Annotated in this window: 58 protein-coding genes, 1 pseudogene and 1 riboswitch (2 of these 60 running past the window's edge); of the genes and pseudogenes, 29 read left to right on the forward strand and 30 right to left on the reverse strand. The window is 65.3% G+C overall.

From position 1 onward, the window contains the following. A protein-coding gene (locus P0R31_RS14255; RefSeq protein WP_275514612.1) for a CmpA/NrtA family ABC transporter substrate-binding protein crosses the window boundary here: on the reverse strand, positions 1–825 show its 5' portion. 555 nt of this gene lie to the left of the window's left edge; the window shows 825 of its 1,380 coding nt (coding positions 1–825); its start codon is at positions 823–825; its stop codon lies beyond the left edge, outside the window. Between the two features lie 160 nt (positions 826–985). Between P0R31_RS14255 and P0R31_RS14260 the strand changes: the two genes are divergently transcribed. Next, positions 986–2,911 carry a sigma 54-interacting transcriptional regulator gene (locus P0R31_RS14260; protein WP_275514613.1) on the forward strand — a complete coding sequence of 642 codons (1,926 nt, stop codon included), beginning with the start codon at positions 986–988 and terminating at the stop codon, positions 2,909–2,911. Positions 2,912–2,914: 3 nt separating this feature from the next. On the opposite strand, the gene P0R31_RS14265 is transcribed toward P0R31_RS14260, so the two are convergent. From P0R31_RS14265 to P0R31_RS14275, 3 genes are read right to left on the reverse strand one after another with little or no spacing between them, the layout of a single operon-like run. Further along, complete coding sequence (locus tag P0R31_RS14265; protein WP_275514614.1) at positions 2,915–3,793, reverse strand: sulfurtransferase; 879 nt, start codon at positions 3,791–3,793, stop codon at positions 2,915–2,917. Between the two features lie 56 nt (positions 3,794–3,849). Beyond that, positions 3,850–4,962 carry an acyl-CoA/acyl-ACP dehydrogenase gene (locus P0R31_RS14270; protein ID WP_275514615.1) on the reverse strand — a complete coding sequence of 371 codons (1,113 nt, stop codon included), beginning with the start codon at positions 4,960–4,962 and terminating at the stop codon, positions 3,850–3,852. 35 nt (positions 4,963–4,997) lie between these two features. Beyond that, entirely contained in the window at positions 4,998–5,540 is a 543-nt protein-coding gene (locus P0R31_RS14275) for an OsmC family protein (RefSeq protein ID WP_275514616.1), read from the reverse strand. A gap of 247 nt (positions 5,541–5,787) precedes the next feature. Here P0R31_RS14275 and P0R31_RS14280 point away from each other — a divergent pair, with 247 nt between their 5' ends. Next, the gene (locus P0R31_RS14280; protein ID WP_275514617.1) at positions 5,788–6,435 is read left to right on the forward strand and encodes a TetR/AcrR family transcriptional regulator; all 648 of its coding nucleotides are present in this window, start codon (positions 5,788–5,790) and stop codon (positions 6,433–6,435) included. Positions 6,436–6,543: 108 nt separating this feature from the next. Here P0R31_RS14280 and P0R31_RS14285 read toward each other — a convergent pair whose 3' ends face one another. The 3 genes from P0R31_RS14285 to P0R31_RS14295 form a co-directional block, all read right to left on the reverse strand. Then, positions 6,544–7,983: a DUF1254 domain-containing protein gene (locus P0R31_RS14285; protein ID WP_275514618.1), complete on the reverse strand. Its 1,440-nt coding sequence runs from the start codon at positions 7,981–7,983 to the stop codon at positions 6,544–6,546. A 210-nt stretch (positions 7,984–8,193) separates the two neighbouring features. Then, positions 8,194–8,565, reverse strand: a complete 372-nt coding sequence (locus P0R31_RS14290) for a hypothetical protein (RefSeq protein WP_275514619.1) — start codon at positions 8,563–8,565, stop codon at positions 8,194–8,196. Positions 8,566–8,695: 130 nt separating this feature from the next. Beyond that, positions 8,696–9,895, reverse strand: coding sequence for a TrmJ/YjtD family RNA methyltransferase (locus tag P0R31_RS14295; protein ID WP_275514620.1), 1,200 nt, complete (start codon positions 9,893–9,895; stop codon positions 8,696–8,698). A 337-nt stretch (positions 9,896–10,232) separates the two neighbouring features. Here P0R31_RS14295 and P0R31_RS14300 point away from each other — a divergent pair, with 337 nt between their 5' ends. Next, positions 10,233–11,444 (forward strand): NADP-dependent isocitrate dehydrogenase, encoded by a 1,212-nt coding sequence (locus P0R31_RS14300; protein WP_275514621.1) that lies wholly within the window; start codon positions 10,233–10,235, stop codon positions 11,442–11,444. 82 nt (positions 11,445–11,526) lie between these two features. On the opposite strand, the gene P0R31_RS14305 is transcribed toward P0R31_RS14300, so the two are convergent. Continuing rightward, positions 11,527–12,753 carry a cyclic nucleotide-gated ion channel gene (locus P0R31_RS14305; RefSeq protein WP_275514622.1) on the reverse strand — a complete coding sequence of 409 codons (1,227 nt, stop codon included), beginning with the start codon at positions 12,751–12,753 and terminating at the stop codon, positions 11,527–11,529. A gap of 10 nt (positions 12,754–12,763) precedes the next feature. Beyond that, positions 12,764–15,442, reverse strand: a complete 2,679-nt coding sequence (alaS, locus tag P0R31_RS14310; protein WP_275514623.1) for an alanine--tRNA ligase — start codon at positions 15,440–15,442, stop codon at positions 12,764–12,766. Positions 15,443–15,665: 223 nt separating this feature from the next. Beyond that, a riboswitch (glycine riboswitch) is annotated at positions 15,666–15,757 on the forward strand. A 146-nt stretch (positions 15,758–15,903) separates the two neighbouring features. On the opposite strand from alaS, the gene gcvT reads away from it, so the two are divergent. Genes gcvT through gcvP form a run of 3 tightly spaced genes read left to right on the forward strand, consistent with a single transcriptional unit; the run spans position 15,904 to position 20,312 of the window. Next, complete coding sequence (gcvT, locus tag P0R31_RS14315) at positions 15,904–17,049, forward strand: glycine cleavage system aminomethyltransferase GcvT (protein ID WP_275514624.1); 1,146 nt, start codon at positions 15,904–15,906, stop codon at positions 17,047–17,049. Between the two features lie 9 nt (positions 17,050–17,058). Next, positions 17,059–17,427, forward strand: a complete 369-nt coding sequence (gene gcvH, locus P0R31_RS14320; RefSeq protein WP_275514625.1) for a glycine cleavage system protein GcvH — start codon at positions 17,059–17,061, stop codon at positions 17,425–17,427. A 17-nt stretch (positions 17,428–17,444) separates the two neighbouring features. Further along, the gene (gene gcvP / locus P0R31_RS14325) at positions 17,445–20,312 is read left to right on the forward strand and encodes an aminomethyl-transferring glycine dehydrogenase (RefSeq protein ID WP_275514626.1); all 2,868 of its coding nucleotides are present in this window, start codon (positions 17,445–17,447) and stop codon (positions 20,310–20,312) included. A 134-nt stretch (positions 20,313–20,446) separates the two neighbouring features. Here gcvP and P0R31_RS14330 read toward each other — a convergent pair whose 3' ends face one another. Both P0R31_RS14330 and recA read right to left on the reverse strand, forming a co-directional pair. Further along, positions 20,447–21,379 carry a hypothetical protein gene (locus tag P0R31_RS14330; RefSeq protein WP_275514627.1) on the reverse strand — a complete coding sequence of 311 codons (933 nt, stop codon included), beginning with the start codon at positions 21,377–21,379 and terminating at the stop codon, positions 20,447–20,449. 106 nt (positions 21,380–21,485) lie between these two features. Beyond that, complete coding sequence (gene recA / locus P0R31_RS14335; RefSeq protein ID WP_027577058.1) at positions 21,486–22,574, reverse strand: recombinase RecA; 1,089 nt, start codon at positions 22,572–22,574, stop codon at positions 21,486–21,488. A 250-nt stretch (positions 22,575–22,824) separates the two neighbouring features. Here recA and P0R31_RS14340 point away from each other — a divergent pair, with 250 nt between their 5' ends. From P0R31_RS14340 to P0R31_RS14350, 3 genes are all read left to right on the forward strand, one after another. Then, entirely contained in the window at positions 22,825–22,986 is a 162-nt protein-coding gene (locus P0R31_RS14340; RefSeq protein WP_275514628.1) for a hypothetical protein, read from the forward strand. Positions 22,987–23,289: 303 nt separating this feature from the next. Then, the gene (locus P0R31_RS14345; protein WP_275514629.1) at positions 23,290–23,490 is read left to right on the forward strand and encodes a hypothetical protein; all 201 of its coding nucleotides are present in this window, start codon (positions 23,290–23,292) and stop codon (positions 23,488–23,490) included. A gap of 156 nt (positions 23,491–23,646) precedes the next feature. Further along, the gene (locus tag P0R31_RS14350; protein ID WP_275514630.1) at positions 23,647–23,817 is read left to right on the forward strand and encodes a hypothetical protein; all 171 of its coding nucleotides are present in this window, start codon (positions 23,647–23,649) and stop codon (positions 23,815–23,817) included. 575 nt (positions 23,818–24,392) lie between these two features. On the opposite strand, the gene P0R31_RS14355 is transcribed toward P0R31_RS14350, so the two are convergent. Beyond that, positions 24,393–24,644 (reverse strand): DUF2798 domain-containing protein, encoded by a 252-nt coding sequence (locus P0R31_RS14355; protein ID WP_275514631.1) that lies wholly within the window; start codon positions 24,642–24,644, stop codon positions 24,393–24,395. A gap of 236 nt (positions 24,645–24,880) precedes the next feature. Between P0R31_RS14355 and P0R31_RS14360 the strand changes: the two genes are divergently transcribed. Further along, a complete protein-coding gene (locus tag P0R31_RS14360) occupies positions 24,881–25,069 on the forward strand; it encodes a hypothetical protein (RefSeq protein WP_109143203.1) in 189 nt (62 codons plus the stop codon). Positions 25,070–25,097: 28 nt separating this feature from the next. Here the strand turns inward: P0R31_RS14360 and P0R31_RS14365 are convergent, their stop codons facing one another. Together P0R31_RS14365 and P0R31_RS14370 are read right to left on the reverse strand one after the other, a co-directional pair. After that, positions 25,098–25,352: a hypothetical protein gene (locus P0R31_RS14365; RefSeq protein ID WP_036013009.1), complete on the reverse strand. Its 255-nt coding sequence runs from the start codon at positions 25,350–25,352 to the stop codon at positions 25,098–25,100. A gap of 99 nt (positions 25,353–25,451) precedes the next feature. Further along, positions 25,452–25,751, reverse strand: coding sequence for a hypothetical protein (locus P0R31_RS14370; protein ID WP_275514632.1), 300 nt, complete (start codon positions 25,749–25,751; stop codon positions 25,452–25,454). 363 nt (positions 25,752–26,114) lie between these two features. Between P0R31_RS14370 and P0R31_RS14375 the strand changes: the two genes are divergently transcribed. Beyond that, positions 26,115–26,579, forward strand: a complete 465-nt coding sequence (locus P0R31_RS14375) for a PaaI family thioesterase (protein WP_275514633.1) — start codon at positions 26,115–26,117, stop codon at positions 26,577–26,579. A gap of 114 nt (positions 26,580–26,693) precedes the next feature. Here P0R31_RS14375 and P0R31_RS14380 read toward each other — a convergent pair whose 3' ends face one another. Next, the gene (locus P0R31_RS14380; protein WP_275514634.1) at positions 26,694–26,987 is read right to left on the reverse strand and encodes an HdeA family protein; all 294 of its coding nucleotides are present in this window, start codon (positions 26,985–26,987) and stop codon (positions 26,694–26,696) included. Between the two features lie 194 nt (positions 26,988–27,181). Here P0R31_RS14380 and P0R31_RS14385 point away from each other — a divergent pair, with 194 nt between their 5' ends. The 3 genes from P0R31_RS14385 (at position 27,182) to P0R31_RS14395 (ending at position 28,610) form a co-directional block, all read left to right on the forward strand. After that, positions 27,182–27,424, forward strand: coding sequence for a PilZ domain-containing protein (locus P0R31_RS14385; RefSeq protein ID WP_275514635.1), 243 nt, complete (start codon positions 27,182–27,184; stop codon positions 27,422–27,424). Between the two features lie 354 nt (positions 27,425–27,778). Beyond that, a complete protein-coding gene (locus P0R31_RS14390) occupies positions 27,779–28,183 on the forward strand; it encodes a hypothetical protein (protein ID WP_275514636.1) in 405 nt (134 codons plus the stop codon). 94 nt (positions 28,184–28,277) lie between these two features. Further along, on the forward strand, positions 28,278–28,610 hold the full coding sequence (locus P0R31_RS14395) for a hypothetical protein (protein WP_275514637.1): 333 nt from the start codon (positions 28,278–28,280) through the stop codon (positions 28,608–28,610). Between the two features lie 79 nt (positions 28,611–28,689). On the opposite strand, the gene P0R31_RS14400 is transcribed toward P0R31_RS14395, so the two are convergent. Genes P0R31_RS14400 through P0R31_RS14410 form a run of 3 tightly spaced genes read right to left on the reverse strand, consistent with a single transcriptional unit; the run spans position 28,690 to position 29,970 of the window. After that, on the reverse strand, positions 28,690–29,046 hold the full coding sequence (locus tag P0R31_RS14400) for a carboxymuconolactone decarboxylase family protein (RefSeq protein ID WP_275514638.1): 357 nt from the start codon (positions 29,044–29,046) through the stop codon (positions 28,690–28,692). Positions 29,047–29,068: 22 nt separating this feature from the next. After that, positions 29,069–29,536, reverse strand: coding sequence for a DUF6691 family protein (locus P0R31_RS14405; protein ID WP_275514639.1), 468 nt, complete (start codon positions 29,534–29,536; stop codon positions 29,069–29,071). A gap of 5 nt (positions 29,537–29,541) precedes the next feature. Next, positions 29,542–29,970, reverse strand: coding sequence for a YeeE/YedE family protein (locus P0R31_RS14410; protein WP_275514640.1), 429 nt, complete (start codon positions 29,968–29,970; stop codon positions 29,542–29,544). Between the two features lie 48 nt (positions 29,971–30,018). On the opposite strand from P0R31_RS14410, the pseudogene P0R31_RS14415 reads away from it, so the two are divergent. The 3 genes and pseudogenes from P0R31_RS14415 to P0R31_RS14425 form a co-directional block, all read left to right on the forward strand. Further along, positions 30,019–30,207: pseudogene (locus P0R31_RS14415) on the forward strand (ArsR/SmtB family transcription factor); the annotation flags it as partial. After that, entirely contained in the window at positions 30,204–31,640 is a 1,437-nt protein-coding gene (gene ccoG, locus P0R31_RS14420; RefSeq protein ID WP_275514641.1) for a cytochrome c oxidase accessory protein CcoG, read from the forward strand. The pseudogene P0R31_RS14415 and the gene ccoG, both read left to right, overlap by 4 nt. A 154-nt stretch (positions 31,641–31,794) precedes the next feature. Then, positions 31,795–32,964 (forward strand): GNAT family N-acetyltransferase, encoded by a 1,170-nt coding sequence (locus P0R31_RS14425; protein WP_275514642.1) that lies wholly within the window; start codon positions 31,795–31,797, stop codon positions 32,962–32,964. Positions 32,965–32,970: 6 nt separating this feature from the next. On the opposite strand, the gene P0R31_RS14430 is transcribed toward P0R31_RS14425, so the two are convergent. Continuing rightward, positions 32,971–33,636: a DsbA family oxidoreductase gene (locus tag P0R31_RS14430; protein ID WP_157280777.1), complete on the reverse strand. Its 666-nt coding sequence runs from the start codon at positions 33,634–33,636 to the stop codon at positions 32,971–32,973. Positions 33,637–33,807: 171 nt separating this feature from the next. Between P0R31_RS14430 and P0R31_RS14435 the strand changes: the two genes are divergently transcribed. After that, positions 33,808–34,608 (forward strand): thioesterase family protein, encoded by an 801-nt coding sequence (locus P0R31_RS14435; RefSeq protein ID WP_275514643.1) that lies wholly within the window; start codon positions 33,808–33,810, stop codon positions 34,606–34,608. Here P0R31_RS14435 and P0R31_RS14440 read toward each other — a convergent pair. Both P0R31_RS14440 and P0R31_RS14445 read right to left on the reverse strand, forming a co-directional pair. Continuing rightward, positions 34,596–35,420, reverse strand: coding sequence for a helix-turn-helix domain-containing protein (locus P0R31_RS14440; RefSeq protein WP_275514644.1), 825 nt, complete (start codon positions 35,418–35,420; stop codon positions 34,596–34,598). The genes P0R31_RS14435 and P0R31_RS14440 overlap by 13 nt on opposite strands. Positions 35,421–35,460: 40 nt before the next feature. Beyond that, entirely contained in the window at positions 35,461–36,282 is an 822-nt protein-coding gene (locus P0R31_RS14445; protein ID WP_275514645.1) for a helix-turn-helix domain-containing protein, read from the reverse strand. Between the two features lie 100 nt (positions 36,283–36,382). Between P0R31_RS14445 and P0R31_RS14450 the strand changes: the two genes are divergently transcribed. Further along, the gene (locus tag P0R31_RS14450) at positions 36,383–36,613 is read left to right on the forward strand and encodes a hypothetical protein (protein WP_275514646.1); all 231 of its coding nucleotides are present in this window, start codon (positions 36,383–36,385) and stop codon (positions 36,611–36,613) included. A gap of 33 nt (positions 36,614–36,646) precedes the next feature. Then, positions 36,647–37,045 carry a hypothetical protein gene (locus P0R31_RS14455; RefSeq protein WP_275514647.1) on the forward strand — a complete coding sequence of 133 codons (399 nt, stop codon included), beginning with the start codon at positions 36,647–36,649 and terminating at the stop codon, positions 37,043–37,045. Between the two features lie 167 nt (positions 37,046–37,212). On the opposite strand, the gene P0R31_RS14460 is transcribed toward P0R31_RS14455, so the two are convergent. Continuing rightward, positions 37,213–37,770 (reverse strand): SET domain-containing protein, encoded by a 558-nt coding sequence (locus P0R31_RS14460; RefSeq protein WP_275514648.1) that lies wholly within the window; start codon positions 37,768–37,770, stop codon positions 37,213–37,215. A 162-nt stretch (positions 37,771–37,932) separates the two neighbouring features. Here P0R31_RS14460 and P0R31_RS14465 point away from each other — a divergent pair, with 162 nt between their 5' ends. Further along, on the forward strand, positions 37,933–38,538 hold the full coding sequence (locus P0R31_RS14465; protein WP_275514649.1) for a hypothetical protein: 606 nt from the start codon (positions 37,933–37,935) through the stop codon (positions 38,536–38,538). Between the two features lies 1 nt (position 38,539). Here the strand turns inward: P0R31_RS14465 and P0R31_RS14470 are convergent, their stop codons facing one another. Together P0R31_RS14470 and P0R31_RS14475 are read right to left on the reverse strand one after the other, a co-directional pair. Further along, positions 38,540–39,169: a DUF6321 domain-containing protein gene (locus P0R31_RS14470; protein WP_275514650.1), complete on the reverse strand. Its 630-nt coding sequence runs from the start codon at positions 39,167–39,169 to the stop codon at positions 38,540–38,542. Positions 39,170–39,217: 48 nt separating this feature from the next. After that, complete coding sequence (locus P0R31_RS14475) at positions 39,218–39,949, reverse strand: TetR/AcrR family transcriptional regulator (protein WP_275514651.1); 732 nt, start codon at positions 39,947–39,949, stop codon at positions 39,218–39,220. 105 nt (positions 39,950–40,054) lie between these two features. Between P0R31_RS14475 and P0R31_RS14480 the strand changes: the two genes are divergently transcribed. From P0R31_RS14480 to P0R31_RS14500, 5 genes are all read left to right on the forward strand, one after another. After that, positions 40,055–41,452 carry a carotenoid oxygenase family protein gene (locus P0R31_RS14480; protein WP_275514652.1) on the forward strand — a complete coding sequence of 466 codons (1,398 nt, stop codon included), beginning with the start codon at positions 40,055–40,057 and terminating at the stop codon, positions 41,450–41,452. Between the two features lie 38 nt (positions 41,453–41,490). Next, positions 41,491–41,742, forward strand: coding sequence for a hypothetical protein (locus P0R31_RS14485; protein WP_275514653.1), 252 nt, complete (start codon positions 41,491–41,493; stop codon positions 41,740–41,742). Between the two features lie 118 nt (positions 41,743–41,860). Continuing rightward, complete coding sequence (locus tag P0R31_RS14490) at positions 41,861–42,415, forward strand: inner membrane-spanning protein YciB (protein ID WP_275514654.1); 555 nt, start codon at positions 41,861–41,863, stop codon at positions 42,413–42,415. Positions 42,416–42,519: 104 nt separating this feature from the next. Beyond that, positions 42,520–42,816, forward strand: a complete 297-nt coding sequence (locus tag P0R31_RS14495) for a hypothetical protein (protein ID WP_036013050.1) — start codon at positions 42,520–42,522, stop codon at positions 42,814–42,816. Between the two features lie 17 nt (positions 42,817–42,833). After that, positions 42,834–43,751, forward strand: coding sequence for an SH3 domain-containing protein (locus P0R31_RS14500; protein WP_275514655.1), 918 nt, complete (start codon positions 42,834–42,836; stop codon positions 43,749–43,751). Positions 43,752–43,858: 107 nt separating this feature from the next. Here P0R31_RS14500 and P0R31_RS14505 read toward each other — a convergent pair whose 3' ends face one another. After that, positions 43,859–45,514, reverse strand: a complete 1,656-nt coding sequence (locus tag P0R31_RS14505; RefSeq protein WP_036027899.1) for a fumarate hydratase — start codon at positions 45,512–45,514, stop codon at positions 43,859–43,861. A gap of 212 nt (positions 45,515–45,726) precedes the next feature. Between P0R31_RS14505 and P0R31_RS14510 the strand changes: the two genes are divergently transcribed. The 3 genes from P0R31_RS14510 to P0R31_RS14520 all read left to right on the forward strand — a co-directional run bounded on the left by P0R31_RS14510 (position 45,727) and on the right by P0R31_RS14520 (position 47,444). Further along, the gene (locus tag P0R31_RS14510; RefSeq protein ID WP_275514656.1) at positions 45,727–46,200 is read left to right on the forward strand and encodes a hypothetical protein; all 474 of its coding nucleotides are present in this window, start codon (positions 45,727–45,729) and stop codon (positions 46,198–46,200) included. Between the two features lie 279 nt (positions 46,201–46,479). Continuing rightward, entirely contained in the window at positions 46,480–46,653 is a 174-nt protein-coding gene (locus P0R31_RS14515; RefSeq protein ID WP_167361693.1) for a hypothetical protein, read from the forward strand. A gap of 116 nt (positions 46,654–46,769) precedes the next feature. After that, a complete protein-coding gene (locus P0R31_RS14520; protein ID WP_275514657.1) occupies positions 46,770–47,444 on the forward strand; it encodes a methyltransferase family protein in 675 nt (224 codons plus the stop codon). Positions 47,445–47,466: 22 nt separating this feature from the next. Here the strand turns inward: P0R31_RS14520 and P0R31_RS14525 are convergent, their stop codons facing one another. From P0R31_RS14525 to flhB, 5 genes are all read right to left on the reverse strand, one after another. Beyond that, positions 47,467–48,174: a glutathione S-transferase gene (locus P0R31_RS14525; protein ID WP_275514658.1), complete on the reverse strand. Its 708-nt coding sequence runs from the start codon at positions 48,172–48,174 to the stop codon at positions 47,467–47,469. A gap of 254 nt (positions 48,175–48,428) precedes the next feature. Continuing rightward, positions 48,429–49,109 carry a lectin gene (locus P0R31_RS14530; RefSeq protein ID WP_275514659.1) on the reverse strand — a complete coding sequence of 227 codons (681 nt, stop codon included), beginning with the start codon at positions 49,107–49,109 and terminating at the stop codon, positions 48,429–48,431. Positions 49,110–49,254: 145 nt separating this feature from the next. Beyond that, complete coding sequence (locus tag P0R31_RS14535; RefSeq protein ID WP_275514660.1) at positions 49,255–50,268, reverse strand: Tim44 domain-containing protein; 1,014 nt, start codon at positions 50,266–50,268, stop codon at positions 49,255–49,257. 227 nt (positions 50,269–50,495) lie between these two features. Next, complete coding sequence (gene cckA / locus P0R31_RS14540; protein WP_275514661.1) at positions 50,496–53,084, reverse strand: cell cycle histidine kinase CckA; 2,589 nt, start codon at positions 53,082–53,084, stop codon at positions 50,496–50,498. A gap of 154 nt (positions 53,085–53,238) precedes the next feature. Next, positions 53,239–53,944, reverse strand: partial view of a flagellar biosynthesis protein FlhB gene (gene flhB, locus P0R31_RS14545; RefSeq protein ID WP_036013070.1) — the 3' portion only. The gene runs 374 nt beyond the window's last position; 706 of the gene's 1,080 nt are visible here — the last part of the coding sequence; the start codon falls outside the window, past its right edge; its stop codon occupies positions 53,239–53,241.

Raw genomic sequence — 53,944 nt, forward strand, 5'->3', positions numbered from 1 at the left:
GTCATAGATCGCGCGCTGGCAGATATTGTCCGGCGCGAGGAAGCCGTCGATATTGTCGGCACGCAGGTTCGCGACCATCTCCGGCGGCGGCACCGAGCGCAGCTGCACGTCGGTATCGGGATCGAGACCGTGCTCGGCGAGGTAATAGCGCAAGAGGTAATTGTGCATGGAATAGTCGAAGGGGATGGCGAATTTCAGCCCCTTCCAGTCCTTCGGATCGCGCTTGTCCTTGTGCTTGGTGGCCAGCACGATGCCCTGCCCGTTGATGTTCTCGATTGCAGGCACGGCAAAGGGAATCGCGTTGGCGCCAAGGCCGAGCGAGATCGCGATAGGCATCGGGGCCAGCATGTGCGCGGCGTCGTATTCCTTGTTGATGGTCTTGTCGCGGATCACGGCCCAGCCGGCGGTCTTCACCACTTCGACGTTGAGGCCGTGCTTGGCATAGAAGCCCATCGGCGCGGCCATGATGATCGGCGTTGCGCAGGTGATCGGGATGAAGCCGACCTTGAGGTCCTTCTTCTCGGGCGCGCCGGCTTGCGCGAACACTTCGGTCGCCGTCTTCAGCGGGAAGAATTGCGACAGCGCCGCGAGCGCCGTCGAGGCGCCGACCGACTTCAGGAATGCGCGCCGCGCCACGTCCTGCGGAAACATCGCGCGCATCAATGTGGAGGCGACCACGCCCTCGTAACGCTTCTCTTCGTTTGCGACCGGCTCGCAATGCAGCGCCGTCGCCTGCTCGTGCTCAGCTGCGGAACGATGCTGGCCGCAAACACAGCCGGCTCGAAGGTTGCGATCGGGATCAAACGGATTGTCGAACGTGGACATCGGCCCTCCTGCGCGTCAATGCGAGGAGCAATTACGCAAGGAGCATGCCACCGCCCCGCTAGCGGCCAGTGCCTTGACGACGCAGCACTTTCGTCCGCGCTTGGCCGCTACGAAAACTCGTGATAAACGAGATTTCGTAGTTCAATTACGAGATTTCGCAATGGCAACGACGCCAATGCCCGTCCACGACGATGTGCCCCCCGTCATCGACCCGCGCATCGCGGCCTTCGAATCCTCGGTCGAGGCGATGCTGCTGGTCGATCCCTATGGCGACCAGATCGTCGATGCCAATCCCGCCGCCTGCGCCCTGCTCGGTTACGACCGCGCTTTGCTGCGGCAGACCAGGGCCAGCACGCTCCACGCCGGCGAGCTTGCCGCTCTCACCGTCTTCACCCAGGCCGTGCTGCACAAGGGCGCCTACTGGACCACGGCGCTCAATCCCCGCCACGCGACCGGGCAAGATCTCGAGCTCGAATATGCCGGCTGCCTGCTGCCGCATGACGGCCGCACGCTGCTGCTGCTGACGCTGACCGATCTCGAAGCCCGCCGCCGGCGCAATGTCGATGCCGCCGCCGAAGACCATATGCGCGGCGGCATCTCGACCTGGCAGCGGGTCGAGCGCGTGTTCCAGGACATCGAGCGCGAGAACCAGTTGATCCTGCGCGCCGCCGGCGAAGGCATCTATGGCGTCAACGCCGAAGGCAAGACCACCTTCGTCAACCCCGCGGCCGAGCGCATGCTGGGCTGGACCGCCGAGGAGCTGGTCGGCAAGGAGATCCACCCGATCGTCCACCACACCCACCACGACGGCCGGCACTATCACAACCACGATTGCCCCATCTATGCGGCGTTCCGCGACGGCGCCGTGCATCAGGTCGACGGCGAGGTGTTTTGGCGCAAGGACGGCTCGCCCGCCTGGGTCGAGTACACCTCGACGCCGATCCGCGACCGCGGCGTCGTGGTCGGCGCCGTCGTGGTGTTTCGCGACGTCAGCCAGCGCCGCGAGGCCGCCGAGAAGCTGCACGCGGCGCTTGCCGAGGTCGACCGTCTGCGCGAGCGGCTCGAGCTGGAGAACGCCTATCTCCAGGAGGAAATCCGCATCGAGACCAACCCGCGCGGCATCATCGGGGGCAGCGAGGCGATCCAGAAGACGCTGCGCCAGGTCAAGCTGGTGGCGCCGACCACCGCGGCGGTGATGATCACCGGCGAATCCGGCACCGGCAAGGAGCTGATCGCGCGCGCCATCCACGAGGATTCCACCCGCAGCGACCGGCCGCTGATCCGCGTCAACTGTGCCGCGATCCCGCGCGAATTGTTCGAGAGCGAGTTCTTCGGCCATGTCCGCGGCGCCTTCACCGGCGCAACGCGCGACCGCATCGGCCGCTTCGAGCTCGCCGACGGCGGCACGCTGTTCCTCGACGAGGTCGGCGAGATTCCGCTCGAGCTGCAAGGCAAGCTGCTTCGCGTCTTGCAGGAAGGCCATTTCGAGCGCGTCGGCGAGGCGCGCACCCGCGCCGTCGACGTCCGCGTCATCGCCGCGACCAATCGCGATCTCAAGCAGGAGGTCCAGCGCGGCCGCTTTCGCGAGGACCTCTATTTCCGTCTCAACGTGTTTCCGATCGAGACCGTCCCGTTGCGCGAACGCCGCGAGGACATTCCCCTGCTCGCGCAGCATTTCTTGACGCGGGAGAGCAAGGCGCTGAAATCGAACCTGCGTCTGTCGGAGGGCGATGCGCGGCGGCTGACCCGCTACGACTGGCCCGGCAATGTCCGCGAACTGCAGAACGTGATCGAGCGCGCCGCGATCCTGTCGCAGAACGGCCGCCTGCGCATCGACCTGCCGGATACTTCAGGCGCACAAGCGCCGAGCGGCGCCGCCCGCCAGAAGGCCGACGCGCGCCCTGCAATCATGACGTCATCCGAAATGCGCGACCACGAGCGCGCTAATATTCTCGCCGCGCTCGAGGCCTGCGCCGGAAAAGTCTTCGGCCCCGGCGGCGCCGCCGAGATCCTCGACATCAAGCCGACCACGCTCGCCTCGCGGATCAAGGCGCTGGGACTTACGCCTCGTCCGCGAGCCGTGTGATCGTCACGCCGCCTTGGTCGTCACGTCAGCTGCGATCGGCAGCCCCTGCTCGATCGGCAGCGACGGATCACGCGACCATTCGTTCCAGGAGCCGAAATACATCCGCACGTCCTTCACGCCGGCGTTCTTGAGCGCCAGGAACGTGTTCGAGGCGCGCGCGCCCTTGAAGCAGTAGAGATAGACCGGCGTGGTCTGCGAGATGCCGACGGTGGCGCATTCCGCCAGAATCTCGTCCTTGGACTTGAAGCGCGGGCCTTCGGCGGTCGGCTTCATCATCCGATACCATTCCAGCCACACCGCGCCCGGAATGCGGCCCTTGCGCGGGCAAAAATCCTTGCCGTACGGCGACGAGCTGTCGCCGATCCACTCGTCGACGTCGCGGACGTCGAGGATCGCGATGCCCGGCTTGCCGACGGCGGCGAGCATGGTCTTGGCGTCGATCAGGATCTCGCCCGCTTCAGGCACGATCGAGAAAGAGGCCTTCTCAGGTGTGGGAACATCCTTGGTCACCGGGAAGCCCGCGGCCGACCAGGCGTCGAAGCCGCCATGCAGCACCTTCACCTTGGGATAGCCGAGCATGGTGAGCAGGTAATAGCCGCGGCAGGACTGGCCGAAGCCGGAGTTCATCGACTGCTCGTAGACCACAGCGGTCTCCTTGCCCGAAAGGCCGGCAGCGCCGAACGCATCGGCGAATTTCGTCTTGAGCTCGGCCATGCCTTCCGGCGTCGAGGTCGCGAGGAACGTAAAGATCTCGTGCACGTTCACGGCGCCCGGCAGGTGGCCGGCGGCATAAGCATCGGGATTGCGGGTGTCGATGACGACACACGGCTCGGTCTTCAAGAGATCGGCGAGTTCGACGGCAGTGATCAGAACGTCAGTCATGGCAGCCTCTCCGTTGAGGTTGGTGGGTGGACTCGTAGAACTCCGGGGCTTGGAACTCAGAAATCGGCGAGCATCTTGCGCAGCTGCTTGGTGGCCGGCGTGACGATCGCGACGAAATAGGCCTCGCGCAGGCGCCGCTGCGCGCGGTGGCTCTTGAGGTAGCCGCGGGCACCACAATGCAGCATCGCCGCATGCGCCGCCGCGACACTGGCTTCGCCGGCGCGCAGCCGCAGCGCGATCACCTTGCGCCAATAGGTCTCTTCCTCGTTGTAAGGATCGCGCGCCAGCGCCATGGTCTCGGCCTCGAGCTCGGCGGCGAGCTCGCGGAAATGCACCGGCTGCTGCGGCAAATAGCGGTTGATATGGCCGAGGGGATTGTCGACCTCGTCCATGATGTTGATGCAGTCCTTGATCACCCCCAGCGCCATGCCGGCCTGCAGCAGGATGAAGCCGGCGCGGATCTTCTTGACAAAGGGCGCGGCGGGATCGGCGAGGATCAGCTCATCGGGCACGAAAGCGTCGCGGAACTGCACGCCATAGGTGCCTGTGCCGTCCATGGCGAGGAACGGCTTGCAGGGCGTCAGCGTGATCGAGGGGTCAGAGCAATCGGCCAGGAACATGACAGTGCCGGGCTCGTCCTCGCGCTCGAAGATCGTGCCGAAGAAATGATCGGGACCAAGATTGGAGACCCAGGGTAGCGCACCGCGCACGATGTAGCCGCCCTCGACCTTGCGGCCCTTCAGCTTGAGCTTCTCGATGCCGAAGAAGCTCTTCATGGGGTTGGAGAGCCCGGTGCCGCCGAGCACGCGACCGGTCGAGAAGGCATCGCCGAAGCGCTTTGCGAGCTTCACATTGGTGGAATTCGCCGCGTACCAGACCAGCGTGTTCTGGCACCAGGCCATGAAGGCCGTGGCACCGCAGACCTCGCCGATTGCCGCCATCGCCTGGATCGCGCAGCGCAGATCGGCGGGGCCTTCGTGCGGTACATGACTGCCCCACGCCCCGACCGCGCCGAACTTGCGCAGCACCTCGGCCGGATAGACCGATCCGTCGTCGATGCCGGCTGCGAGCGGCGCGAGCTCTTCGCGCGCGATCCGCGCCACCTCGCCCGCAATGGACGGTGCGGGCTGATCCAGAACTTCGGCCATCGATAAAGCCAGTGAACCCATGATCGTCTCCCGCACCCTGTCCTGATTGCCGCCTGCTAGATGCCGACCTCGAGATTGACCGGCCGGGTGAAGGTGTTGGCGACCGGCGACCATTTCTTCACATGGGCCACCAGCGCATTGATCTCGTCCGCCGAGATGCCCTCGCATTCCATGTCGACCTTGACGCGGACATCGGTGAAGCCGACCGGCTTGTCGGAGGTGTCGCCGGTGCCCCAGACCGCGGTGATGTTGAGATCGCCTTCGAGCTCGAGCTCGAGCTTGTTGACGATCCAGCCGCGGTGCACGGCGTTGGCGTGCAGGCCGACGGCGAGGCACGAGCCCAGCGCGGCGAGCGAGGCTTCGGACGGATTGGGCGCGGTGTCGTCGCCCAAAAGCCCCGGCGGCTCGTCGACAATGTAGGGCGGCAGGTTGCGGATATAGTTGGCGTGGCGGAACTTGCCCTCCGCGACCGTCTTGCACTTCAAGGTCTTGATGACCTTCGGATTTGCCTTGCCGTTGGCAATCAGTTGCTCGAGCCCGTTCTTGTCGATGGGCGCGAGGCACCCCGTCAGCACTGTCTTCTGAACGACGGCAGTCATCAATCTTCTCCCTGGCAGAAGTGGAAATCGGCAGGATACCGAACGGTCTGTTTCCTTGCATGGAGCGTGCCAGAGCCTGCGAAAAACAAAAGGCGAGGCTTTGGAGCCGCTTAAGCCTCCGTGCCTACGGATTGATCGGGCGGTCCTTGCTCAAACGCGATGCAGACCGGCCAGGCTTTGCGAATCTTTTCAGCGCCAAACAGATGCGGCTTGCTGATGCGGCACGGCTGCGGGTAAGTTTGAGTCCATGGCAAAGACGTCATCGAGAAAGAATTCGCCCCCCGCCGCTGCCGGCGACGACGAATCCGCACGCGGTCGCCTTCTCAACGCGGCGACGCATCTGTTCTGCAAGAACGGCATCAACGCCACCGGCATCGATGCGATCATCGAGGAGGCCGGTACCGCCAAGACCACGCTCTACAAATTGTTCGGCTCAAAGACCAACCTCGTCAACGCGGTGCTGGAGAGCGAAGGCAAGCAATGGCGCGAATGGTTCATCGGCGCCATGGAGCAAGGCGGCGGCGATGCGCAGGCGAAACTCACCCGCATCTTCCCCGCACTGAAGAGCTGGTTCGCGGAAGAGCGCTTCTACGGCTGCCCCTTCATCAACGCCGTCGGCGAGCACGACAAGGACGCAAAGCAGTTCCGCAACATCGCACTGAAGCACAAGAAGATCGTGCTCGGCCATATCGAGAAGCTCGCCGGCGAGCTGGGATCGGCCGAGCCCGCGGTGCTCGCGCACCAGCTCGGCCTCATCATCGACGGCGCCATCGTCGCCGCGATGATCTCGCGCGACCCGGGCGTCGCGGATACAGCAGCCCTCACCGCAGGCCCCCTGCTCGGCCAGGCCAAGGCGAAGAAGAAGCGCGCGGCGGAGCAGCTCGAGGCGGTGTGAGCACCGCCCAGGGCGTGGCCCGGTAACCGCCCGAGCGCAGCGGCTTCGAGGGCGTTTCCGGAATTAGCATTTCGCTCGCCTCGCCATTCACCGGCTTGACGTGAAGTCTCAGCTGCTCGTCACCTGGCGAACGGGAGGCGGCTTCCAGGTCCCATTGATGATCGAAGGCGACTTCTCGTTGGGCCAGTACATCCGCAACATCAGCACGAACTTGCCCGCGGGCGTAGGAAGCCAGTTGCTCTCCTTGTCAGGACCGGGACTGTCCTTCTGAATGTAGAGATCGACCGAACCGTCCGGATTGACTTTCAGTTTCTGGCGGGCACTGATCGATTGGCGGTTGATCGGATTGGCGACGAAGAAATAGTTCTCGTCATACATCGTGAGCGACCAGAAGCCGCCGACCGGAGGAAGCTGCCCCTTCGGAAACCGCATGACGTATTTGTTGCTGCCGACATACTCCTTCCCGTCGGCATCCTTCTGGGATGTCGGATAGCACGCATCCTGAATACGGTTGGCGCCGAGTCCGATGGCCGTGACCAACGCGCGGTTGAGATAGTTGGTGCCGTAGATGCCGGCTTCGGCGTCGAAGGCCCAGCCGTTGATGTTCCTGATCGCCTTGTTGACCTTGAACTGGAGCATGATGCGATCGAACGCCACCTGCGGGACCCGCTTGGCGAAGGCAGCGTCGAACTTGCCCGCATCGAAATCCTTGCCGGGGACAAGGCCGATCTTCGCGAACCTAGCGACCTCGGCCGCATCCGCGGCAGCCGGCGGATTGTGCTTCATCAATTGCGCGAGGAGGGTGAAATAGGCAACGGCATCCAGGCGGTTGACCTGCTCTCGGACCGCCGTCTTCATGTCGATCGACGCATCGACCTTGCCTGCCGGAGGCGTATAGGACTTGTCGTATGCGCTGAGCGGCACGAGCTTGAACTGATCCTGCGCGGCGTGCACAGCCGCATAATCCTCCGGCGTGCCGGTGCAGTAGATGCGGCCCAGTATCCACACCATGCTGGTAGGTGATTTGTATTCCTTCACGCCGGCGGGAAGCACGCCCTTCCAGCCCGGACCAGTGATCGCGTATGTCTGCGCCTTGGTGCCGGTGGTGCGCTTGCCCGGCACTTGAAACACATTGGTCCAGCCGTCGAGCATCGGAAACAGGAAATAACGGTCCTTCATATCCGGCATGCTCAGGACCCAGGGCTCGTCTCCCAGGTCGATCCAGGCGGTCGTGTAGAGCGTATCGGCATTGGGGGCGGTAACGTCCCTGAAGCTCGCATCGGGGTATTTGCGAAGCTTGACGAACTCCCCCATCGGTCCGCGGGTGCCTTCCACCGCCGCAACGTTTGTCATGACGCGGCGCGTCATTTCCATCGTCACAAGCGGGTAGCCGAAGATATAGGCGTCCTGGGCGAGCCAGAAATCCTCTCCGCCCTCCAGGGCCCTGACGACAGGACCATCAAACTCGGCGCGTGCTGCTCGGGAAATCACAAGCGCCGACACGGCGGAGCTGAAGGCGGCAAGTGCTTGGCGACGGCTGATTGACATATCGAACCCTCCCTGCTGCGCTCAAAAGCGTAGGGGGCGAGGTTTCCCGTTGTTTGATATGCATCAAGGAAATGCACGGCTTGCGCCAAGCACCGTCGCTTAAAGCATGATCCGGAAAAGTGCGAAGCGGTTTTCCGGAAAAATCATTGGTAAACAACAACCTAAGCGCGAAGACGATTCCAAACTTCATCGCGCTTTATACGCGTTCTGTCACCCGCTCGCTCGTAGCGCACCAAGCTCCAAGTCGGCAGCGGGCTTCTCGATGAACGTCTTGGGGCAACCTGCTGCAGCCTGCTCGAACAGCTTCAACACCTCTTCTCTGGAGCCGCTCTGCAGTGCGCGCTCCGCAGCATAGAAATTTGCCTCGCAGACCTGCCCCTCTCTTTTCACCGGGTCGGCGTCCTCGGCAACGCTGAGCACCTGCTCCGGCGTCATCGTGCCAAGGAACAGATTGACGACCGGCGCGAGCCATTTCGTCGCGTCCAGCTGCTGTGCAGCCTCGCTCAGCCGGCTCGGCTTGTCACTACGCCTGGCAACAATCTCGCGCCATATGACCGGATAGGCACCTTTCGGAACGCTCAAGCGACTCCATTGTCATCCTCTGCAGCAAGGGTGGGCAAAGGCGCCTAGCGCCGTGGCCACGACTTCTGTTGGCCTCATCTCTCAAGCTGGCGGGCGCTTCCGCTTTGCCACCCTATGCGATTGGCGTGATCTACGCGCCCTGCCCCAACATCCCGGCAAGCCTCACCAGCTCCGCCTCCAGATCACGCTCCACGTCCACTGCCCGAATGTCGAGCACGCGATAATCCCGCGCTTCCAGCCAGCTCCGCCGTCCCGCGCGGTCGGCGGCGATCGCTTCCCCCTCGCCCGGGTTGACCAGCTCGATCGCGATCCGGTGCGGGAACGAGACGAAGTCCGGGATGTGGCGCCCCACCGGGGTCTGGCGCTTGAATTGGCCGGCGAAGCGGCGATCACGCGTCAGCGCCTGCCAGAGCAAGCGTTCGGCGTCGGTCGGGTTGCGGCGGAGCAGGCGGGCAAGGCCGCGCACGGTCGAGCCGCTGTCGGGGACGCCGCCGCCCTGCCCGTGCTCGGCCAGCAGCGCGCGCAGGCGCGTGGCCTGCTCGCCGTCGAGCACGCCGCCCTTGGCCGGACCCTTGCGTCCCTCGGCGATCGCCATGATCACGCCGTGCAGCGTGTGCATGTCCTGCTTGGTCGGCTCCATCCGGGTGAAGATGTTGCGCAGGTTCACCAGCATGGTGTCGCGCTTCTCGGCCGGGCGCAGGAATTCGACCTTGTCGAGCTCGCGCACGAGGTTGTCGAAGAAGGCCTGCATCTGGTGCTGCGAGGCGCGCTCGGACCGTTCCGGCATGACGTGCGGCAGCTCGCCCGACGTGGCCCGCTTGAACCATTCGTAGCCGACCAGCAGCACGGCCTGGGCGAGATTGAGCGAGGCAAAGCCCGGATTGACCGGGAAGGTGATGATGCGGTTGGAGAGCCCGACCTCCTCGTTGGTCAGCCCCCAGCGCTCGCGGCCGAACAGGATGCCGGCCCTGCCGCCGGTCGTGACGTGCCCCGCGATCTCGGCCGCTGCGGCCTCCGGCGCGACCACGGGCTTGGCCTGGTCGTGGGGGCGTGCGGTGGTGGCGAACAGGAGGTCGAGATCGGCGACCGCCTCTTCCACCGTGGCGAACAATTCGACCTTTTCCAGGATGTGGTCGGCGCCGGCCGCGGCCCGCTGCGCCGCGACGTTGGGCCAGCCGTCCCGGGGGTTGACGATGCGCAAGCGGCCAAGCGCAAAATTGCCCATGGCGCGCGCGGCCATGCCGATGTTCTCGCCGAGCTGCGGCTCGACCAGGATCACGATGGGACCGTCGAGGGAAAGGCCGGCCTTGCTCTTGTCAGTCCCCGACATCTCGCTTCGCTTTCACACTTTGTCTCAAGGCCTTGGCAGGGCCGACTCAGGAATTGATTCAAGCGGCCCCAGGACCGGCCCGCCTCGCGGCCTGTCGTTTGCCTGTCCTGAGGAAATTCTCAAGGGAAATAACGGCTTGGATTCGACTTTTGACCCTCGTCCGAATCCGCAGATCCGGTCCTGCGGCGGGGTGGCTCCCCGCCCCCCGCCTGCGGAAGCTGGATGAGCTAAAAGTGCATAATCCCTTGGCTTTCGCCCGCCGCGCGGCGGTGCTAAGAGGCGGCGGATATTCCAGCTGGCGCGCCGAATGCGCCGTTCCCAAGAGGCTTCCCCGATCATGGCAAAAATCAAGGTATCCAATCCCGTCGTCGAGCTCGATGGCGACGAGATGACCCGGATCATCTGGCAGTACATCAAGGACAAGCTGATCAACCCGTTCCTGGATGTCGAGCTGCTCTATTTCGACCTGGGCATGGAATACCGCGACCACACCAATGATCAGGTGACGATCGACGCGGCCGAGGCGATCAAGAAGGTCGGCGTCGGCGTCAAATGCGCCACCATCACCCCCGATGAAGCCCGGGTGAAGGAGTTCAATCTCAAGCAGATGTGGAAGTCGCCGAACGGCACCATCCGCAACATCCTCGGCGGCGTGATCTTCCGCGAGCCGATCATCTGCAAGAACGTGCCGCGTCTGGTTCCGGGCTGGACCAAGCCGATCATCATCGGCCGTCACGCCTATGGCGACCAGTACCGCGCCACCGACATCAAGTTCCCGGGCAAGGGCACCCTCTCGCTGAAGTTCGTCGGCGAGGACGGCACCGTGATCGAGAAGGAAGTGTTCAAGGCCCCCGGCGCCGGCGTCGCCATGGAGATGTACAATCTCGACGACTCCATCATCGACTTCGCCCGCGCCTCCTTCAATTACGGCCTGCTCCGCAACTACCCGGTCTACCTGTCGACCAAGAACACGATCCTCAAGGTCTATGACGGCCGCTTCAAGGACATCTTCCAGGAGACCTTCGACAAGGAGTTCAAGAAGGACTTCGACGCCAAGGGCCTGACCTACGAGCACCGCCTGATCGACGACATGGTGGCCTCGGCGCTGAAATGGTCCGGCGGCTATGTCTGGGCCTGCAAGAACTACGACGGCGACGTGCAGTCCGACACGGTCGCGCAGGGCTACGGCTCGCTCGGCCTGATGACCTCGGTGCTGCTCACCCCCGACGGCAAGACCGTCGAGGCGGAAGCTGCCCACGGCACGGTGACTCGCCATTACCGCGAGCACCAGAAGGGCAAGGAGACCTCGACCAACTCGATCGCCTCGATCTTCGCCTGGACCCGTGGCCTCGCCCACCGCGCCAAGCTCGACAACAACGCCGAGCTCGCCAAGTTCGCGAGCACGCTGGAGAAGGTCTGCGTCGACACCGTCGAGGCCGGCTACATGACCAAGGACCTCGCGCTCCTGGTCGGCGCCGACCAGCGCTGGCTCTCGACCACCGGCTTCCTCGACAAGGTCGCCGAGAACCTGACGAAAGAGCTGGCGTAAGCCGCCGGCAATTCCGCCCGTCCGGGCCGGACATCATCACGGGCCGCGCCTCAAAGCGCGGCCCGTTTGCTTTTCAGGCCGCTCAGCGCTCCGTGCCTTCCTTCTCCGCCTGCGCAAGCTCGGCGAGCGCGAGGTCGCCGGTATCGGCGAGGCGCGCCTTGGCGGTCTCGTGGACGTGATCGGCGAGCGTTGGCATGCGCGCGATCAACGCGTGAAAATCCTGGGCGTCGAGCACGAGCAGCCGCGTCTTGCGCGTCGCCGTCACCGTGCCGCTGCGTTTTGTCTTATGCAGCAGCGCGATCTCGCCGAAGAAGGTGCCGTCGGCAAGGCGCACATGCTGGTTCGGCAGCGCGATCTCGACCTCGCCGGCGGTGATGAAATACATCGACGAGGCGACGTCGCCCCGCCGCACCAGGATCTCGCCCTGCTCGATGGTGCGCGCCCTGAGCAGGCGCATGATGTCGGCGATCTCCGCGGCGGAGAGGTGCGAGAACAGCGGCACCCGCGCCAGCATGCCCCAGGTGACGACGAAATCGCGCCGCTTCACCTCTTCGGCGAAGGCGGTCGAGATGATGGCGACCGGCAGCGCGATCATGGCAAACCCTGAGATGATCGCGAAGGCCGAGACGAACTTGCCGAGCGGCGTCACCGGCACGACGTCGCCATAGCCGACCGTGCCGAGCGTCACGATCGCCCACCACATCGCCTGCGGAATGGTGCCGAGCTTTTCGGGCTGCACGTCGCGCTCGATGGCGTAGAGCAGCGAGGCGAAGGTCAGGACCGCGCCGATCAGGATCACGATGCAGCCGATCAGCGCGCGCCGCTCGGCATGCACGGCGGCGAGCAGCGAACGCATCGCCGGCGAATAGCGGATCAGCTTGAAGAACGGCAGCACGCCGAGCGCGGCCAGCGTCGCGTGCCGACCGGTCGCGAGCACGATCGCAGCCGGCAGGAACGCCACGAGATCGATGATGCCGAGCGCCGAGAGGGCATAGGCCAGCCGGTCGGACAGCGCCGATCCCTTGCGCTGGGTGTGACCCGCCACCGTCCACAGCCGCGCCAGATATTCGAGCGCGAACACGATGACGGCGAGGACGGCGATCGCGCTGAACAGCGCGCCGAACCGCGCGTCGAGCTCCGGCACCGAGGCGAGGATCATCGCGGCGACATTGAGCACGATGACGCCGATGATGAGCCGGATGAAGCGCGACCCGACCGAATAAGCCAAGGGGTCGTGCTCCAGCAAATCGTAGAGGCGATCCCTCAGGTCCGGATCGCGAAGCCCACGTCCGCGCGGAACGAGGCCCATGGCGGCGGCCTTACGCGCCCGCCATCGCTTTTTCGATCGCGCTCAAGGCCTCGGAGGCCTTGGCGCCATCGGGGCCGCCTGCCTGGGCCATGTCGGGCCGGCCGCCGCCGCCCTTGCCGCCGAGCGCCTCGGAGGCGATGCGCACGAGATTCACAGCGTTGAAGCGCGCGGTGAGGTCCTGGGTGACGCCGACCACAATTCCGGCCTTGCCGTCTTCGGTGACGCCGACGATGGCGACCACGCCCGAGCCGATCTGCTTCTTGCCGTCATCGGCAAGGCTCTTGAGATCCTTCATCTCGATGCCTTCCACGGCGCGCGCCATCAGCTTGACGCCGCCGGCCTCGCGCACGCCCGACGCTGCGCCGTTGCCGGCGGCGGCGCCGCCGCCCATCGCCAGCTTCTTGCGGGCGTCGGAGAGCTCGCGCTCGAGCTTCTTGCGTTCCTCCATCAGCGCCGAGATGCGCGCCGGCACGTCGTCGAGCGAGGTGCGCAGCTCGTTCGCCGCAACCTTTGCCAGCGCCATGGTGTCGTTGGCATGTTTTCGCGCGTAGTTGCCCGTCAGCGCCTCGATGCGGCGCACGCCGGAGGCGACTGCGCTTTCGCTCGTGACCGTGATCAGTCCGATATCGCCGGTGCGCTTCACATGGGTGCCGCCGCAGAGCTCGACCGACCAGCCGAGCGCGTTGGCGCCTCGCTCGCGCGCGGTCCTGCCCATCGAGACGACGCGGACCTCGTCGCCGTATTTCTCGCCGAACAGCGCGCGCGCCCCGGCCTCGCGGGCCTCATCCACGCCCATGACGCGCGTGGTGACCTCGTCGTTCTCCAGCACCACGTCGTTGGCGATGTCCTCGACGCGGGCGAGCTCCTCGGCCGTGATCGGCTTCGGATGCACGAAGTCGAAGCGCAGCCGGTCCGGCGCAACCATCGAGCCGCGCTGGGCAATGTGATCGCCGAGCACCTGGCGCAGCGCCTCGTGGATGATGTGGGTCGCCGAGTGATGGGCGCGGATGGTCGAGCGCCTGGAATGATCGACCTCGAGCTGCAGCGCCGTGCCGAGCTTCACTTCGCCACTCTCGACCGTGCCGATATGGACGAAGAGATCGCCGAGCTTCTTCTGCGTGTCGGTGACGCGGACCTTGATGCCGCCCTCGCCCGAGAGCGCGCCGGTGTCGCCGACCTGGCCGCCGGACTCCGCATAAAACGGCGTCTGGTTCAGCACGATCGCGCCCGTCTCGCCGGCCTTGAGGCTCGTGACCTCGGCGCCGTCCTTCACCAGCGCCGAGACCACGCCCTCGGCGCTCTCGGTCTCGTAGCCCAGGAATTCGGTGGCTCCGAGCTTTTCGCGCAGCGGGAACCAGATCGCCTCGGAGGCCGCCTCGCCCGAGCCCTTCCAGGACTCGCGCGCCTTGGCCTTCTGACGCTCCATCGCGTCGGTGAACGCCGCCTGGTCGACGCCGATGCCGCGCGACTTCAGCGCGTCCTGCGTCAGGTCGAGCGGGAAACCGTAGGTGTCGTACAGCGTGAAGGCGACGTCGCCGTCGAACATGTCGCCTTTCTTCAAGGAAGCGCTCTTCTCGTCCAGGATCGCCAAGCCGCGCGAAAGAGTCTTGCGGAAGCGGGTCTCTTCCAGCCGCAGCGTTTCCTCGATCAGCTTTTCCGCGCGCATCAATTCCGGATAGGCCTGGCCCATCTCGCGCACCAGCGCCCAGACCAGCCGGTGCATCAGCGGCTCCTTGGCACCCAAGAGCTGCGCATGGCGCATCGCGCGGCGCATGATCCGGCGCAGCACATAGCCGCGGCCCTCGTTCGAGGGCAGCACGCCATCGGAGACCAGGAAGGCGGAGGAGCGCAAGTGATCGGCGATGACGCGGAACGAGGCGACGTTCTGCTCGTTCGGGCCGCTGCCGAGCGCGGACGAGGTCGCGTCGATCAGGTTCTTGAACAGGTCGGTCTCGAACACGCTCTCGACGCCCTGGAGGATGCAGGCCATGCGCTCCAGGCCCATGCCGGTGTCGATCGAGGGACGCGGCAGATTAACGCGCTCCTCCTTCGTCACCTGCTCGTATTGCATGAACACGAGATTCCAGAATTCGAGGAAGCGGTCGCCGTCCTCTTCCGGCGAGCCGGGAGGGCCGCCCCAGATGTGCTCGCCGCGGTCGATGAAGATCTCCGAGCACGGGCCGCACGGCCCGGTGTCGCCCATCGCCCAGAAATTGTCCGAGGTCGGGATGCGGATGATGCGGTCCTCGGAGAAGCCCGCGATCTTCTTCCAGAGCCCTGCCGCCTCGTCGTCGGTGTGATAGACCGTGACGAGCAGCTTGTCCTTCTTCAGCCCGAACTCGGTCGTGATCAGCTTCCAGGCGAGCTCGATCGCGCGCTCCTTGAAGTAGTCGCCGAACGAGAAATTGCCGAGCATCTCGAAGAAGGTGAGATGGCGTGCGGTGTAGCCGACATTGTCGAGGTCGTTGTGTTTGCCGCCGGCGCGCACGCATTTCTGCGAGGTGGTGGCGCGCTGATAGGGCCGCTTCTCGACGCCGGTGAAGACGTTCTTGAACTGCACCATGCCGGCATTGGTGAACATCAAGGTCGGGTCGTTGCGCGGCACGAGCGGCGAGGACGGCACGATCTCGTGGCCGTTCTCGGCAAAGAAGTTCAGAAAGGTCGACCTGATCTCGTTGACGCCGCTCATGTTCATCCAATCGGGTATGCTTGGGCCCGCTTTTCGCGGTCCAAACCGGACCGTTAAGGCTGATATCTGCGGGCCAAAGCGCTTTTAGACAAGGCCAGCTTCGCTGTCCAGAAACTGTGCAAGGAGATCAGAGGGTTGCCGCAGGCGCGCAATCTCGTTGGATAGGGCGCGCGGACGCGTTGACAGGCTTGGCTCCCCTGTGGTCTCTACCCATCTGTATCGTACGGCCACGTCGGGAGAGACCGGCTACCAATTAGCCGGCGCCGAAGGAGCAACCGCCCCGGAAACTCTCAGGCAAAAGGACCGCGTGGCTTTGACAGCATCTGGAAAGAGGCGCCGACGGGCTTAAGACCCGGACAGCGTCCGCCGACGGGATAATACTCTCAGGCACAGCGACAGATGGGGCTTCGACTGGTGTCCATCGGGGAATCCTCCCCGGGGAACCGCCGAGGGCCCTCAAGATGCTAGCGCACGATCAAGACTCCCTGAAACGTACCCCCCTCTACGACCTCCATATGTCCTTAGGCGGCAAGATGGTGCCGTTCGCGGGCTATGACATGCCCGTGCAGTACCCCGCGGGCGTCTTGAAGGAGCACGTCCATACCCGCACCAAAGCGGGCCTGTTCGACGTCTCCCACATGGGCCAGCTCGCGCTCCGGCCGAAATCCGGCAATGTGGAGGACGCTGCCCGCGCGCTGGAGCGGCTGGTGCCGCAGGATATCGTGGCGATCGCCGCGGGGCGGCAGCGCTATGCCCAGTTCACCAATGACGACGGCGGCATTCTCGACGACCTCATGGTCGCCAATTTCGGCGATCACCTGTTCCTGGTCGTCAACGCCGCCTGCAAGGCCGAGGACGAGGCGCATCTGCGCGGCAACCTGTCCGACGCCTGCGTGATCGAGCAGCTTGCCGACCGCGCGCTGATCGCGTTGCAGGGCCCGAAGGCGGAAGCTGTGCTGGCGAAATTCTGTGCAGACGCGCCGGCCATGAAATTCATGGACGCCGGCCCGCATGAGGTCGCAGGCATCAAGTGCTTCGTCTCGCGCTCCGGCTACACCGGCGAGGACGGTTTCGAGATCTCGGTTCCATCCGGCGATGCCGAACGCCTCGCAAAAATGCTGCTGGAAAATTCCGACGTGCTCCCGATTGGCCTCGGGGCCCGCGACAGCCTGCGGCTGGAAGCCGGGCTCTGCCTGTACGGCCACGACATCGACACCTCCACCACGCCAGTCGAGGCCGCGCTGGAATGGTCGGTGCAGAAAAGCCGCCGCACCGGCGGGACGCGCGCCGGCGGCTTTCCCGGCGCTGCGAAGATCCTCGCGCATTTCGATGGCGGCGCATCCCGCCGCCGCGTCGGCTTGCGCGCCGAGGGCCGCGCGCCGGTGCGCGAGGGCGCGCTGCTGTTTGCGAATGACGCGGGCGGCGAGCCGATCGGACAGGTCACCTCGGGCGGCTTCGGCCCCAGCCTAAGCGCGCCGGTCGCGATGGGCTACGTGCCCACCGCGTCGAGCGCGCTCGGCACAAAGCTTTTCGCCGAGGTGCGCGGCCAACGGCTGCCCTTGCAGGTCGCGGCCATGCCCTTCGTCAAGAACACCTACAAACGCTGAGGATTCGAAATGACCACGACGCTGTACACCTCCGATCACGAATGGCTGGCGATCGACGGCGATGTCGCCACTGTCGGCATCACCGATTACGCCCAGCAGCAGCTCGGCGACGTCGTGTTCGTCGAACTGCCCAAGGTCGGGCGGAGCTTGAAGAAGGCCGAAGCCGCCGCCGTCGTCGAGTCCGTCAAGGCGGCCTCCGATGTCTACGCGCCGATCTCGGGTGAAGTGCTCGAGGCCAACGCCGAGCTCGCATCCGAGCCGGCGCTGGTGAACTCGGACGCGCAGGGCAAGGCCTGGTTCTTCAAGATCAGGATTGCCGACAGAAGCGAGCTCGGCGGCCTCATGGATGAAGCTGCCTACAAGGCGCATACGGCTTAAATACGATGGAGCAAGCGATGACCGCGCACCGCAAGTCCAACGGCGACGCCGCCGCCAGTTTCGTACGCCGCCACATCGGCCCCTCGGCGCGCGATGTCACCGCGATGCTCGAGGCCGTCGGTGCGAAAAGCGTCGATGCACTGATGGCGGAGACGCTGCCGGCCTCGATCCGGCAGGCCTCCCCGCTCGATCTCGGCAAGCCGCTCAGCGAAGCCGAGGCGATCGCGCATATGGCCGAGCTCGCAGGCCAGAACCAGGTCTTCACCTCGCTGATCGGCCAGGGCTATTCAGGCACCATCCTGCCCGCGGTGATCCAGCGCAACATCCTGGAGAACCCGGCCTGGTACACGGCCTATACGCCCTACCAGCCGGAGATCAGCCAGGGCCGGCTGGAAGCGCTGCTCAACTTCCAGACCATGATCTGCGACCTCACCGGGCTCGACGTCGCCAACGCCTCGCTGCTCGACGAGGCCACCGCGGCGGCCGAAGCCATGGCGCTCGCCGAGCGCCACTCGCAGGTCAAGGCGAAGGCGTTCTTCGTCGACAAGGACGTGCATCCGCAGACGCTGGCGGTGATGCGCACCCGTGCCGAGCCCCTGGGGTGGACTCTCGTCGTCGGCGATCCCCTCACCGATCTCGACAAATCGGACGTGCTCGGCGCTCTGCTGCAATACCCCGGTTCTTCCGGCGCGTTGCGCGACCTCAGGCCCGCGATATCAGCGCTGAAGGCCAAGGGCGCGCTCGCGATTCTGGCCGCGGACCTCCTGGCGCTGACGCTGCTCGCCTCGCCCGGCGAGTTAGGAGCCGACATCGCCATCGGCTCGGCCCAGCGCTTCGGCGTGCCGATGGGCTATGGCGGGCCGCACGCCGCCTATATGGCGGTGCGCGATGCGCTGAAGCGTTCGCTGCCCGGCCGCATCGTCGGCCTCTCCGTCGATTCCCGCGGAATGCCGGCCTATCGCCTCGCGCTGCAGACCCGCGAGCAGCACATCCGCCGCGAGAAGGCGACCTCCAACATCTGCACCGCGCAGGTGCTGCTCGCCGTGATCGCCTCGATGTATGCGGTCTATCACGGCCCCGAGGGCCTCATCCAGATCGCGCGCAACGTGCATCGCCGCGCCGCCGTGCTCGCGACCGGCTTGCGCAAGCTCGGCTTTGCGCCTGCGAGCGACAGCTTCTTCGACACGCTCAGCGTCGATGCCGGCGGCAAGCGCGAGGAGATCGTCGCGCGCGCTTTGGCCGAGAAGATCAATCTCGGAATCGGCGATACCGCGCTGCGCATCGCGCTCGACGAGACCACGACGCCTGCGACGGTCGAAGCGGTCTGGCGCGCCTTCGGCGGCAAGCTTGCCTATGCCGAGATCGACGCCGAGACGCGCGAGGCGCTGCCGGACGAATTGAAGCGCGCTACGGCCTTCCTGACCCATCCCGTCTTCCATGCGCATCGCTCGGAGACCGAGATGCTGCGCTACATGCGCAAGCTCAGTGACCGCGACCTCGCGCTCGACCGCGCCATGATCCCGCTGGGATCCTGCACCATGAAGCTGAACGCGACCACCGAGATGATGCCGCTGACCTGGCCGGAATTCGGCTCGCTGCATCCGTTCGCCCCGCGCGAGCAGGCGAGAGGCTATCACGCGCTGTTTGCGCGGCTGGAAAAATGGCTGTGCGACATCACTGGCTATGACGCGATCTCGCTGCAGCCGAATTCGGGCGCGCAGGGCGAATATGCCGGGCTGCTCGCGATCCGTGGCTACCACGCCGCGCGCGGACAGGGCCATCGCAAGATCTGCCTGATCCCCTCCTCCGCCCACGGCACCAATCCGGCCTCGGCCGCGATGGTCGGCATGGACGTGGTGGTTGTGGCTTGCGAGAAGAACGGCGACGTCGATGTCAATGATCTCCGCGCCAAGGCGGAGAAGCATGCGAACGATCTCGCCGCAATCATGATCACCTATCCCTCGACCCACGGCGTGTTCGAGGAGCACATCCGCGACATCTGCGACATCATGCATGGCCATGGCGGCCAGGTGTATCTGGACGGCGCCAACCTCAACGCGCAGGTTGGCCTCTCCAGGCCCGGCGATTACGGCGCCGACGTCAGCCATCTCAACCTGCACAAGACCTTCTGCATCCCGCATGGCGGCGGCGGCCCCGGCATGGGCCCGATCGGCGTCAAGGCGCATCTTGCGCCGTTCCTGCCGGGTCATCCGATGACGAATGCTGAAGCGCCGGTCGGCCCGGTCTCGGCCGCGCCGTTCGGGTCGGCTTCGATCCTCACCATCTCCTACATCTACATCCTGATGATGGGCGGCGAAGGCCTGAAGCGCGCCACCGAGATCGCGATCCTCAACGCCAATTACATCGCAGCAAGGCTCGATCCGCACTTCCCGGTGCTCTACAAGAACGAGAAGGGCCGCGTCGCGCATGAGTGCATCGTCGATCCCCGCCCGCTGAAGACGACGAGTGGCGTCACCGTCGACGACATCGCAAAACGCCTGATCGATTACGGCTTCCACGCCCCGACCATGAGCTTCCCGGTGCCGGGCACGCTGATGATCGAGCCGACCGAATCGGAATCCAAGGCCGAGCTGGATCGTTTTTGCGACGCCATGATCGCGATCCGTAAGGAGATCGCCGAGGTCGAGGCCGGCCGCTTCAAGATCGAGGCTTCGCCGCTGCGTCATGCCCCGCACACCGTGCACGACATCGCCGATGACGATTGGAAGCGCGCCTATACCCGCAGCGAGGGTTGCTTCCCCGACGGCGTCTCGCGCACGGACAAATATTGGTGCCCCGTGGGCCGCGTCGACAACGTCTACGGCGACCGCAACCTGGTGTGCTCCTGCCCGCCGGTGAGCGATTACGCAGAAGCTGCGGAGTGAGGTTTCGTAGGGTGGGTTCGCAGGCGGCGGCGCGAAGCGCTGTCGCCTGCGTAACCCACCACGTCAGCTTTCGCCGAGATAAACAGTTGCGGATTACGCCTTCGGCCAATCCACCCCACAACAGTGAATGTGTCCTAGGGCGCAACCAACAACCGGCGTTCGTCATCCCAGCGCCAAAGCCGTTCGTTGGCGAGAAGCGTGCCGCCCCACCAGCGCCGAAGCGGATTATGGCGGCAGAAGTCCTCGTCTCCTGCGAGGATCGCCTTGCCGAGATCCGTGAGCGACAAGCGGGATTGCTTGTATCGTGCATGACGGAGGGCATCATCATGCATGTCGAGCGTGAACGGTCCCTCCTCCAGGCCGGATACGGCCGGCACCGGGCAGCGCGCAAGTCCATCGAGCAACGCCCCCACCTCCCAGTAATTGAAGACGCGACACCCGTTGGGCTTCTGGTATCCGGGGAAGACCTCAAAGGGCTGCACTCCGCCCGGCGCGATCAATTCCAGTACCCGCATTTCCGTGGCTCCAAGGCCACTGGTCACGTTTGGAAGCTCCTCGAGCAGGTCAAGAACACAACGCTCGAGCTGCGGAAGCAGGCGCAAGTCCATGTCGAGGAGGTCGAACCAAGCCTGCGGCGTCGGCGCCCGATAAGCTCGCCACGCGCGACCGGCCAGGCCAACGTGATCTTGCGTGAGCCTGACCAGCGGCGGGTTCGGCTTCGCGAGGCCCTCGGGACCGAGACCGCTCACGGCGATGTCCAGCGGACGCATCACGAGTTTGGAGGCTGCCGCTCTATCGCTGCCGCAATGGTCGAGCAGCCAGAGCAAGATCAATTGCGCATTTGGCTCTGGCTCCATCCACAGTTCGACCGTGTCATACTCTAAGAACAGCTCGATCAGCCCGTGAGGGCCCGAGCCTTCGAGGCGCCAGAATGCATCGAGTTCCGCGGTGGACGGCAGCGATCCCCAAACAAGCCGGCGCTCGATCGCAATGACGAGGTCGGCGAGGCCCGCCCGCTGTATCGCGCCGGCGGCGGATGAATCTGTCATCAAGATCAGCCGCTTCATCGCACCACCTGATAGACGCAACGCAAAAACGAAACGGGCACCGAAGACGTCGGCAACTCAACGTCCTCAGTGCCCGCTCCTCGCGAAAAGCTCTTCGCGTTAAGGCTTACTCGTCCGCCGGCTCCTCGCCGTCGGCGTCGCGCTCCGGCGTGCCGGCGAGGATCTGCTCGGCGATCAGGCCGGAATTCTGCCGGATCGCGGTCTCGATCTTGGCGGTGATGTCGGGGTTGCCCTTCAGGAACGCCTTGGCATTCTCGCGGCCCTGGCCGAGGCGCTGGCTGTCATAGGAGAACCAGGCGCCGGACTTCTCGACGATGCCGGCCTTGACGCCGAGATCGAGGATCTCGCCCATCTTGGAGACGCCCTCGCCGTACATGATGTCGAACTCGACCTGCTTGAAGGGCGGCGCCAGCTTGTTCTTGACCACCTTGACGCGCGTGGTGTTGCCAACCACCTCGTCGCGCTCCTTGATCGCACCGATGCGGCGGATGTCGAGGCGGACGGAAGCGTAGAATTTCAGCGCATTGCCGCCGGTGGTGGTTTCCGGCGAGCCGTACATCACACCGATCTTCATGCGGATCTGGTTGATGAAGATCACCATGGTGTTGGACTTGTTGATGGAGGCCGTCAGCTTGCGCAGCGCCTGGCTCATCAACCGCGCCTGAAGACCCGGCAGCGCATCGCCCATCTCACCCTCGAGCTCGGCCTTCGGCACTAGCGCCGCCACCGAATCGACCACGAGAACGTCGACCGCGCCCGAGCGCACCAGGGTGTCGCAGATCTCCAGCGCCTGCTCGCCGGTGTCGGGCTGCGAGATCAGGAGCTCGTCGATGTTGACGCCGAGCTTGCGGGCATAGACCGGATCGAGCGCGTGCTCGGCGTCGATGAAGGCGCAGATGCCGCCCTTCTTCTGCGCTTCCGCCACCGTATGCAGCGCCAGCGTGGTCTTGCCGGAGGATTCCGGCCCGTAGATCTCGACGATGCGTCCCTTGGGCAGACCGCCGATGCCGAGCGCGATATCGAGCCCGAGCGAGCCGGAGGACACCGCCTCGATGTCCATGGAGCGGTCGTTCTTGCCGAGCTTCATCACCGAGCCCTTGCCGAACTGCCGCTCGATCTGGGAGAGCGCGGCGGCCAGAGCTTTACTCTTGTCCATGGAGGATCCTTCGACGATACGCAGGGCAGTTGCGGACATTGGGTCGTGCTCCTTATGGCGAGGATTCGCGTGAGGGACAAACGGTTGCGAGGCAGCTCGGCGATAAAAGCAATGTACCCTATTTGTTCTGGGTTCGCAATATGTTCTTTTGCAAATGTTGGTTCTGTCAGTATTTGACCCCAGTGTCCTAAGTTGTATTTGGAGGTTGTCCTAACTTCGTTCTGGCCTTGGAACGGCCGCATCATTTGTTAATTGAGGAACCGCGAATACCCGCAACGGGGCGGCCTCAATGTGCGACAAGTGCGCTGAGCTGGATGAGAAGATTGAGCACTATCGAGCCATCCTCTCGCGCGTTACCGACCAGATTGCCTTGAATGGCATATCCGAACTTATTGCCGAATTGCTGGCTGAGAAAACCGGGCTGCATCCAGAGCATAGTGAGGAAGAGTAAGGCCGCCTCAGGGAGACCATGGAACTGGTGGAGCTATGAGCCATGGCGGCGCGCTCGCGTTGCCCCGGCATGCATCGCCTATAGGGCCGCCTCACTTGGCGGCCTCCTCGGCTGATAACATCGACCCCTGACAAACCAGCTATGCTGGATCGTCAAGCTGTCGCGTCGCGCTGCGTGCACAACTGAACAGACGCGAATCCATTTCCGGACCCTAATGCCTCACCACCGCGCGGACCCTGGCCACTATCGGTGATGAGAACGCGCGCCTTGCGCTCTCGCCTCCTCGCACGGAAAGAGCGCGCCATGTTCAAGCGGCGGCGTTTCAAGCAACAACTGACCCTTCAAGATCGGCTGTCGGCGTGGGTGAAGCAGGTCCGCGAGCAGGCCTCCAAGCTTCCGCCGGGGCCGGAGCGGGACGCGCTGCTCAAGAAGGCCCGTCAGGCCGACGTTGCCAATCATCTGAGCGATTGGGTCAAATCGCCGGAGCTGCAGCCGCCGAAATGACCGGGCCTCCGTCGGGTTCCTCGAAGCGACCATGACCGGGATCAACGACGCGCGACTGCGCCGCCGTCATGTTTCCGTAATCCTGCGGCACCGAACCTTTTCGCGGTCTCGGGCCTTCTGTGAGGATGGGACCGCAACTTTTGGGGATCTCTGGTCATGACGAACAACGACGCGCACCACGATACGCTGAGGCGAAAGCCGCTGCTGGACGCCGCGCACGAGGAGATGGTGAAGTTCGAGCGCAAGGAAAACGAGTTCCGCAAGAAGGACCGCGAAGAGCGCGCAGCCGAGCTGCATCTGCCGCTGAACGAGATCAAGGTTCATTAGGCACTGCCAGGACCGCCGTCCGGAGCGGGCCAGGCCCGCCCGCGATGCGGCACTCCGCTCCGGTCCTTGGCCGGAACCTCCGATCGGCATCGCCGGTCGGGGTGCTGCGACCACGGATGCCCCAGGTAGCTAAATACTACCAGCAACCCATTGGCGAAGCGATAAAATCGCCAGGACCCCTACTGTGCATGGGGTTGTTTTGCCACTTTTGAGAGGCAAGCGCGCCGGCGCCGTCGATGGGACGGCCCGGCACGTCAATCCGTCCGCAGCAGCACGCCTGCTACAGCACCGCCAGCAGAACCAGGCCTATCACCAGCACGACGAAGCCAGCCGCCGTCGCGGCGGCAAATGACCGCTCTACGTTATCCATATGATGCCACCCCGTTTCCGGCGCGCCACGTTTCCCCCATGGCTGCGCCGAACAGATAAAATCTTGCCGACGGGTGTGTCCGCAGTTGTGCGGACGGATGTCGAAATTGGGACCGGTACGGGGCCAGTGTGCGGCCTTTCGCTCGCGCCCCTGCCGGCGGTCCGCCTGTCAGGCTGTCGTCAGCCAGCCGGCTAGGGCCGCCCGGCTACCGGCCGGCGCGGGGCTCCCGCTCCTCCCGGGTCAGGCGCAGCGAGAAGGCGCGGATCGCGGGCGCCGCCAGCAGCACGACCGGCAGCATCGCGGCCCATGCGATCAGCCAGGACACCATCCAGTGCCGCACGAAGAGCGTCGGGCTGCCGGCGGGAAAGCTGGCGATCCCCGCCGCGATCAGCGAGGTCAGCCCCGATTGGATGATACCGAAGACGAAATGCGAGTAGCGGCGGGGAATGCCGAGCATGAGGCGCCCATGGTTGCTTACCCGTGATCGGCAAGCAAGGCACATGCCGTCGAGCGGATCCGGCGGTCCGGATTGGAACTGCGCTGCGGGACCGCCGGATGCACCCCGGCCGGGCTCCAGGAACTTTGTTCATGGTCGGAGAACCACGGAGGCCGCGGGCGACATTTTTCTTGCCTGCGGAATATTGCGGCGACCAACATGTTTGCAGGCGTAAGGGTGAATCGTGGGAGGTGACCATGAATCACAGGGGCGTCGAGTTCACCATCGCCAAGACGGCGATTCCCGGAATCTGGCAGTGGCAGTTCCGCATCGGCGACCGGATCAAGACCGGCAAGACCGAGACCAGGATCGATCTGCTGGCGATCCGGCGCGTGCAGCTGCGCATCGACCGCGAGCTGAAGGCGATCGGGCGAAAGACGGCCTGAACCGTTTCGCCTTCTGCGTCATAGCGCGTCAGTCGGCGCTGGGCAGCCGACGCATGGTGAACTCGATATCGCCGCCGGGCAATTCGCGCCAGGTCTCGACCTCGCTCATATAGCCGGCCTTGGGATAGCGGGCGAAGAAGGCCTGCGCCCGCTCCCGCGCCGCCGCCCGCGGCAGCGTGAAGGTCTCGCGCAGATAGCCATCGCCGGCGGACTGGCCGGGCTTGCCGGCCGCCTTGCGCCGGCGCGCCATCCGCTCGGCGAGATCCCGCGGACGATCGGCCATGTCCTGCCTTCCTCTGCGTACTACGCTACGGACAATGTAGGGCGCGGGCCGGATCAAGAGGAGTCCTTCCGAGGAGCGTTGTGGCTCCCCAGGAACGGGTCAGTTGGCGGCCGTCCCACTCTTGGTCTTCTTCGGCGCACTGGTTGCGGCCGAGGACGCCTTCGGCGCCGCCGGCTGCTTCGGCTGTTCGGCACGCATGCCGCCCCAGGGATCGCTGGACGCCTTGGTATCCGGAATCTTCTTCAGCGTTTCCTTGTAGGCCTTCTCGCGCTCGGCCTCGATGGCCTTCTCCTCCGGCGACTTGCTCGGGGCATCCTGCATCAAATTGATGTTGGGCATTTGCGCGTAGGCAGGTCCCGCCAGCACGGCCAGCACCGCGGCCAAACGGAAAAGCTTCATCATCCACTCCTTAAATCTTCCATGAGGCGCGGATCGCCCCGCGCCGTGTCATCCTCGTCAGCCCGGTCACGACCCGGTGGCCGCTAGTGCCGATCCGATCGGCATGATTTGGGCGCCTGCAGCCAATCGTCCCAGATCGGACCGCATTTGGTGCACCCGCTCAGCGCGAGACCGAGCAGGCCCATGCCAAAGACGAGGATACAGCGACGCAACATCATCCACCCCTACCCAAGCCAGGCATCATATCGGGCCAAGTCAGGCATTTTCAAGCCGAGGCGGCCGGCGCCAGACCGGGTGACTTTGCCTCGCCGATGCGCGCACAATGCGGTGAAACATCCGGCAACACAGGAGAGCGCGACAGCAATGCAAACGCAGCCAGAAGCCGAGTTCGGCCCCGCCGACGCCAGTCGCATCCTCGGGGAGGTCTTTGCGCCCTGGGTCCAGGATCTCAACCTCGCGGTCGAGCGCATCGAGCATGTGCCGCCCGCGGACGTCCCGGACTGGCAGCCCGGCGCGCTGCTGCGCATGCCGTTTTCGGAGCGGCTGTGCCGCAATGGCGGCGTAGTCTGCGGCCAGGCCCTGATGGCGCTCGCCGATACCGCAATGGTGATCGCGATCCTGGCGGCCAATCGCGGCTACCGTCCCATGACCACGGTCGATCAGACCACGCATTTCATGCGCGCGATCGCCGCGTCCGACGTGCTGGCGGACGCGCGCGTGGTGCGGCTCGGGCGCACCATGAGCTTTGGCCGCGTCACGCTGCTCTCGGCCGCCGACGGCAAGCCGGCCGCGATGGTGTCGAGCGCGTTCGCGATGCTGCCGGAGTGAACGCACCCTGAAAACAAGAGAGCCGCGCGAAGCGCAAGGCTCGAGGCGGCTCTCGATGGAAATCGTGTCGGGACAGCAAGCGCGATCGCGCTTGCCGTCATTGCGCCGGCAATGTCACTTGCCGAGAATCTCGTCGGCCGCGGTGACGACGCTGACGGTCGGATTCTTTCCGCAATAGGTGCCGAACTTCTTGGCATTCTCGATGAAGACGTCGGTGTCGATGATCGCGTTGTCCTCGTCGCCCTTGTACCAGCCGTCCATCCAGGTCAGCACGACGCCGATGTTGTCCTCGCCGCTCTCGAGGAACTGCTTGCAGGTCATGGTCGAGAGGTCCCACTTGACGGCGTGGGCGGGCATCGAGGCCAGCGAGAGCACGGCGGCGAACAAAACCGAAAGCGAAGTCTTCATCAATATCTCCATCGGCGCGTCGCGCCATAAAGGAAAGGCAATTGTGTAGGCTCTTTGGGCAGGTTCGTGGCAGCGGCTCGCCGTTCCAACGTCGTAAACAAAGTCTGAAACGCCGTGCAAGTAGCGCCAGTATTGAGTTTAGTTCAACGTAATTTCTCTGCACTACTTTCTACTCATCGGCAGGACTAACGCGGATGATTGAGAAGCGCACATCGCAACGTCACCGTGTTTTCAAGGGCGGAAAGATCACCTTTGAAAGCAGCGGCATTCCTTGCACAGTGCGAAACATGTCGGCGAGCGGCGCGGCGATCGACCTCGACACTCCCGTCATGTTGCCGCAATCGGTCACGCTCTCGATCGCGTGTGACGATTTCGTACGGCATTGTCGCACAGTTTGGCGCAGCGACAAGCGCGTCGGCCTCGCTTTCGTGCAATAGCGGGCGCGATGTGAACGAAGGTTCGCATCGCATGCACAACACGATCATGATTGGCTCGCAATCACGCAACGACCGCGCGATGATAAGACCGCAACCTCGATCGGCTCGCCGCCGTCATTGGGCCGGCGCCGGCCCTGCGCCTGCGCCTGCGCCGAGGCGGTAGTCAGCGCCGGCACGGCGGCCGCAATTACCAGAAGCCGCATGTCCGCAATGCCCCGCCCATGGGGTACAAATCAGTCCGCAACCGCGGAATAGCAATGCCGCGGGTTCCAGGACTTCAGCAAATCTTGATCGGCCGCGACTTCGTCGGATCGCAATCGTGCCTATCTGTTGGCCCGCAGGGGACCTTCACGGATGTTGCGGATCATTGCTCATGCGGCGCTACTCGCTGGCGCGCTTGCGCTCGGTGCCTGCGGCTTTGCCGACAGCCGCGCACCGGTGCCGGAGTTCATGCGCATGAAGGAGGCCGAGCAGCCGCCGCCGGAAGCGCCGCCCGACGTCAAGCGCTTGCTGCGCGAACAGATCGACGTCGTCTTTCTCGCAACGTCCTATCCGCGTGAGGTTCACGTCGCCCCGCCGCATCGTGAGCTGCGAGGACCGGGCTGGACGGCGTGCGTCCGCGCGCAGCTCACCTCGGCGACCGGCACGTCGCTCGGCGCCCAGACCTACATCGTGACGATCAACGGCGGCAAGGTCGTGGACCGCCGGCGCGCCGACGCCGACGACATCTGCGGGACCGAGACTTACGAGCCGATCTAGGAACCCGCCTAGGTTCCGGGAAAAACCTGTAGATGACCCGGAACGATCACCGCCTCCCCTTCTTGTTACCGCCGAGGGCAGTTTCGAGGAGGACATGATGAGGACGTTGACAATTGCGCTGCTGGCGGGCGTGGGTGCCTTGGCCGCCGCCTCGGGGGCCAAGGCTTCCGATATCTATACGACCAGCGAATACACCAATCCGGATCTCGTGCAGCAGGTGCGACTCGTCTGCGACGAAGACGGCCGCTGCTATCGCACGCGCGGCGGGTCGCGCGTGATCGTGCGCGATTCCTACAATTACATGCCGCGCGACCGCTACTATGAGCGCCGGACCTATCATCGCCACTACGATGACGGCCCGCGCGCCGGCGTCGGCATTCGCGCCCCTGGCGTGAGCGTCGGCGTGGGCGTCGATGACCGCTGGTAGTCAATGACGGATTGATAGGCGGGACCGGTCGAGGCAAATCGCCCGGTCCCGTTCGCATGATCGTAATCGAGAACCGCTGTTATGCGGCGGTCGCTTGCTGCTGGAATTGCTCGTAGGCCGCGATCGCGTCGGCGGCGTACATCAGCGACGGTCCGCCGCCTATGTAGACGGCCATGCCGAGGGTCTCCTCGATCTCTTGACGCGTCGCACCGAGCTTGACGAGCGCTTCGGTGTGAAAGCCGATGCAGCCATCGCAATGCGCAGCGACGCCGAGGGCCAGCGCCATCAACTCCTTAGTCTTCTTGTCCAGCGCGCCGTCGCGGGTGGCGGCCTGCGCGAGCGCAGCAAATCCCTTCATGGTATCCGGAATGTCGCTCCGCAACTTCTTCAGGTTGGCGGAGATGTTCCTGGTGATATCGGGGTAGTTCTTGTCCATGACTTAACTCTCTGCTGTGACCTCAGGTTTCGAGTGGATCGGCCGGCGTGACGTAGCGCGTCGATGACGGCAGCTGAGCGATGAAGCGGGCGAGCACCATGCCGGCGCACATCGCGACGACGAAGATGACGGCGGAGAGCGAGCCGAAGCCGAGCGCAGTCAGCGCCGGCCCCGGGCAGAAGCCCACCAGCCCCCAGCCGACCCCGAAGATCGCAGGACCCGCGACGATCCTGGGATCAATGTCTCGCCGCGTCGGCAAATAGAAGCGATCAGCGAAGAATGGACGCGGAAGCTTGAGAACGCGGCTGAAGCCGACGAAGGTCACGGCCACCGCGCCCGCCATCACGAAGGCGAGGCTTGCATCCCATGTCCCTGCCTGAATGCCGGCGACGTCCAGGAAGTTCAGCACTTTCGCTGGGTCCGACATGCCGGAGATGATGAGGCCGAGGCCGAAGATCAGCCCGATCGCGAATTGAACCAGGATTGCCATCGCCGTCAGCTCCAGTGCCGCATCACGAAGACGGTGGCCATGCCGGCGGCCATGAAGGTGATGGTCGCGATCAGCGAGCGCACCGACAGCCGCGACAGGCCGCAAACGCCGTGGCCGGAGGTGCAGCCGCTGCCCCACACCGAACCGAAACCAGTGAGCAACCCGCCGACGATCAGAAGGGCCGGCCCCGCCGCAATCGTCTGCGCCGGCAGGTCTCCCGTGACGAGCCGGACCAGCACGGGCGCGACGATGAGTCCGGCGACGAAGGCGAGGCGCCCAGCGAGTTCGCGGTCCTCATAGGGCGGAAACAGCCGCGCGGCGATGCCGCTGACGCCGGCGATCCGCCCCGTGGCCCACATCAGCAGAACGGCGGCAAGCCCGATCATCGCTCCGCCAGCGAGTGACGCGATCGGCGTAAAAGACGTCGTGACCATGAGCCTCTCCTGAACGAGAGCGCCCTTGCGCAGGGCGCAAATACCATGGCCGCGCTATCCCAGCATCTCGGAAAGATGCGCGCATTGAGCCTGGTCAAACCGAGGCGGGGCGGCCGAACGATATACTACAGCATCGCGAGCCCGGAAGTCCGCGCAGTGCTGGAGACTCTGTACCGTCCCTTCTGCGCCGGCAAGTCGGACTCTCGCCTTCGCAAGACGCGGGGAGCACTGCCATGACCGACGACACCTTCATCGAGGGACCTCTCTACGAGAAACGGAAGAAGGTCTATCCGCAGTCGGTCCATGGCCCTTTCCGCCGCATCAAATGGGCGATCCTGTGCGTCACGCTCGGAACCTATTACCTGCTGCCGTTCGTGCGCTGGAATCGCGGACCCGGCCTGCCCGACCAGGCCGTGCTGATCGACTTCCCGCATCGGCGCTTCTACTTCTTCTTCATCGAGCTGTGGCCGCAGGAGGTCTATTATTTCACCGGCCTCCTCATCATTGCGGCGATGATTCTGTTCCTGATGAACGCGGTCGCAGGACGGCTGTGGTGCGGCTACATGTGCCCGCAAACGGTGTGGACAGACCTGTTCTACGCGGTGGAGCGTTGGGTCGAGGGCGACCGGCGCGAGCGCATGCAGGGCGACAAGCGCTACTGGACGTTCGACCATCTTCGCAAGGTCGCACTCAAGCACCTCCTCTGGATCATGATCGCCTGGTGGACCGGCGGCGCCTGGGTGCTCTATTTCTCCGACGCGCCGACGCTGGTGAAGGAGCTCGCGACCTTCCAGGCACCGTTCATCGCCTATCTCTGGATCGGCATCCTCACCGCCACGACCTATGTCTTTGCCGGTCATGCCCGTGAGCAGATGTGCATCTACATGTGCCCGTGGCCGCGCATCCAGGCGGCGCTGACCGACGAATGGGCGCTCAACGTCACCTATCGGCGCGACCGCGGCGAGCCGCGCATGTCGGTGAAGAAGGCGGATGCCGCGCGTACCTATGGCGAACCCGCCGGCGACTGCGTCGACTGCCATCAGTGCATCAATGTCTGCCCGACCGGCGTCGACATCCGCCACGGCATCCAGCTCGGCTGCATCCAGTGCGGCCTGTGCATCGACGCGTGCGACAACGTCATGCGCGAGATCGGCCGGCCCCAGGGCCTGATCGGCTACGACACCGACATCAACATGCAGCGCCGACGCGAGGGCAAGCCGCCGATCTACCGCATCATCCGTCCGCGCACGCTGATCTATGCCGCGGCCATCGCCATCGTGGGCAGCATCATGCTGTACACTCTCGCCACTCGCGCGACGATGGACGTCAACGTGCTGCACGAGCGCAATCCCCTCTTCGTCCAGCTTTCGGACGGCGGCGTGCGCAACGACTACACCGTGCGTATCCTCAACAAGAGTGCACAGCGATCGTTTGCGCTCGAAGTCTCCGGTCTGCCGGGCGCGACCATTCGCGTCGCCGGCATCGAGGCGGAACCCGGCGGCAAGCCCATCATCGAGGTCGGGCAGGATCAGACCCGCGAGGTCAGGCTGTCGGTACAGGTCGGGCCCAGCGACCTGCCGAAGACCTCCCGCGACATCGAGATCACCATCACCGATACCGCCAGCGGCGGCCGCGCGAGCACCCGCGATCATTTCGTGCCGGGAGACTAGCCACGATTCCTCAGGGTCACCCCCGGCCGGATGCTGAATGGAATGTTAACACTACCGCTCGAATTGCGGCGGCGTGCCAACGGTATTTTCCAATCTTTGCGCTAAGCATGATCGGTGGCACGGGCCCAGCTCGTGTGAACGGGGACGACGGGACGTGGTCGACATCGCGCATCAGGCTGCGATCAATCCGGCATCGGCAAGGGATGCCGCGATGGAGCGCGCGCCTGTCCCGCTCGACGCCGTCGACACCGGCCAATGGCGCGCGCTGGCGCAGCGGGCGATCGAGCCGAACGGATATTACCTGCCCGCCTGGGAGCTCGCCGTCAGCGCAACTGCGCGCGGTCGCACGGATGCCTCGGCACTGTCCGCATTTGACGGCACTTCGGCGCGGCTGATCGGCCTGTTGCCGGTGGTCTCGCTCTGGCGCGCCCTGAAGATCCCCCTGCCCGCCCTGGTGAGCGCGCATCCCTATGGCACGCTGTGCAGCCCGCTGCTCGACCGCGACGCTCCGCGCGAAGCCGCTGCGCGTCTGCTGCAGCAGGCGCGCGAGGCTGGCGCGCATGCGCTCGTGCTGACCGACGTCGCGCTCAACGGCGCAGCGATGGCATCGCTCAAGCAGGTGCTGCACCGCGACGGTGTGAAGCCGAGAATCCTCAACTCCTATATCCGTGCCAGTCTCGATGCGACGCAGGATGGAGACGCGCTGTTGCGCGAGGCGCTCGGCGCCAAGAAGCTCAAGGAGCTGCGGCGCCAGCGCCACCGTCTCGAGGAGCACGGCTCCGTCGTGTTCGAGATTGCGCGCAGCTCCGACCAGATCGGACCTGCGCTCGAAACCTTCCTGCAGCTCGAAGCCAGCGGCTGGAAGGGCAAGCGCGGCACCGCGCTGGTTCAGCACGCGGGCGACGCAACCTTCATCCGCCGCGCGGTTCCCGCGCTGGCGGAGACCGCGCAATGCGAGATCGTCACCCTTCGCGCCGGCGCGACGCCGATTGCCGCCGGCATCGTGTTGCGCCATCAGGATCGCGCCTTCTTCTTCAAGCTTGGGATCGACGAGCGCTTTGCAAGATATTCGCCGGGCGTGCAGCTCACGCTCGACCTCACCCGCCATCTCTGCGCCGACCCCGCCGTCGCCAGCGCGGACTCGACGGCGAATGCCGATCACCCCATGATCAACCCGATCTGGCGCGGACGCCTCGCGATCGGCGATGTGCTGATCCCGCTGCGGCGGCACGATCCGGTCGTGGCGCTCATTCACGGTGCGCTGGTCGGCCTCAACGCCGCGCACGAGGCCACGCGCGGCGTGGTTCGCCGGCTCCGCAAATGAGCGGGGCTACTCCGCCGCCTGTGCATTGATCTCCGCAGAGACCTCGCGAATGGCGCGGGCGAGCAGGTTCGGATCCTGCGCGCCGGAGACGGCGTACTTCTGCGCAAAGACATAGGTCGGCACGCCGGAGATGCCCTTGTCGGCGGCTTCCTGCGCATCTGCCGAGACGCGCGCGACGTCCTCGTCGGTAGCGAGGCGCTTGCGCACGTCGTCGGCGTCGAGGCCGATGTCGGCGGCCGCCTGCACCAGCACGTTCACATCGGTGAGATCGCCGCCGTCGCGGAAGTACAACTCCATCAGACGCTGCTTCATCTCGGGCGCCTTGCCGATCGCGTCCGCCCAGAGGATCAGGCGGTGGCAGTCGGTCGTGTTGGGCTGGCGCGCCACCAGCTCCGGCTTGTAGACGAGCCCCTCCTCGCTCGCGGCCGCGACAACGCGTCCCGCAATGCCCTTATAGGCTTCGACCGAGCCGAACTTCTGGGTCAGATAGGCCTCGCGGCTGATGCCCTCGCGCGGTACCCAGGGATTGAGGAAGAAGGGACGGAAATTCAGCTTGACCGGCACGTCGGGCACCAGCGCCAGCGCGCTCTCGATGCGATGCTTGCCGATATAGCACCAGGGGCAGACCACATCTGAGACGACGTCGATCTGGAGCGGTTTCAGCGTGCTCATGTCAGGCGCCTCCTTCGGGCACTTCGAGGGTCCGCCCGAACATAAGCCTAACCGGGGGCGGCACAAGGCACCCGTCCTGCATGGCTCACGACTTCACCTCTGCGGTTATTGTGACCGGTTCTCCCCGCCCCGATACTTACGGCCACGATCAAGCCCAAAGGGGAGACCGCGATGAGCGCCATTTTCAAGCCGGAATGCGATCTGTTCCGGGCCACCGAGCATGCCGGCGGGCCGTGGTCGCCGGACATGCTGCAGGGAAGCGCCACCACCGCGCTGATGACCCGCGAGGTCGAGCGCCTCGCCGCCAGATCCGGCTTTGCGGTGCGGCGTCTGACCTTCGATCTTTGGCGGCCGGCGGGCCTGCGCCTGTTCAGGACGGTCAGCGAGCTGCTGCGCGACGGTCGCAAGGCCAAGACCCTGCAGGTGCGGCTGATGGACGGCGAGACCGAGATCGGCCGCTGCACGGCGCTGCTGACGGCGCCGAGTGACGAGTCGCCGGTTGATCCGTTCGCAAGGCCCGCGCCCGTCGACAAGGGCCCCGAGGCCGGCAGCCCGCCGCCCGCCTTCGCCCAGAAATGGAGCCGCTACTTCCAGAACGTGTCGGTGCGCCTCATCGAGGGCGCGCTGGAGAAGCCGGGCCCGGCGGCGGCCTGGATGCGGCTCGATGCGCCGCTGGTCGAGGGCGAGCCGAACACGCCGCTGCTCCAGGCGGTGCAGGCCGCCGACTTCTCCAGCGGCGTCGCGCAGATCGTCGACATGCGCCAATGGACCTTCATCAACCCGGAGATCAGCCTCTATTTCTTCCGTCCGCCCGAGGGTGAATGGATCCTAATCCGCGCCGCGACGCGCGTCGGCGCCCATGGCGCGGGCCTCACCACGGCGACGCTGAGTGACCGCAACGGGCCGTTCGCGGAGGTGATGCAGGCCATGAGCTTCGAGCGGCGCGAAGCCGTGCAGGCTCAGGCGTCCTGAGCTGCAAGCGCGACCAGGGCGGCCTCGGACGCCGCATCAACAGGCATGAACATCTCGACGCGAAGCTCCTGCAGCGTGACGTCCTGCGGGGTGCCGAGCGTCAGCACGGCACCGATCAGACCAACGCCGATATCGCCCTTGCGCAGCCGCACCTCGCAGAGCGGCCCCGGGGCGGCGTTGTCCTCGGTCGCCGGCACAGGCAGCTGCGGCAGCCGCATCAATTCGCGCCAGGTCGATTGCAGGGCCTCGTCGAGCGGCGCGGCCATTGCCTCATGCCGCGCCCGCGTCAGCAGCGCGGCCGCAACAATCGGCCAGTTCTCGACGAACGGCTTGAGCTCGTCGGGAGCGAGGAACATGCGCATGTGGTTGAGCGGCCGCTGCATGCGGAGAGGGCCAAGCAGCATGATCATCAGGCGCGAGGCGGCGCGATTGGCCTGCATCACGTTCCAGCGCCGGTCGGTGACGATCGCCGGGAACGGCTCGTGACGGAGAAGCAGAAGATCGATGGCACGCCGCGCCTCGGCAAGCTCCGGCGCCGACAGATCGCGCTCGCCATATTGCCGCGCGAAGCCGCCGGCCTCGAGCAGCGCATTGCGATCACGCAAGGACAGATCGAGCGCGGACGCGAGCTGCAGCAGGATGTCCCGGCTGGCCGCCGCCTTCCCGGTCTCGACATAGCTCAGATGCTTGATCGAGATGCCGGCCTCGAACGCCAGCTCCGCCTGGCTCAATGCACGGCGGGTGCGCCAGCCGCGCAGGAGATCACCGACGGGATTGGCCGGCCGCAATCGCCGGAACGCGCGTGTGTCCATCCGCCGATTATGCGAGCGCTGCTCCGTCCTGTAAACGGCGCTAGCGCAGCCCGGCCGCCATCTGCTTCAGCCGTTCGGCGGTGCGCTCGTCCGCCGGAAAGAACGTCTCCAGCGCCAGCTCCGACAGGGTGATGTCGACCGGCGTGCCGAACACCATGGTGGTGGAGAAGAAGCTGAGGACCTCACCACCCAGCCGCAGCTTGAAGGGAATCGCGACGTTGTCGGCTGGCAGCGGCGCCGAGCGCGCCGGAATCGGATAGGTCTTCAGATCGTTGTAGAGCTTGATCAGCTCCGGATCCGCCGTCGCCTCGCACTGCCGATGCAGCCGCTCCAGGAGATGCCCGCACCATTCGGCGAGATTGACCGTGCGCGGTGCCAGCGCCTCGGGATGGAAGGCGAGCCTGAGCACGTTGACGGGCTGGCCGAGCAGATGCTGCGGGATGCCATCGAGCAACGGCGCCACCATGCGGTTGGCGGAGACCAGGTTCCAGTGCCGGTCCACCGCAAGCGCCGGATTGGGCTCATGCGCTTTCAGGACGAGGTCGATCGCCTGACGGGCTGATTTCAAGGCGGGATCCTCCAGCGGGCGCTGCGGAAAGGCCGGCGCGAAACCGGCCGCGACCAGCAGCACGTTGCGTTCGCGCAACGGCACGTCGAGCCGCTCGGCGAGCCTGAGCACCATGTCGCGCGACGGCGCGGCGCGGCCGGTCTCGACGAAGCTCAAATGCCGTGCCGAGATTTCGGCTTCGCCGGCGAGATCGAGCTGGCTCATGCGGCGGCGCTGCCGCCATTCGCGCAAATGGTCGCCGATATGGACCGGCTGGCTGCGCTCGGTGCGTGCGGTGGAAGCATGTGCGTTCATGGTCAAAAGCTAGCACGTGGATTTAGGCGCTTCCATTACCACCGAGGTAATCGAATTGGGGGACGAGCACGCGCATCTTGGGTCGCAACAGGAGATGACCATGATCGCGTTGCTGCTCTACCGGACCGTCGCAGACCACGTCTTGCCCTGGGCCATGGCGTTCGCAACGCGGATGCTGGCGCGGAGCCTCAACATGCCGGAGCCGGTGGTGCATTCGGCCGGCGGCTATGTCGTCGCACAGGTCATCGCCTTCGAGCACGGCGTCGGCAGATGGCTCTGCCCGTTCCGTCTCGCCCATCTGCTCCGCGCCTGGTGGCGCGGTCGGCGTTAAAGTTCCACCCCAGCCCAACCAAGGAGACCTGAGATGTTCGATGCTTCCACCTTCCTGCGCCGCGCCCTGTTCGCCGACGCCATCTTCAGCGGCGTCGCCGCGCTCGGCTTCACCTTCGGCGCGAGCGCGTTCGCAGCGCTGTTCAACCTGCCTGAAGCGCTGCTGCGCGAGACCGGCCTGTTCCTGATCGCCTACACGGCGCTGGTCGGCTGGCTCGCCTCGCGGGCCACGGTCGCGAAATCGCTCGTGCTGCTGGTCGTGATCGGCAATGCGGCCTGGACCGTCGGCAGCATCGCGCTACTGCTCTCGGGCACGGTGTCGCCGAATTTCGCCGGCCAGCTCATGGTCGTCGCGCAAGCCATCGCCACCGGCGTGTTCGCCGAGCTGCAATATGTGGGCTTGAAGAAGAGCGGGCACGCCGTGGCGGCGTGAGGCAACCCTCGTCCCTCACCACGCGCCGTCGTCGCCCGGCCTTGTTGCGTACAGGACCGGGCGACCCAGTATTCAAGAGGCAACATACGTATACGGAGAAGCCGCAGCTTACTGGATGCTCCGGTCAAGCCGGGGCATGACAGCGGGACGTGAGGTGCAAGCGCGGGCTACACCCGCACGCGGCCATTGGCCTTGGCGAAGGCGTGGCCGTTGAGCTTTTTCTTCTTGGCAACCTTCGCGCCCGCCTTCTGGGCCTTGCGCTCGGCCCGCGCCTTCACCTTGGCGGCTTCCGCCCTCGCCTCGGCGCGCAGCTTCTTGCGCTTCTTCTCGCAGGAATCGCACTTGCAGCCGATCGGCTTCAGATAGGCTTTGAAATAGTCGGTGCCGTAATCGTAGTTGATCTCGTCGCCCGGCTCGATATTCCTGATGGCGCGGATATAGACCTTGCGCTCGCGCGGACGAACGTCCGATTCCGCGTTGGGGCGGCAGGAATGGTTGATGTAGCGCGCGAGGTTCTTGCGCACCGATCCGTCGATGGTCCATCGCCCGTTGAGCTCGAACAGATATTTGTTCTCGATCTCGTCGTGCTCTGGAATCCGCGAATCCAGGATCGGTCCGAAATAGCGGATGATCCGGGTCCCCTTCTTGATCGGCTTGGTGGCGAAGAGGCCGAGCCCGGTCTTGGAGCGGCCGACACGATAAGGTTTGTTCGAGGTGGCTGGCATGATGGAGAAAATGAGAACGCGAACGAGGCAGGAGGAGCCCAAGCGAAGCCGCTCTTGTAGAACGATTCCGCGCCGCTGTCAGGTATATCCCACCGGGGTTTGAACCTTGCCCACAATCAAGACGTCTGATGGTACGAAGTTCCCACTGCATCGAAGCCGCATATGAACCGCGTTACCAGCCTCGGCATGGTTGCTCTGATGACCTGCATCGGCCTGAATTGCGCCGACGCCCAATCCGTGAGCAGCAGCTACACCTCGACGGCGCCCAAAGATTGTCGGCAGATCGGCAAGGCAAGCGCGCTCGACGGCAGCAGCACGCGGGTTTGTCCGGGCAAAGACGGCCTGATGGTGCTGATCGCCGAGGACGACCTTCGCGAAATCGTATCGGTCGGACGCAACCGCAAGGCGGCAAGCGAGGAACCGGCGGCCAACGTCTGGTTCGCGCCGTTCAATTCATCGGAGACGACCATCGAATGGCGCGCTGCCGGCGCAATGCCGTTTGCGATCATCCAGCGCTGGCACATCGCCGACAATTCCGATCCCGACAAGCAGGGGCGGCCGAGCACCAAGGCCATGCTGGTCGTGACCCGCCTGCCGCCGGGCGCGGTCTGCCACGTCGCCTATGTCGACGCCATCGCCAACCCGAACGCCAACGAACTCGCGCGCAAGGCCGCGGACGATCTCGCCCGCGGCTTCACCTGCGCCAAGGACGAGGTCAAGATCATCGGCACGCGCGGCCGCGCCGTCGAGCTCGCCACGATGCGCTAAATTAGCCTCTCGCCTTGACGCGCCGATAGCGCGCCAGCAGGCGCTCGCCCTTCGCCGCGATGCGCCGTGCCTCCGCCACCGTCTTCGGAACTGGCTCGCCCCAGGCATGCGCTGACAATGCGTGCCGCGTCGGCCGGCCCGTGCCATCGACCAGCGGCGGCAGCTTCGCGCGGCCATAGAAGCGCACGGCCCAGCTGCCCTTCCGCCGCATCTCCTGCGGCGTCATCTCCGATTCCTTCTTTGTCACGCCAGGGCGCAAATGGGCGCCCTGTTTGCGCGCGAACGCTTTGCGGCCCGCCGCCGTCAGGCCGCCGCGCGGATCCTGTTCACGGGCGGATGCGCTGCGTTTGCGGGATTTGGCCTTCTTCGCGGTGCGCTTACGGGTCTTCTTGGCTGACGTCTTCGACTTTGCTTTCGACGCCTTCTTTGAGGTCTTCTTGGAGCTCTTCGTCTTGGCGGTCTTCTTCGATACCATGCGCATGTTGTCCACAAGGTTGGGATAGCGGCGGCCGGCGCGGCGGGCGCGCGCTTTCGCCGCGGATTTCTGCGCGGCACTGAGGTGCTTGGAGGCCTTGCCGGCCCGCTTGCGGGGATTTGTGCGTTTCCAGGGCGCGCGTGCTGTCTTTGCCATGCGGCGTCAACGCATGATCACGACGAGGGTTGCGTGCGTCGTGGTTGATCAGGGCGCGGGAAGCCTCGGCGTCACAGGCACCGTCAGCATCGCCTCGAGCAGCCGCTCGGCGGTCGTTCCCTCCGGCAGCCGCGCGAGAATGTCCTTCAGCCGTCCGTCGAGCAGCAGCATGGTGAAGCCGTGCACCAGCGACCAGGCCCGCGCGATCGCGGCGCCCTGGTTCAGCGTCAGCGCATCGCCGCTGATCTGCTCCTGCCGCATCATGCCGATCGCATTGGCCAGTCCGGCGAAAGACGCCTCGGCCGCCTCGTGCAGCGACGGCCTCGAATAATCCAGCCGCTCGGTGCGGAACATGATGCCGTACATGCCGGGATGGGCCTGCGCATAGGCGATGTAGGCTTTCGGCCGCGCCAGCGCGGCTTCGAACGGCGTGGTGGCGGCGTCGCACGAAGTGGCCATGACGACGTTGAACTGGCGAAAGCCGACGGCCGCGAGCTCGCTGAGCAGGCCCGTCAGGTCGCCGAAATGATGGGTGGGGGCGGCATGCGAGACGCCGGCCTCGCGCGCCACCGCGCGCAATGTCAGGCCGGCAAGCCCGTCGCGCTCCAGCACCCGTTCGGCGGCCTGGAGCAGCGCTTCGCGGAGCGCACCGTGATGATACGGCGTCTCGGTCTTGGCGCTTCTCGCGCGCCGCGCGGTGCGTGACGCCGCGGTCGAGGTGGTCTTTCTCGGGGCACGCGGGCTGCGCGCCGCCTCGCCCTTGGTGTCTGTCTTGGTCATTTGCAAGCTATATGACGCAATATTGACAGTGTAAAGATTTCACTTGACGGAAGCTGCGATCGGGTCTATCCGATCTTTACGATGTAAAGATGAGGGAGGATCGCCGTGCAGCACGACGCCATGGCCGAGCGCAGCAACAATATCGCGCCGATCCCGTTCGAGGCCGACGCGCCCTTCCTGAAGATCGTCGGCGAATTGCCGCGCGAGCTGAACGGCACGCTCTATCGCAACGGCCCCAATCCGCAGTTCGAGTCGCCCGGCGCGCACCGGTTCGTCGGCGACGGGATGCTGCACGCCTTCCATCTCGAGAACGGGCGCGCCAGCTACCGCAACCGCTGGGTCCGCACGCCGAAATGGCTCGCCGAGCACGACGCCGGCCGCGCGCTGTTCGGCGGCTTCGGCCGCAAGCTGCCGGATGCGCCGGCAAACCTGACCGATGGCGGCGTCGCCAACACCAACATCATCTTCCACGCCGGCAAGCTGCTGGCGCTGGAAGAAGCGCACCTGCCGACGGAGATCGAGCCGGGCACGCTGGCGACGCGCGGCTATCACAACTACCAGGGCCGCGTCGCCGGCAGCTTCACCGCGCATCCCAAGATCGATCCCCTCACCGGCGAGCTGGTGTTCTTCGGCTACAACGCGGCGGGCCCGCTGACGCCCGCCCTCTCCTACGGATCGATCGACGCAACAGGCAAGGCGACGCGCTTTGAGCGCTTCGAGGCGCCCTATGCCAGCATGGTGCACGACTTCATCGTCACCGCGAACCATGTGCTGTTTCCGATCCTGCCGATCACGGGCAGCATGGAGCGCGCGATGAGCGGAAAGCCGCCCTATGCCTGGGAGCCGGACAAGGGCGCCTATGTCGGCGTGATGAAGCGCAGCGGCACGACCAAGGACATCGTCTGGTTTCGTGCCGAAGCCTGCTACGTCTTCCATGTCATGAATGCGTGGGAGGACGGGAGCCGCATCATCGCCGACGTCATGCAGTTCGAGGAAGCGCCGCTGTTTCCGCATCCGGACGGCCGCCCCACCGATCCCGAGAAATCGCGCGCCCGGCATTGCCGCTGGACCTTCGATCTCGCAGGCAATACCGACCGCTTCCAGCAGACCTATCTCGACGATCTCACCGGGGAATTCCCGCGCATCGACGATCGCCGCGCCGGGCTGAAGAGTCGTCACGGCTGGTACGCCTGCGCCAATCCGAGATTGCCGATGTTCGGCGCGCTGTCGGGCATCGTCCATGTCGACGGCAACGGCAGGCGGCTCGGCCAATACCTGCTGCCGGCCGGTGACACCATCTCCGAGCCTGTTTTCGTCGAGCGATCCAAGGATGCCGCCGAAGGCGACGGCTGGCTGCTCGCGGTGGTCTGGCGCGCGCGGGAAAACCGCAGCGATCTCGCCGTATTCAATGCCACCGATATCGAGGCCGGCCCCGCGGCCTTGGTGCAGCTCGGCCACCGCGTCCCCGACGGCTTCCACGGCAATTGGGTCGGCGCGGCGTAACAGGCGAAATGACACAAGCGAATGCAGAGACGTCTCTCATGGATATGCCCTCGATCAATGCCGGCTGCCTCGTCCTCCTCGCCTTGATCGGCGCCGCCCTCGCGTTCCAGGCGACCCGGCTGCGGCGGAGCCATACGGTCTTCGACGCCGGCATCCTGCTCAGCCTCGGTCTGCTGAGCGCCGCCGCCTTGCCGCTCCTGCCTTGGACGGAATTGATCGACGATGCCTTGACGCAAACCGTTGCGGTCCTTCGTTTTCTCGAGGTCACCTACGTCGTTTTGACGCTGTAGAAGTTCCAGGTGACCTGCAGCAGCACGGTTTGCAGCACGAAAGGGGGTATCCAGAGCATCGCCAAGACAAGTATGCTAGGCCGGTGCAGATTGCCCAGGCCCGCTGAACAGGATCACGATGAAGGACGTATTTGCCCGTCTCGGCTCCGACCTTTTTTCCGCCATCCTCTTCCTGGCCATCTACCTCATCACCGACAATGTCGTCGTGGCCACGTCGGTTGCGATCGCCGGCGCAGCGGCGCAGGTGATCTATGCCCGGCTCAAGGGGCAGCAACTCAACTACATGACGTATGCGAGCCTTGCCCTCGTCGTTGGGCTGGGTGGCATCACATTGCTGACCAACGATCCGCGCTTCATGCTGGCAAAGCCCGCCATTGCGCATTTCGCGATCGGCCTCATCATGCTCAAGCGTGGCTGGATGATGCGCTACGTGCCGCCGCTCGTCGTGGAAACCGTTCCGGAATATGTGACGGCCGCGGGCTATGCCTGGGCGGTGCTGATGTTCGTGATCGGCGGCGGCATGATCGTGGTCGCCTCCACGGGTGATCTGAAGCTGTGGGCGTTTTATCTCACGGTGGTCGCCGGCGGCGGCAAGATCCTGGCCTTTGCCGTGCAGTATGTCGTTCTCAGGCTCATCGTCACCAGCCGCCGGCGCGCCGCCGCCCGCGCCTGATTGGCCGATCGCAGGGTTAGGCAGGACCTGCGAGTTGCGCTATAGGCTCGCTCAGGACGGCCGCGGATCGTCGCGGACCGCCGCAATCTGTTCGGGAGACGGGAATGGCCGTAGACGGCAACTGGAATCTGACCATGACGACGCCGATGGGCGAGCGCCAGGCGACGCTGAGCCTGAAGGCTGCGGGCGGCACGCTCACGGGCACGCAAGGCGCGGAAGGCAATACCACCGAGATCTTCGACGGCACGGTCTCCGGCGACAACGTCTCCTGGAAGGTCTCGATCGACAAGCCGATGCCGCTCACGCTCGAATTCACCGGCACGGTCTCCGGTGACAGCATCAGCGGCGAGATGGGCATCGGTCCGATGGGCAGTTTCCCGTTCACAGGCGCGCGGGCGTAAAGCCACGCGCTGCACCGATGCGTGCGCTCCTCCTCATCGCGGCGGCAGTCGTGTCCGCAGCACAGGCCGCGCGCGCAGGTGACAGCGAACCGGCGTGGCGCGCGAGCGCGCTCGCCTTGGTGCCGGCAGGCTCTGTTGCCGGCACCGCTTATCGAACCGAGGGGTCGACCGGTTATCTCGCGGTCTATCCCGCGACATCGAACGATCCGAAGACACCGGGAAGCGCCTTTGCGGCGCGCCAGGCCCTGGTCGTCACGCTGACTGCTGACGCGACGCGGGCGACGTCAGCCGAGCTGAAGCCGCGCACCGGGCCGGCCCCTGATAACGACGACAATGATTTCGCCAGGCTGCACGCCGAGCTCGCCGCCAAGCGCGCAGCGCTACCTGCCGGCACCGAGCCCTGCGATCTCGGCGCCTGGTCCATCGACAAGGATCCCAGCGGACTCAACGTGCGCGCCGAGCCGTCGGTCAAGGCGCGCGTGCTCGGCACCTTGCCGCCGCCCTACCGCCTCAGGCTCGGCGGGGCCGAGAACACGCCCGAGGGCGGCTGGCTGACCGAATTCCGCATCATCGGCTTCAAGGACGGTTGGTTCCTGATCGAAGACGCGAGGCCGCCGGGCAAGGACTATGAGGACGAGACGCGATATCCGCGCAGCGCGCCAAAGCCCTATGCCGGGCGCGGCTGGGTCGCCTCGAACAAGGTCGGCGCGAACTACGCCAATGGCGCCACGCGAATGGGCGGGCTGTTTCAGGCGCCCTTCATCGATGCCAAATGGATGCCGGCCCAGCGCGAACTCGGCGGACCGCTCGACACCGACGGCGGCCCGAAGCGCATCTTCGCCTGCAGCGGATATTGGGGCCTGGTCGAGAGCCACGACGGCGTCCGCGGCTGGTGGCGCGCGCTGTGCTCCAACCAGGTGACGAATTGCAGCTGACGCGCATCGAGACTTCACCGCCAGGTCAAATCGTCATACGCGGGCTTGACCCGCGTATCCATCTTCTGACGAGCGATGGATGGCCGGGTCAAGCCCGGCCATGACACTCAACCCAGGTTCAACTCCTTGAAGAAGTCGTTGCCCTTGTCGTCGATGATGATGAACGCGGGGAAATCCACGACCTCGATGCGCCAGATCGCTTCCATGCCGAGCTCGGGATATTCCAGCACCTCGACCTTCTTGATGCAGTGCTCGGCGAGGTTGGCCGCGGCACCGCCGATCGAGCCGAGATAGAAGCCGCCGTACTTCTTGCAGGCCTCGCGCACGCTAGGCGCGCGGTTGCCCTTGGCCACCATCACCATCGAACCGCCGGCGGCCTGGAACTGGTCGACGAAGGAATCCATGCGGCCCGCGGTGGTCGGACCGAACGCGCCGGAGGCGTAGCCCTCGGGCGTCTTGGCGGGACCGGCGTAATAGACCGGATGGTTCTTGAAATAGTCCGGCAGCGGCTCGCCCTTCTCGAGCCGTTCGCGCAGCTTGGCATGGGCGCTGTCGCGCGCGACGATCATGGTGCCGGTCATCGAGACCCGCGTCTTGATCGGATATTTCGAGAAGGTCGCCAGGATGTCCTTCATCGGCTGGTTGAGGTCGATCTTGACGACCTCACCGCCGAGCGACTCTTCGACCTGCGGCAGGTATTGCGCCGGGTTGTGCTCGAGCTCCTCGAGATAGACGCCGTCCCTGGTGATCTTGCCGAGCACCTGGCGGTCGGCCGAGCAGGACACGCCAAGCCCGATCGGCAGCGATGCGCCGTGGCGCGGCATGCGGATCACCCGCACGTCGTGGCAGAAATACTTGCCGCCGAACTGCGCCCCGACGCCGAGCGACTGCGTCATCTTGTGGATTTCCTTCTCCATCTCGACGTCGCGGAAGGCGTTGCCGTCGGGCGAGCCGTGCGTCGGCAACGCATCGAGATAGCGCGCCGAAGCGAGCTTCACCGTCTTCATGCACAGCTCGGCCGAGGTACCGCCGATCACGATGGCGAGGTGATAGGGCGGGCACGCCGCGGTGCCGAGGGTGAGGATCTTTTCCTTCAGGAACGCGAGCAGCCGGTCCTTGGTCAGCACCGAAGGCGTGGCCTGGAACAGGAAGCTCTTGTTGGCGGAGCCACCGCCTTTCGCCATGAACATGAACTTGTAGGCGTCATCGCCCTCGGCGTAGATCTCGCACTGCGCCGGCATGTTGTTGGCGGTGTTCTTCTCCTCGTACATCGAGAGCGGCGCGACCTGCGAGTAGCGCAGATTGCGACGCAGGTAGGCGTCACGCGCGCCTTCGGACAGCGCCGCCTCGTCGTCACCGTCGGTGATGACGTTGCAGCCCTTCTTGCCCATGATGATCGCGGTGCCGGTGTCCTGGCACATCGGCAGCACGCCGCCGGCCGCGATATTGGCGTTCTTGAGGAAGTCCAGCGCGACGAACTTGTCGTTCGGGCTCGCCTCGCCGTCCTCCAGGATCGCGCGGAGCTGCTTCAGATGGCCGGGGCGCAGATAGTGGTTGATGTCGCCAAAGGCCGCCTCCGACAGCGCCCGCAGCGCCTCGCGCGACACCACCAGCATGTCCTTGCCGAGCACCTTCTCGACCCTGACGCCCTCGGACGAAATCTTCTTGTAGGGCGTCTCGTCCTTGCCCAGCGGGAACAGCGGGGTGTGCTTGTAGGGCGGAACGGGCTTGGACTGGTCGGGGAAGGCGGTGGGAGCGTTCATGGGGCAAATCTCGGGGTTTTGGGGCCGTGGCGGGCCTCTCAGCATAGAAGCGTTCTAAGCGCATTCTAGCCAGAAAAGAAAGGGAGCGGTGCGCATGGGAGGGGTAGGTTCGGCACGGGAAGGCATTGGCACAGCTCGTGGAAATGCCTCTGCCCACCCTTGCGATTTGCGTCCGCCGACGCTTGAATGCGCGCACTAAGGGGCTTTTCATCATGATATTGAAACTGAACGTCCGCGGCGCGATCCTGGTCGCCGCCGCCATCACCGGCCTTGTGGCCCTCGGCTCGCCTGCCCTCGCCGATCGCTGCGACGACAGCGCCAAGGAGCTGGCGAGCCAGGTCGATCGCCTCAAGGTGAATTTCCGGGCCGCCAACGTCGTCTATCTCACGCACCCGGCGGCCAAGGAGCTGTCCGTGGGTTGCCGCGGCGACAAATATTCCATCGAGCTCTACGCCAAGAGTGATCGCAAGCCCAAGCCGGAATTCTACGCGCTGGTCGGCTCGATGGCGGCGATCGTCTTCACCGTGACCAAGGACGACACCACGACGGGCGCGACGCGCTGCCTGAAACGGATGGGCCTGCTCCGCGGCGACAAGGTCACCATGCGCTACCGCCGGCTCAACATGGAATGCATCCGCACCAAGACGGAGGCGTCCATCGCCATCACACGCGGCAAGGACGAATAGGGGCGCAGTTGGGCCGCGACGCGGTCGCCACGAACTCCGTCGTTGCGAGCGCAGCGAAGCAATCCAGAACTGTATCCGCGGAAGCAATCTGGATTGCTTCGTCGCAAGGGCTCCTCTCAATGACGGGGAGAGGCCTGGTCGTCTCGGTTTGCACCGCGCGGATGCCGCGCATGCACAGCCTTCACCGCGCCAATTCCCTCGCATTTTAACGATTGGCTTGAAGGAAATTTCGCTCCTCGCAGGGCAGGCTTGATTGTTTCCATGTGTGAGGATTTGCGGATGAAGGTTTCCACCGTTGCGCCCCCGCCGATCGCGATCGTGGTTCCGAACTACGACACGACCAAGCCGCAGGACGATCAGACCAAGGTCAAGGACGAGAATCCGACCTTCAAGCCGCAGCCGCCGGCGCCGCTGCCGCCGGGTCAGGGCACGCGGATCGATCAGCTCGCCTGATCAGGCTTGCCAAAACCGAAGCGCCCGATCCGGTTGATCGGGCTCTTGGCATGTCCGGCCGCATCTTTGCCGGATAGCTGCACCAGGATCGTGCGCCGTTCGCCCGGGACCTGCGCATGATCGCACGGCTGCTGCTGCGGAACACAATGTTCGTCATCGGCATGGGCGCGCTGCTGTTCACGTGCGCCGGGACGCTGCATTGGCCGTCGGCCTGGGTGTTCCTCGCAACCTCCGCCCTGCTCGGCCCGCTCTGCGGCTGGTGGCTCTACCGGACCGATCCGGCGCTGCTCGCCGAACGCCTGCGGCCGGTGCTGCAAAAGGATCAGCCGGCCGCCGACAAGATGTTCATGGCCCTCTTCGTCGTCGCCATACTGGTTTGGCTTGTCCTGATGGGGCTCGACCGCCGTGTTCGATCCTCCGACATGCCGACGGCGTTGCAGGTGCTCGGCCTCGGGCTGTTCCTGGGCTCGACACTGTTCACCATGTGGGTGTTCCGCGAGAACTCGTTCGCCGCGCCCGTGGTGAAGCTGCAAACCGAGCGCGCGCAGCACGTGATCTCGACCGGTCCCTACGCCTATGTCCGCCATCCCATGTACAGCGGCATGATCCTGTTCTTCACCGGCGTGCCGTTGCTGCTGGGATCGTGGTGGGGACTTGCGATGATGCCGCTCCTCCTCGCCTTGCTCGCGGTTCGCATCCCGATCGAGGAGCGCACGCTGCGCGAGGGCCTGCCCGGCTATACCGATTACACGGCGCGGGTGCGCTATCGCCTCATCCCCGGCGTCTGGTGACCGCGCCAACTGCACGAAGCCGCTATCGATCCAGCTCGCGATAGCGGCGGAAGATGCCCTGCTCGTTGAACGGAATGCGGCGCTCGCTTGCGAGATAGGCCTTGATGTTGGGGCGCGCGGCGATGCGGTCGTGCAGGCCGACGAGGCCCGGGACATCCTTCTCGAACGCCTTCATGCGTTTGGGGAAGGCATAACGCAGGCCCTCGACGATCTGGAACAGCGAGAGGTCGACATAGGTCGGGCGGCGACCGGTGACATAGGTGGCGCCGCTCCCGACGAGCAGCCGCTCGAAATAGCCGAGATATTTCGGCACGCGCTCGTCCCAGAAGTCAGCCGTGCGCTTTTTCGCCGGCGCCTTCTGGTCCTCATAATAGAGCGAGGGACCGAGCGGATGATGGGTGTCGTGGATCTCGACGACGAAGTCGGTGATCGTGAGCTGGAGCTGGTGCACCCAGAGCCTGCCGGCTTCCGTCTTCGGCGCAAGCCCATGGCGGGAACCGAGATAGAGCAGGATGTTGGCGGTCTGGCCGATGACGAGCTTGCCCGCTTTCAGGAACGGCGGCGCAAAGGGCGGCGTGCCCTTCCGCGCATCCATCATCTTCATCATCGCGGCCGATCCGCGCCGACCGCGCGCGACATCGACGTAGGCGGCACCCGCCTCCTCCAGCGCCAACCGCACATATTCGCCGCGGCCCTGGATCTCGGGCCAGTAGTAGAGCTCGTATGTCATGGGAGAGGTCCGTGAGCGTGGAGGCGACCGGACCAATGTAGCACGTGGCTGAAGGTTCCGTCAGCGTGAGGCGGAACGGCCGCGCAACATACGCCGTCATTGCGAGCGCAAGCGACTTGTCCGCCGAAGCCTTGGCGAAGGCGGAAGCAATCCAGAAATGCCTCCGCGGAGGACACTCTGGATTGCTTCGTCGCAAGAGCTCCTCGCAATGACGAATGGAGAGAGCTCCGCGACGGTGGAGAGAACTCAGCGCCTCAATTCGCCGCGAAGCAGTACAGCAGCCCATCGCCGCCGGTGGTCTTCAAATCGGCCTGCGAGCAGCCGCCGTCGGGCCCGCGCGAGGGGTGAGAGCTGTTCCAGGATTTCGAGGGCTCGTCGTCGCGCAGACCCCGGCGATCGAAATGGCCGACCATCGCAGCGCCTTGCGTGCTCGACGTCCAGTTCTTGCAGGTGCGATCATCCGGCCCGGCAAACGCGGTGCCGTCCGGTTGCGATCCCGTGAGGATGTCGTGCCGGTTCGGCTGGTCGCCGGCACCATTGATGACCTCGCCCTTTTCGCTGAGCGCGGTCTGCTTGGTGAGATTGTTGGCCGCGCTGTGCAGCTCGGCGACGTCCTTGGCGACCACCGTGCCCTTGGCGTTCTGCCAGGGCCCCTTGCCGATGCGATCCTTGGCGTTGATGGCCGGCTTGCCGTCGGCGGGCTGCGTCGAGAGATAGGCGCGCCAGGTCTTGGCTCCGGCGCCGGCGGCTTGTGCAAGCTTCTGGCATTGCGCGTCGGCTCCCTCAAGGCCGCCGAGATCGGCGCCCTTGCCGGGCCCGTTCGACGTCACGAAGAAGGTCATGTCGGCCGACTGCGCTTGCGCCGCGGGCGCCGCCAGCAAGGCCATGGCGAGCGCAAGGTTCGAAATCGTCACGGTTCTCTCGATGCGGATCATGCTATCCTCCCGTTGTGCTTGTTGTTAACCGCCCCATGTCAACCCGACACGCGGCCGCTTATTCCGATGCAGCGAGGCGAGACACCCAAAGAAAAAGGGCGCCGTGCGGAAAGCACGACGCCCTGGTTTCTGATGCGCTGAGCGATCAGTTGGTCTGCTGAATCGCTGACAATTCCCAGCCCGTGCCCGGCCGGCGGGCGAAGGTCCAGATCTCGGTCGCCTCGCCCGGCTGCTCGCTGCCGGCGACGATGGCGCCGGTGTTGCGATCCACCGTCTTGTCGGTGAGCGCGAAGCGCAGCGCCACCGTGGCATAGTCGGTCTCGCCTTCGCGCCAGGCTTCCGCGAGGTCGCCCTGCAACAGCTTCACATCCGTGACCTTGTTGACCACGTTGCGGGCGCGGTTCTGGGCGAGGTCCTGCTCGAAATAGGAGACCATTTCCGGCGTCGCGAGCGTGTGCAGCTTGGCCACGTCCTCGTTCGACCAGGCGGCCTGGACGTCGCCGAGCAAGCGCTCGAACGCCTCATAGTCGTCCGGCTTGATCTCGAGCGGCGCGTTGTTGGCGCCGAAGCCGAAGCCGCCGAGTCCGCTGCCAAGGCCGCCACCAAGACCGCTGCGATAGTTCGTCTGCGGTCCGGGCGCTGCGCCGGCCTCAGCATTGGCGTAAGCCGCCCGCGGAGCGTGACGGCGCTGCCACCAGGACATCGCCAACCGGACCACGAGCACCACCAGCGCGATCTGGATGATCAGGCCGATGATCGAGGACAGGCCGCCGAGGCCGCCGAACAGGCCGCCGCCAAACAGCATGCCGAGCAGGCCGGCGCCGAGGAAGCCGGCCGCAAGGCCGCCCATGAAGCCGCCGGCGCGGCCAAACAGGCCGCCGCGCGCGGGCGCGGTCGCGGCCGAGTTCATACCTGCGCCCGGCTGGGTGTAGGTGCGGTTGAACTGCGAGGCCGAGCCGGGTGCGGTCGTGGTCGACGGCGGCGCCGAATAGGAGCGCGTACCGCGCGAACCGGACGACATGCCGCCACCCGCGCGGGCGTCGGCCGACGAGATCGTCAGCGCGGTCGGCAGCGCAAGCGCCAGCACGACGGCGATCGTGTTGAAGAGTTTCCGGGAGCGAAGCGAGAAAGTCATGTGCGTTTCCCAAATCCCCGGCATGGGGACGTGCCCCTAAGATGGTCAGACTTCCCGAAAAGTGAAGCCGGTTTCGGAACATGCGGCTGCGGCCCTCAGTCGCGGGGATGTGGCAAAAGCCCATATATGACAGGGGTTTTACGGGAACCATCGGGGGATGTTTACCGCCGGGTTTACGACCCGATTTCCGCTTTTCCCCGGATCCCGTCAGCCGAGCCCATCAGCCGCCATTGCGTGGAGAGCGGCAGGTCTCACGCCTGCTTCGTCATCGTCTCCTTCACCGCCGCGACCAGCTGGCTGAGCGTGAAGGGCTTTGGCAGGAAGTCGAACTGCTGGCCTTCGGGCAGGCTCTTCTCGAAGGCATCCTCGGCATAGCCGGAGACGAAGATGAACTTGATGTCGGGGTTCTTCTCGCGCATGGCCTTGAGCAGAGTCGGGCCGTCCATCTCCGGCATCACGACGTCGGAGACGACGAGATCGATCGCGCCACTTTGCTCGTCCAGCACCTCCATGGCCTCGACGCCGTTCTCGGCCTCGACCACGGTGTAGCCGCGCGAGCGCAGGCCGCGGGCATTGAGCGCGCGCAGGCCCTCCTCGTCCTCGACCAGCAGGATGGTGCCCTGCCCAGTGAGATCGGTACGCGGCTTCGCCTCTGCCGCCGCGGCGGGCGCGGCTTCCTTCGCGGCGCCGTTGGTCGCGCCGATTGCGGCTGCGGGCTGCTCGACCTGCACCTCCGGTTCGGCGATGTGGCGCGGCAGGAAGATGTGGAACGAGGTGCCCTGCCCCGGCTCGGAATCGACGTAGATGAAGCCGCCGGTCTGCTTGACGATGCCGTAGACGGTGGAGAGCCCGAGGCCCGTGCCCTTGCCGACCTCTTTGGTCGAGAAGAACGGCTCGAAGATCTTGTCGCGGATATCGGCGGGGATGCCGGTGCCGGTGTCGGCGACCTCGATCCGGACATAATCCGCGGCCGGCATGCCCTTGTAGGCGAGCTTGCCCGCGTCGTCGCTGGTGACGTTGGCGGTGCGGATGATCAGCTTGCCGCCATCGGGCATGGCGTCGCGCGCGTTGACCGCGAGGTTGACGATCACCTGCTCGAATTGGGAGACGTCGACCTTCACCGGCCAGAGGTCGCGGCCGTGCACGAGGTCGAGCTTGACCTTCTCGCCGATCAGCCGGCGCAGCAGCATGGTGAGATCGGACAGCGCGTCGCCGAGATCGAGCACCTGCGGCCGCAGCGTCTGCCGCCGCGAGAACGCCAGCAACTGCCGCACCAGGGTGGCGGCGCGCGTTGCGTTCTGCTTGATCTGCATGATGTCCTGGAAGGACGGGTCGGTCGGCTTGTGCGCGTTCAGCAGGAAGTCGTTCGCCATCATGATGGCGGACAGCACGTTGTTGAAGTCGTGGGCGATGCCGCCGGCGAGCTGGCCGACCGTCTCCATCTTCTGCGACTGGTTGATCTGGTTTTCCAGCGCGCGCCGCTCGGTGGTCTCGAGCATGTGCACGATGGCGGCTTCCGCCTCGGTCTCGGCCGAATCGACCGGCGTCACGAAGAACTGGCCCCAGCGTTCCTTGGCCCCTTCCAGCGCCACCTCGACCGGCGCGATATCGGCCTTGCCTTCGGCGGCCTGGTTGATGGCCGCGATCAGGAGGTGCCGGTCGCGCGAATTGACCGCGCGGAAGATCGACTTGGAAGAGGTGTCGAGCCCCAGCGCCTGACTGAGCTTGGCGTAGCGCGCATTGGCGCGCACCACGTTGCCGGCGCGATCGACGGTCGCGATCGCCATCGGCGTGTGGTCGAAGAAGCGCATGAAGCGCACTTCGGCGGCACGATCAGGGTCGCTGCGCTCGTCGCGGGCGCGGCTGATCACGAGCGTGCGCGAGGGCCCCGGCGCGCCGTCGGCGCCGAAGGCGAGCTTGTGATAGAGCCGCACGGGCATGGTCTTGCCGGTGCGCATGCGCAGGTCGATGTCGAACACCTCGGTCTTCACCTCGCCCGGCACCGCCACGATCGAGGTCAAGAGCGAAGCGCCGTCGCCGGAGACGATATCGGTGAGCTTCAGGCCGCCGGAGCCGATCTCGGCGAGGTCGTAGTCGAGCCAGTTCGCCAATGTCGCGTTGACATAGGCGAGCTCGCCGGCCGGATTGACCGAGAAGAAGCCGCACGGGGCGTGATCGAGATATTCGATCGCGTGCTGGAGCTCCTGGAACACGTCCTCCTGGCGCTCGCGGTCGCGCGTGATGTCGGCGATCGACCACACCGCGTATTTCGCCTCGCGCTTGCCGGTGCCGAGCGGGCGCACGCGCATGCGCAGCCAGCGACCCTGGCTGCCGTCATGGCCGGAGATGCGCACCTCCTCCTGCTGCCGCTTGCCCTCGCGGGCGGCCTTGAGCAGCCGGAACACGGCTTCCGAGACGTCGGGGTTGCCGATGAAGACTCGCTCCACTGGGCGCACGTCCTGCGGTCCGGTGGCGCCGGTCAGCGTCAGATAGGCGGCATTGGAATAGACCACGTGTCCGCGCGCGTCGGTGACCGCGAGGCCGTCGAAGGCGTGATCGGAGATGCGGCCGATGACGGGATCGTCGAGATTGCGGTCGGCGAAGCGGATGATGCCGGCGGCGAAGGCGAACAGGTTGAACAGGCCGACCATCGCCAGCACGGCGAGGATACCGAGGATATAGGGCTGCGCCTGGGCGCGCCCGAGAGTCATCAGCCCGACGGCCACGGCGACGAGGCCGGCGGCCACCAGCAGCACCAGCGCAATGCTGCCCGAGCGCGGCGACGGCTCGTGCGCCGCAACGGGCTCGCGTGTGAGGTCGTGGTCGGTCTCGGCGGTCATTCTCGAGCTGGCGCAGCCTGTCGGCAGAGAATCAACGCGCACCGGGCGCGTGGGGTCCTCCCTGCCTGAATCGGACCCTGAGGTGCAAGGGCAGCAGCGGCAAAAGGTACGCTGATTCCCAGATTACGGCCATTTCCGGTACTTTTCGGGCATCTTATCCCCGCCCGGCGCTGAATCCGCGCTTCAGGCGCATGACGTAGCCGATGACTTCGGCAACGGCATGGTAGTGCTCGGTCGGGATCTCCTGGTCGATGTCCACGGTGGCGTAGAGCGCGCGGGCCAGCGGCACGTTCTCCACGATCGGGATGTCGTGCTCGCGCGCGATCTCCCGGATCTTGAAGGCGAGATTGTCGACGCCCTTGGCAACGCAGATCGGCGCGGTCATGCCGCGCTCGTAGGACAGCGCCACCGAATAGTGGGTCGGGTTGGTGATGATCACGGAGGCCTTGGGAACCGCCGCCATCATGCGCTTCTTGGCGCGCTGCTGCCGCAGCTGCCTGATCTTGCCCTTGATGTGGGGGTCGCCTTCGGACTGCTTGTACTCTTCCTTGATCTCCTGAAGCGACATCTTCTGCCGCTGGAACCAGCTGCGGTACTGGAAGAAATAGTCGGCGATGGCGACAATCGCGAGCGCGGCGACCACCGCGCCGAGCAGTTGGATGGTCATGCTGGTGCTGGCGCCGAGCATGGCGGCCGGATCGAGCCTGACCATCGCCTCCATGCGGTGCCGCTCCGGCCACAGGATCATTGTCATGACCACGGCCAAGGCGACCAGCTTGCCGATGCCCTTGAGAAAATTGGCCGCCGCCTGCTTGCCGAAGATGCGTTTGAAGCCGGCACCCGGCGAAATCTTGTTGAAT

The organism is Bradyrhizobium yuanmingense (genome assembly GCF_029167105.1).
GTDB lineage: Bacteria > Pseudomonadota > Alphaproteobacteria > Rhizobiales > Xanthobacteraceae > Bradyrhizobium > Bradyrhizobium yuanmingense_A.

Coding starts and splice junctions, on each gene's coding strand:
- P0R31_RS14260 (WP_275514613.1), top strand. CDS start 986: ATGGCAACGACGCCAATGCCCGTCCACGACGATGTGCCCCCCGTCATC.
- P0R31_RS14265 (WP_275514614.1), bottom strand. CDS start 3,793: ATGACTGACGTTCTGATCACTGCCGTCGAACTCGCCGATCTCTTGAAG.
- P0R31_RS14270 (WP_275514615.1), bottom strand. CDS start 4,962: ATGGGTTCACTGGCTTTATCGATGGCCGAAGTTCTGGATCAGCCCGCA.
- P0R31_RS14275 (WP_275514616.1), bottom strand. CDS start 5,540: ATGACTGCCGTCGTTCAGAAGACAGTGCTGACGGGGTGCCTCGCGCCC.
- P0R31_RS14280 (WP_275514617.1), top strand. CDS start 5,788: ATGGCAAAGACGTCATCGAGAAAGAATTCGCCCCCCGCCGCTGCCGGC.
- P0R31_RS14285 (WP_275514618.1), bottom strand. CDS start 7,983: ATGTCAATCAGCCGTCGCCAAGCACTTGCCGCCTTCAGCTCCGCCGTG.
- P0R31_RS14295 (WP_275514620.1), bottom strand. CDS start 9,895: ATGTCGGGGACTGACAAGAGCAAGGCCGGCCTTTCCCTCGACGGTCCC.
- P0R31_RS14300 (WP_275514621.1), top strand. CDS start 10,233: ATGGCAAAAATCAAGGTATCCAATCCCGTCGTCGAGCTCGATGGCGAC.
- P0R31_RS14305 (WP_275514622.1), bottom strand. CDS start 12,753: ATGGGCCTCGTTCCGCGCGGACGTGGGCTTCGCGATCCGGACCTGAGG.
- alaS (WP_275514623.1), bottom strand. CDS start 15,442: ATGAGCGGCGTCAACGAGATCAGGTCGACCTTTCTGAACTTCTTTGCC.
- gcvT (WP_275514624.1), top strand. CDS start 15,904: ATGCTAGCGCACGATCAAGACTCCCTGAAACGTACCCCCCTCTACGAC.
- gcvH (WP_275514625.1), top strand. CDS start 17,059: ATGACCACGACGCTGTACACCTCCGATCACGAATGGCTGGCGATCGAC.
- gcvP (WP_275514626.1), top strand. CDS start 17,445: ATGACCGCGCACCGCAAGTCCAACGGCGACGCCGCCGCCAGTTTCGTA.
- P0R31_RS14330 (WP_275514627.1), bottom strand. CDS start 21,379: ATGAAGCGGCTGATCTTGATGACAGATTCATCCGCCGCCGGCGCGATA.
- recA (WP_027577058.1), bottom strand. CDS start 22,574: ATGTCCGCAACTGCCCTGCGTATCGTCGAAGGATCCTCCATGGACAAG.
- P0R31_RS14340 (WP_275514628.1), top strand. CDS start 22,825: ATGTGCGACAAGTGCGCTGAGCTGGATGAGAAGATTGAGCACTATCGA.
- P0R31_RS14345 (WP_275514629.1), top strand. CDS start 23,290: ATGTTCAAGCGGCGGCGTTTCAAGCAACAACTGACCCTTCAAGATCGG.
- P0R31_RS14350 (WP_275514630.1), top strand. CDS start 23,647: ATGACGAACAACGACGCGCACCACGATACGCTGAGGCGAAAGCCGCTG.
- P0R31_RS14355 (WP_275514631.1), bottom strand. CDS start 24,644: ATGCTCGGCATTCCCCGCCGCTACTCGCATTTCGTCTTCGGTATCATC.
- P0R31_RS14360 (WP_109143203.1), top strand. CDS start 24,881: ATGAATCACAGGGGCGTCGAGTTCACCATCGCCAAGACGGCGATTCCC.
- P0R31_RS14365 (WP_036013009.1), bottom strand. CDS start 25,352: ATGGCCGATCGTCCGCGGGATCTCGCCGAGCGGATGGCGCGCCGGCGC.
- P0R31_RS14370 (WP_275514632.1), bottom strand. CDS start 25,751: ATGAAGCTTTTCCGTTTGGCCGCGGTGCTGGCCGTGCTGGCGGGACCT.
- P0R31_RS14375 (WP_275514633.1), top strand. CDS start 26,115: ATGCAAACGCAGCCAGAAGCCGAGTTCGGCCCCGCCGACGCCAGTCGC.
- P0R31_RS14380 (WP_275514634.1), bottom strand. CDS start 26,987: ATGAAGACTTCGCTTTCGGTTTTGTTCGCCGCCGTGCTCTCGCTGGCC.
- P0R31_RS14385 (WP_275514635.1), top strand. CDS start 27,182: ATGATTGAGAAGCGCACATCGCAACGTCACCGTGTTTTCAAGGGCGGA.
- P0R31_RS14390 (WP_275514636.1), top strand. CDS start 27,779: ATGTTGCGGATCATTGCTCATGCGGCGCTACTCGCTGGCGCGCTTGCG.
- P0R31_RS14395 (WP_275514637.1), top strand. CDS start 28,278: ATGATGAGGACGTTGACAATTGCGCTGCTGGCGGGCGTGGGTGCCTTG.
- P0R31_RS14400 (WP_275514638.1), bottom strand. CDS start 29,046: ATGGACAAGAACTACCCCGATATCACCAGGAACATCTCCGCCAACCTG.
- P0R31_RS14405 (WP_275514639.1), bottom strand. CDS start 29,536: ATGGCAATCCTGGTTCAATTCGCGATCGGGCTGATCTTCGGCCTCGGC.
- P0R31_RS14410 (WP_275514640.1), bottom strand. CDS start 29,970: ATGGTCACGACGTCTTTTACGCCGATCGCGTCACTCGCTGGCGGAGCG.
- ccoG (WP_275514641.1), top strand. CDS start 30,204: ATGACCGACGACACCTTCATCGAGGGACCTCTCTACGAGAAACGGAAG.
- P0R31_RS14430 (WP_157280777.1), bottom strand. CDS start 33,636: ATGAGCACGCTGAAACCGCTCCAGATCGACGTCGTCTCAGATGTGGTC.
- P0R31_RS14435 (WP_275514643.1), top strand. CDS start 33,808: ATGAGCGCCATTTTCAAGCCGGAATGCGATCTGTTCCGGGCCACCGAG.
- P0R31_RS14440 (WP_275514644.1), bottom strand. CDS start 35,420: ATGGACACACGCGCGTTCCGGCGATTGCGGCCGGCCAATCCCGTCGGT.
- P0R31_RS14445 (WP_275514645.1), bottom strand. CDS start 36,282: ATGAACGCACATGCTTCCACCGCACGCACCGAGCGCAGCCAGCCGGTC.
- P0R31_RS14450 (WP_275514646.1), top strand. CDS start 36,383: ATGATCGCGTTGCTGCTCTACCGGACCGTCGCAGACCACGTCTTGCCC.
- P0R31_RS14455 (WP_275514647.1), top strand. CDS start 36,647: ATGTTCGATGCTTCCACCTTCCTGCGCCGCGCCCTGTTCGCCGACGCC.
- P0R31_RS14460 (WP_275514648.1), bottom strand. CDS start 37,770: ATGCCAGCCACCTCGAACAAACCTTATCGTGTCGGCCGCTCCAAGACC.
- P0R31_RS14465 (WP_275514649.1), top strand. CDS start 37,933: ATGAACCGCGTTACCAGCCTCGGCATGGTTGCTCTGATGACCTGCATC.
- P0R31_RS14470 (WP_275514650.1), bottom strand. CDS start 39,169: ATGGCAAAGACAGCACGCGCGCCCTGGAAACGCACAAATCCCCGCAAG.
- P0R31_RS14475 (WP_275514651.1), bottom strand. CDS start 39,949: ATGACCAAGACAGACACCAAGGGCGAGGCGGCGCGCAGCCCGCGTGCC.
- P0R31_RS14485 (WP_275514653.1), top strand. CDS start 41,491: ATGGATATGCCCTCGATCAATGCCGGCTGCCTCGTCCTCCTCGCCTTG.
- P0R31_RS14490 (WP_275514654.1), top strand. CDS start 41,861: ATGAAGGACGTATTTGCCCGTCTCGGCTCCGACCTTTTTTCCGCCATC.
- P0R31_RS14495 (WP_036013050.1), top strand. CDS start 42,520: ATGGCCGTAGACGGCAACTGGAATCTGACCATGACGACGCCGATGGGC.
- P0R31_RS14500 (WP_275514655.1), top strand. CDS start 42,834: ATGCGTGCGCTCCTCCTCATCGCGGCGGCAGTCGTGTCCGCAGCACAG.
- P0R31_RS14505 (WP_036027899.1), bottom strand. CDS start 45,514: ATGAACGCTCCCACCGCCTTCCCCGACCAGTCCAAGCCCGTTCCGCCC.
- P0R31_RS14510 (WP_275514656.1), top strand. CDS start 45,727: ATGATATTGAAACTGAACGTCCGCGGCGCGATCCTGGTCGCCGCCGCC.
- P0R31_RS14515 (WP_167361693.1), top strand. CDS start 46,480: ATGAAGGTTTCCACCGTTGCGCCCCCGCCGATCGCGATCGTGGTTCCG.
- P0R31_RS14520 (WP_275514657.1), top strand. CDS start 46,770: ATGATCGCACGGCTGCTGCTGCGGAACACAATGTTCGTCATCGGCATG.
- P0R31_RS14525 (WP_275514658.1), bottom strand. CDS start 48,174: ATGACATACGAGCTCTACTACTGGCCCGAGATCCAGGGCCGCGGCGAA.
- P0R31_RS14530 (WP_275514659.1), bottom strand. CDS start 49,109: ATGATCCGCATCGAGAGAACCGTGACGATTTCGAACCTTGCGCTCGCC.
- P0R31_RS14535 (WP_275514660.1), bottom strand. CDS start 50,268: ATGCCGGGGATTTGGGAAACGCACATGACTTTCTCGCTTCGCTCCCGG.
- cckA (WP_275514661.1), bottom strand. CDS start 53,084: ATGACCGCCGAGACCGACCACGACCTCACACGCGAGCCCGTTGCGGCG.